This window comes from Pseudomonas sihuiensis, assembly GCF_900106015.1.
Taxonomy (GTDB): Bacteria; Pseudomonadota; Gammaproteobacteria; order Pseudomonadales; family Pseudomonadaceae; genus Aquipseudomonas; species Aquipseudomonas sihuiensis.
Genome location: NZ_LT629797.1, coordinates 730,534 through 787,516, shown reverse-complemented (window position 1 = coordinate 787,516; position 56,983 = coordinate 730,534). Strand labels below are relative to the sequence as shown.

General features: G+C 62.4%; 54 protein-coding genes (2 of these 54 running past the window's edge). 24 read left to right on the top strand and 30 right to left on the bottom strand.

The features are described 5' to 3' along the window. On the bottom strand, positions 1-1,461 hold the 5' portion of the coding sequence (locus tag BLT86_RS03820; RefSeq protein ID WP_197676093.1) for an MBL fold metallo-hydrolase RNA specificity domain-containing protein. The gene continues 33 nt to the left of window position 1, outside the view; the window shows 1,461 of its 1,494 coding nt (coding positions 1-1,461); the start codon lies at positions 1,459-1,461; its stop codon lies beyond the left edge, outside the window. Positions 1,462-1,690: 229 nt separating this feature from the next. Beyond that, positions 1,691-1,975, bottom strand: a complete 285-nt coding sequence (gene ihfB, locus BLT86_RS03815) for an integration host factor subunit beta (protein ID WP_003243558.1) — start codon at positions 1,973-1,975, stop codon at positions 1,691-1,693. Between the two features lie 319 nt (positions 1,976-2,294). On the opposite strand from ihfB, the gene BLT86_RS03810 reads away from it, so the two are divergent. Then, positions 2,295-2,738 (top strand): REP-associated tyrosine transposase, encoded by a 444-nt coding sequence (locus BLT86_RS03810; RefSeq protein ID WP_092374752.1) that lies wholly within the window; start codon positions 2,295-2,297, stop codon positions 2,736-2,738. Positions 2,739-3,124: 386 nt separating this feature from the next. Here BLT86_RS03810 and rpsA read toward each other — a convergent pair whose 3' ends face one another. The 9 genes from rpsA to mtnA form a co-directional block, all read right to left on the bottom strand. Beyond that, a complete protein-coding gene (rpsA, locus tag BLT86_RS03805; protein ID WP_074674983.1) occupies positions 3,125-4,807 on the bottom strand; it encodes a 30S ribosomal protein S1 in 1,683 nt (560 codons plus the stop codon). 149 nt (positions 4,808-4,956) lie between these two features. Then, positions 4,957-5,622, bottom strand: a complete 666-nt coding sequence (cmk, locus tag BLT86_RS03800) for a (d)CMP kinase (RefSeq protein WP_059391703.1) — start codon at positions 5,620-5,622, stop codon at positions 4,957-4,959. After that, entirely contained in the window at positions 5,619-7,859 is a 2,241-nt protein-coding gene (locus BLT86_RS03795; RefSeq protein ID WP_092374749.1) for a bifunctional prephenate dehydrogenase/3-phosphoshikimate 1-carboxyvinyltransferase, read from the bottom strand. The genes cmk and BLT86_RS03795 overlap by 4 nt, the downstream gene beginning before the upstream one ends. Continuing rightward, the gene (gene hisC, locus BLT86_RS03790; RefSeq protein ID WP_092374745.1) at positions 7,856-8,965 is read right to left on the bottom strand and encodes a histidinol-phosphate transaminase; all 1,110 of its coding nucleotides are present in this window, start codon (positions 8,963-8,965) and stop codon (positions 7,856-7,858) included. The genes BLT86_RS03795 and hisC overlap by 4 nt, the downstream gene beginning before the upstream one ends. Positions 8,966-9,225: 260 nt before the next feature. Next, the gene (locus BLT86_RS03785; protein WP_075746986.1) at positions 9,226-9,597 is read right to left on the bottom strand and encodes an endonuclease domain-containing protein; all 372 of its coding nucleotides are present in this window, start codon (positions 9,595-9,597) and stop codon (positions 9,226-9,228) included. Positions 9,598-9,908: 311 nt separating this feature from the next. Then, positions 9,909-11,015, bottom strand: a complete 1,107-nt coding sequence (gene pheA / locus BLT86_RS03780; RefSeq protein ID WP_197676092.1) for a prephenate dehydratase — start codon at positions 11,013-11,015, stop codon at positions 9,909-9,911. Further along, positions 11,015-12,100: a 3-phosphoserine/phosphohydroxythreonine transaminase gene (gene serC / locus BLT86_RS03775; protein ID WP_092374742.1), complete on the bottom strand. Its 1,086-nt coding sequence runs from the start codon at positions 12,098-12,100 to the stop codon at positions 11,015-11,017. The genes pheA and serC overlap by 1 nt, the downstream gene beginning before the upstream one ends. 108 nt (positions 12,101-12,208) lie before the next feature. After that, complete coding sequence (gene gyrA, locus BLT86_RS03770) at positions 12,209-14,977, bottom strand: DNA gyrase subunit A (protein WP_092374739.1); 2,769 nt, start codon at positions 14,975-14,977, stop codon at positions 12,209-12,211. A 224-nt stretch (positions 14,978-15,201) separates the two neighbouring features. Further along, a complete protein-coding gene (gene mtnA / locus BLT86_RS03765; RefSeq protein ID WP_092374736.1) occupies positions 15,202-16,278 on the bottom strand; it encodes an S-methyl-5-thioribose-1-phosphate isomerase in 1,077 nt (358 codons plus the stop codon). A 160-nt stretch (positions 16,279-16,438) separates the two neighbouring features. Here mtnA and BLT86_RS03760 point away from each other — a divergent pair, with 160 nt between their 5' ends. From BLT86_RS03760 to BLT86_RS03740, 5 genes are all read left to right on the top strand, one after another. After that, positions 16,439-17,758: a TRZ/ATZ family hydrolase gene (locus tag BLT86_RS03760; RefSeq protein WP_092374733.1), complete on the top strand. Its 1,320-nt coding sequence runs from the start codon at positions 16,439-16,441 to the stop codon at positions 17,756-17,758. Positions 17,759-18,048: 290 nt separating this feature from the next. Continuing rightward, complete coding sequence (gene ubiG, locus BLT86_RS03755; protein ID WP_092374730.1) at positions 18,049-18,747, top strand: bifunctional 2-polyprenyl-6-hydroxyphenol methylase/3-demethylubiquinol 3-O-methyltransferase UbiG; 699 nt, start codon at positions 18,049-18,051, stop codon at positions 18,745-18,747. Further along, positions 18,747-19,418, top strand: a complete 672-nt coding sequence (gene mupP, locus BLT86_RS03750) for an N-acetylmuramic acid 6-phosphate phosphatase MupP (RefSeq protein WP_021489978.1) — start codon at positions 18,747-18,749, stop codon at positions 19,416-19,418. Before ubiG ends, mupP begins: the two co-directional genes overlap by 1 nt. Positions 19,419-19,493: 75 nt before the next feature. Next, a complete protein-coding gene (locus tag BLT86_RS03745; protein ID WP_017677370.1) occupies positions 19,494-20,234 on the top strand; it encodes a YciK family oxidoreductase in 741 nt (246 codons plus the stop codon). A gap of 242 nt (positions 20,235-20,476) precedes the next feature. Then, positions 20,477-21,403 (top strand): GGDEF domain-containing protein, encoded by a 927-nt coding sequence (locus BLT86_RS03740; protein WP_092374727.1) that lies wholly within the window; start codon positions 20,477-20,479, stop codon positions 21,401-21,403. A gap of 104 nt (positions 21,404-21,507) precedes the next feature. Here BLT86_RS03740 and rluB read toward each other — a convergent pair whose 3' ends face one another. The 7 genes from rluB to BLT86_RS03705 form a co-directional block, all read right to left on the bottom strand. Next, complete coding sequence (rluB, locus tag BLT86_RS03735) at positions 21,508-22,665, bottom strand: 23S rRNA pseudouridine(2605) synthase RluB (protein WP_092374724.1); 1,158 nt, start codon at positions 22,663-22,665, stop codon at positions 21,508-21,510. 224 nt (positions 22,666-22,889) lie between these two features. Next, the gene (locus BLT86_RS03730) at positions 22,890-23,072 is read right to left on the bottom strand and encodes a DUF1289 domain-containing protein (RefSeq protein ID WP_017677373.1); all 183 of its coding nucleotides are present in this window, start codon (positions 23,070-23,072) and stop codon (positions 22,890-22,892) included. A gap of 97 nt (positions 23,073-23,169) precedes the next feature. Beyond that, positions 23,170-23,967, bottom strand: a complete 798-nt coding sequence (gene scpB, locus BLT86_RS03725; protein WP_055987129.1) for an SMC-Scp complex subunit ScpB — start codon at positions 23,965-23,967, stop codon at positions 23,170-23,172. Further along, positions 23,964-24,662, bottom strand: coding sequence for a segregation and condensation protein A (locus BLT86_RS03720; RefSeq protein ID WP_162237625.1), 699 nt, complete (start codon positions 24,660-24,662; stop codon positions 23,964-23,966). The genes scpB and BLT86_RS03720 overlap by 4 nt, the downstream gene beginning before the upstream one ends. A 140-nt stretch (positions 24,663-24,802) precedes the next feature. Next, complete coding sequence (locus tag BLT86_RS03715; protein WP_092374721.1) at positions 24,803-26,017, bottom strand: tryptophan--tRNA ligase; 1,215 nt, start codon at positions 26,015-26,017, stop codon at positions 24,803-24,805. 71 nt (positions 26,018-26,088) lie between these two features. Next, on the bottom strand, positions 26,089-26,715 hold the full coding sequence (locus BLT86_RS03710) for an L-threonylcarbamoyladenylate synthase (RefSeq protein WP_064494583.1): 627 nt from the start codon (positions 26,713-26,715) through the stop codon (positions 26,089-26,091). A 13-nt stretch (positions 26,716-26,728) separates the two neighbouring features. Beyond that, a complete protein-coding gene (locus tag BLT86_RS03705; RefSeq protein WP_092374719.1) occupies positions 26,729-27,595 on the bottom strand; it encodes a PHP domain-containing protein in 867 nt (288 codons plus the stop codon). A gap of 117 nt (positions 27,596-27,712) precedes the next feature. On the opposite strand from BLT86_RS03705, the gene BLT86_RS03700 reads away from it, so the two are divergent. The 5 genes from BLT86_RS03700 (at position 27,713) to BLT86_RS03680 (ending at position 31,196) form a co-directional block, all read left to right on the top strand. Continuing rightward, the gene (locus BLT86_RS03700) at positions 27,713-28,012 is read left to right on the top strand and encodes a YciI family protein (RefSeq protein WP_003460961.1); all 300 of its coding nucleotides are present in this window, start codon (positions 27,713-27,715) and stop codon (positions 28,010-28,012) included. Positions 28,013-28,053: 41 nt separating this feature from the next. Further along, on the top strand, positions 28,054-28,428 hold the full coding sequence (locus BLT86_RS03695; RefSeq protein WP_075746960.1) for a translation initiation factor 2 (IF-2, GTPase): 375 nt from the start codon (positions 28,054-28,056) through the stop codon (positions 28,426-28,428). Between the two features lie 3 nt (positions 28,429-28,431). After that, on the top strand, positions 28,432-29,109 hold the full coding sequence (locus BLT86_RS03690; RefSeq protein WP_090336721.1) for a response regulator transcription factor: 678 nt from the start codon (positions 28,432-28,434) through the stop codon (positions 29,107-29,109). Positions 29,110-29,389: 280 nt separating this feature from the next. Further along, on the top strand, positions 29,390-29,803 hold the full coding sequence (locus tag BLT86_RS03685) for a Spy/CpxP family protein refolding chaperone (protein WP_017677381.1): 414 nt from the start codon (positions 29,390-29,392) through the stop codon (positions 29,801-29,803). Between the two features lie 64 nt (positions 29,804-29,867). Continuing rightward, a complete protein-coding gene (locus tag BLT86_RS03680; protein WP_092374716.1) occupies positions 29,868-31,196 on the top strand; it encodes a sensor histidine kinase in 1,329 nt (442 codons plus the stop codon). A 12-nt stretch (positions 31,197-31,208) separates the two neighbouring features. Here the strand turns inward: BLT86_RS03680 and BLT86_RS03675 are convergent, their stop codons facing one another. Then, positions 31,209-31,769 carry a nitroreductase family protein gene (locus BLT86_RS03675; RefSeq protein ID WP_092374713.1) on the bottom strand — a complete coding sequence of 187 codons (561 nt, stop codon included), beginning with the start codon at positions 31,767-31,769 and terminating at the stop codon, positions 31,209-31,211. A gap of 444 nt (positions 31,770-32,213) precedes the next feature. After that, positions 32,214-32,585: a YkgJ family cysteine cluster protein gene (locus BLT86_RS03670; RefSeq protein WP_037002400.1), complete on the bottom strand. Its 372-nt coding sequence runs from the start codon at positions 32,583-32,585 to the stop codon at positions 32,214-32,216. A 148-nt stretch (positions 32,586-32,733) separates the two neighbouring features. On the opposite strand from BLT86_RS03670, the gene BLT86_RS03665 reads away from it, so the two are divergent. Next, positions 32,734-34,188 carry a TrkH family potassium uptake protein gene (locus tag BLT86_RS03665; RefSeq protein ID WP_092374710.1) on the top strand — a complete coding sequence of 485 codons (1,455 nt, stop codon included), beginning with the start codon at positions 32,734-32,736 and terminating at the stop codon, positions 34,186-34,188. 3 nt (positions 34,189-34,191) lie between these two features. Beyond that, positions 34,192-35,646: a TrkH family potassium uptake protein gene (locus tag BLT86_RS03660; RefSeq protein WP_092374706.1), complete on the top strand. Its 1,455-nt coding sequence runs from the start codon at positions 34,192-34,194 to the stop codon at positions 35,644-35,646. A gap of 9 nt (positions 35,647-35,655) precedes the next feature. On the opposite strand, the gene BLT86_RS03655 is transcribed toward BLT86_RS03660, so the two are convergent. Continuing rightward, on the bottom strand, positions 35,656-36,666 hold the full coding sequence (locus BLT86_RS03655) for an AraC family transcriptional regulator (RefSeq protein WP_026088606.1): 1,011 nt from the start codon (positions 36,664-36,666) through the stop codon (positions 35,656-35,658). Between the two features lie 130 nt (positions 36,667-36,796). Between BLT86_RS03655 and BLT86_RS03650 the strand changes: the two genes are divergently transcribed. The 3 genes from BLT86_RS03650 to BLT86_RS03640 all read left to right on the top strand — a co-directional run bounded on the left by BLT86_RS03650 (position 36,797) and on the right by BLT86_RS03640 (position 39,557). Further along, complete coding sequence (locus BLT86_RS03650) at positions 36,797-37,114, top strand: Mpo1-like protein (RefSeq protein WP_017677387.1); 318 nt, start codon at positions 36,797-36,799, stop codon at positions 37,112-37,114. A gap of 308 nt (positions 37,115-37,422) precedes the next feature. Then, on the top strand, positions 37,423-38,010 hold the full coding sequence (locus BLT86_RS03645) for an HD domain-containing protein (protein ID WP_017677388.1): 588 nt from the start codon (positions 37,423-37,425) through the stop codon (positions 38,008-38,010). Positions 38,011-38,168: 158 nt separating this feature from the next. Then, positions 38,169-39,557: an adenylate/guanylate cyclase domain-containing protein gene (locus tag BLT86_RS03640; protein ID WP_017677389.1), complete on the top strand. Its 1,389-nt coding sequence runs from the start codon at positions 38,169-38,171 to the stop codon at positions 39,555-39,557. 350 nt (positions 39,558-39,907) lie between these two features. Here BLT86_RS03640 and BLT86_RS26345 read toward each other — a convergent pair whose 3' ends face one another. The 3 genes from BLT86_RS26345 to BLT86_RS03630 are packed head-to-tail and all read right to left on the bottom strand — an operon-like array spanning position 39,908 to position 41,677. Next, positions 39,908-40,399, bottom strand: a complete 492-nt coding sequence (locus tag BLT86_RS26345) for a glycosyltransferase (RefSeq protein ID WP_408003029.1) — start codon at positions 40,397-40,399, stop codon at positions 39,908-39,910. Continuing rightward, entirely contained in the window at positions 40,326-40,868 is a 543-nt protein-coding gene (locus BLT86_RS26340; protein WP_408003015.1) for a glycosyltransferase, read from the bottom strand. The genes BLT86_RS26345 and BLT86_RS26340 overlap by 74 nt, the downstream gene beginning before the upstream one ends. After that, positions 40,865-41,677, bottom strand: coding sequence for a UDP-2,3-diacylglucosamine diphosphatase (locus BLT86_RS03630; protein WP_064494578.1), 813 nt, complete (start codon positions 41,675-41,677; stop codon positions 40,865-40,867). The genes BLT86_RS26340 and BLT86_RS03630 overlap by 4 nt, the downstream gene beginning before the upstream one ends. A 135-nt stretch (positions 41,678-41,812) precedes the next feature. On the opposite strand from BLT86_RS03630, the gene BLT86_RS03625 reads away from it, so the two are divergent. From BLT86_RS03625 to BLT86_RS03615, 3 genes are all read left to right on the top strand, one after another. Beyond that, complete coding sequence (locus BLT86_RS03625; RefSeq protein ID WP_017677392.1) at positions 41,813-42,559, top strand: helix-turn-helix transcriptional regulator; 747 nt, start codon at positions 41,813-41,815, stop codon at positions 42,557-42,559. 175 nt (positions 42,560-42,734) lie between these two features. Next, positions 42,735-43,070: a tRNA-binding protein gene (locus BLT86_RS03620; protein WP_092374703.1), complete on the top strand. Its 336-nt coding sequence runs from the start codon at positions 42,735-42,737 to the stop codon at positions 43,068-43,070. Further along, the gene (locus BLT86_RS03615; protein ID WP_092374700.1) at positions 43,067-43,918 is read left to right on the top strand and encodes a DMT family transporter; all 852 of its coding nucleotides are present in this window, start codon (positions 43,067-43,069) and stop codon (positions 43,916-43,918) included. The genes BLT86_RS03620 and BLT86_RS03615 overlap by 4 nt, the downstream gene beginning before the upstream one ends. 117 nt (positions 43,919-44,035) lie before the next feature. Here the strand turns inward: BLT86_RS03615 and BLT86_RS03610 are convergent, their stop codons facing one another. Both BLT86_RS03610 and BLT86_RS03605 read right to left on the bottom strand, forming a co-directional pair. Beyond that, positions 44,036-44,530, bottom strand: a complete 495-nt coding sequence (locus BLT86_RS03610; RefSeq protein WP_092374697.1) for a hypothetical protein — start codon at positions 44,528-44,530, stop codon at positions 44,036-44,038. Between the two features lie 114 nt (positions 44,531-44,644). Further along, the gene (locus BLT86_RS03605) at positions 44,645-44,929 is read right to left on the bottom strand and encodes a SelT/SelW/SelH family protein (protein ID WP_017677396.1); all 285 of its coding nucleotides are present in this window, start codon (positions 44,927-44,929) and stop codon (positions 44,645-44,647) included. Positions 44,930-45,000: 71 nt separating this feature from the next. On the opposite strand from BLT86_RS03605, the gene BLT86_RS03600 reads away from it, so the two are divergent. Continuing rightward, positions 45,001-47,187 carry a patatin-like phospholipase family protein gene (locus tag BLT86_RS03600; RefSeq protein WP_092374694.1) on the top strand — a complete coding sequence of 729 codons (2,187 nt, stop codon included), beginning with the start codon at positions 45,001-45,003 and terminating at the stop codon, positions 47,185-47,187. A gap of 51 nt (positions 47,188-47,238) precedes the next feature. On the opposite strand, the gene BLT86_RS03595 is transcribed toward BLT86_RS03600, so the two are convergent. The 4 genes from BLT86_RS03595 to recQ form a co-directional block, all read right to left on the bottom strand. Then, entirely contained in the window at positions 47,239-49,245 is a 2,007-nt protein-coding gene (locus tag BLT86_RS03595; RefSeq protein ID WP_456239048.1) for a FimV/HubP family polar landmark protein, read from the bottom strand. A 355-nt stretch (positions 49,246-49,600) separates the two neighbouring features. Beyond that, entirely contained in the window at positions 49,601-50,032 is a 432-nt protein-coding gene (locus BLT86_RS03590) for a MarR family transcriptional regulator (RefSeq protein WP_017677399.1), read from the bottom strand. Between the two features lie 132 nt (positions 50,033-50,164). Next, positions 50,165-51,325 carry a GGDEF domain-containing protein gene (locus tag BLT86_RS03585; protein ID WP_055987154.1) on the bottom strand — a complete coding sequence of 387 codons (1,161 nt, stop codon included), beginning with the start codon at positions 51,323-51,325 and terminating at the stop codon, positions 50,165-50,167. A gap of 250 nt (positions 51,326-51,575) precedes the next feature. Next, complete coding sequence (gene recQ / locus BLT86_RS03580) at positions 51,576-53,708, bottom strand: DNA helicase RecQ (protein ID WP_092374689.1); 2,133 nt, start codon at positions 53,706-53,708, stop codon at positions 51,576-51,578. Positions 53,709-53,879: 171 nt separating this feature from the next. On the opposite strand from recQ, the gene BLT86_RS03575 reads away from it, so the two are divergent. The 4 genes from BLT86_RS03575 to lapD form a co-directional block, all read left to right on the top strand. Then, complete coding sequence (locus tag BLT86_RS03575; RefSeq protein WP_072424677.1) at positions 53,880-54,464, top strand: UPF0149 family protein; 585 nt, start codon at positions 53,880-53,882, stop codon at positions 54,462-54,464. A gap of 44 nt (positions 54,465-54,508) precedes the next feature. After that, positions 54,509-54,907 carry a YbaN family protein gene (locus BLT86_RS03570; RefSeq protein ID WP_021490005.1) on the top strand — a complete coding sequence of 133 codons (399 nt, stop codon included), beginning with the start codon at positions 54,509-54,511 and terminating at the stop codon, positions 54,905-54,907. Between the two features lie 186 nt (positions 54,908-55,093). Then, positions 55,094-55,774 carry a cysteine protease LapG gene (lapG, locus tag BLT86_RS03565; RefSeq protein ID WP_021490006.1) on the top strand — a complete coding sequence of 227 codons (681 nt, stop codon included), beginning with the start codon at positions 55,094-55,096 and terminating at the stop codon, positions 55,772-55,774. Between the two features lie 12 nt (positions 55,775-55,786). After that, a protein-coding gene (gene lapD, locus BLT86_RS03560) for a cyclic di-GMP receptor LapD (protein WP_092374686.1) crosses the window boundary here: on the top strand, positions 55,787-56,983 show its 5' portion. The gene runs 750 nt beyond the window's last position; the window shows 1,197 of its 1,947 coding nt (coding positions 1-1,197); it begins with the start codon at positions 55,787-55,789; the stop codon falls past the right edge of the window.

Sequence of the window (56,983 nt, the reverse complement as noted above, 5' to 3'; positions counted from 1 at the left end):
CAACAGGATGTTCACATCACTGCTCTGGTCAACATAGCGTTCTCGCAATGCATCAGCCAAAGCACGTCTAGCTGGCTTGTCGCCATGCACCAGACGAATTTCATTTGGCCACGCGCTCATGCGGGTGACAAACCTTACCAGCCCTAACTGATCGGCATGAGCTGAATAACCGCCTATGGTATGCACCTGAGCCCGAATGTCATAGCGCTGCCCGTCAAATTCCACATAGCCACTACGCGGGCCAAAGCGCTGGATCTGTCTCCCGGGCGTACCTTCAGCCTGGTAGCCGACAAAGAGCACATCATGCCGCTCATCGCCCAGCATGGCCTTGAGGTAGTTGACGATGCGCCCACTGGAGCACATGCCGTTGCCAGCAATAACGATAGCCGGCTGAGCGGTTTGAACCAGGCGATTGACCATGGCCAGATGGGCCTGGTGGCTATCGACCGTTAGCAGGTTACGGAAAGCCAGTGGGTTACGGCCCTTGGCCAAACGCGCCCTCGCCTCTGCATCCCAAAACTGGTCAAGCTCGCGATAAACCGAAGTGAAGCGGCTGGCCAACGGAGAGTCGAGGATGATCGGCAAACTTGCCCAGTCGAGGGCTGGCGCTTTATCGGTGTTCGGCCCGGAAGCACTCGACTGAGCCTTCGCTAACTCTTTCAGCGCTCTGCGATGAATGATGTCTTCCAGCTCGTAGAGCAGCTCCTGAGTGCGACCAATGCTGAAGGCCGGAATCAGAACCGTGCCTTGATTGCTCAACGCATGCTCGAGCACCTTCTCAAGACGCGCACGACGACTGCGACGATCCTCGTGGAGGCGATCACCATAGGTGCTTTCGATGACCAGAACATCGGCTTTATATGGGGCTTTAGGCGCCGGGAGGATTGGCGCATGGGGCGCCCCCAGGTCGCCGGAGAACACTATGCGCTTCTTCTCACCCGTCTCGGGGTAGTGTAGATCCACTTCAACATAGGCCGAGCCGAGGATGTGGCCAGCGCGCTGTAGACGAATGCGAGCGTTGAGCTGCTTCGTGTCGATCAGGGTGAACCACTGCTTGTAGGGCAAAACGACGATGCGCTGCTCGATTAGCTTGAGGTAACGCTCGACTTGTTTCTGATCGCGACTAAAACCAAGCTTGAAGGCATCTTCGAGAACGATAGGTAGCAGCTTTGCTGATGGCTCACTGCAGAGAATCGGGCCTTTGAAGCCGGCTGCAAGGAGGTAGGGTATGCGGCCCACGTGGTCGATATGGACATGAGTCGCAACCAGAGCCTTGATGCCGTCCAGAGAGAAGTCGATTGCGAGCTTGTCTGCGCCTGCACGGCCTTCAGGGGAAGTTTCAGCGCCTTGAAAGAGGCCGCAGTCGATCAGCAGCGCGTGCTCATCATCCATCTGTAGCTGATGGCATGAGCCAGTCACACCTGTTACGGCGCCGTGATGAACAATGGAGGGGTACCGCACGAGTCAATCCCTTAACGCTGGCAAAATTTAAAGGGACTCAGCCCAGTAGTGCGGATGACAGTTCAGAGAATGGTAATTAACTGAACTAGCTGGAAATCTGGCAAGGGCGCGCCTTGTGAAAGCCCGCACATTTTGCCGGTTTTCCATGATTTCGCAAGCATGACAAAAGTGTGACGCCAGACGACCGCCTAATCAGGAGACTTGCTCCAGCAAGAAGGACAAAGCGCAGTCACTCGTCCTCGTTGACCCGGTCGCGCAACTCCTTGCCTGGCTTGAAATGCGGCACGAACTTGCCGTCCAGACGTACCGACTGACCGGTTTTCGGGTTACGTCCCACACGCGGTGCGCGGTAGTGCAGCGAGAAGCTGCCAAAGCCGCGAATTTCGATGCGATCCCCCGTGGCCAATGCCTGGGACATTTGCTCCAGCATGGTCTTGATGGCCAACTCAACATCCTTGGAGGACAGCTGACCCTGATGAGTGACAATTCTTTCGATCAACTCCGACTTGGTCATGGTTTTCCCTTCTTTTTCAAGCGGCTAGAAGACTCGACGGTTCGGTTGTAGCACGCGGGTCAGCTTTTGAACAGCCCAAAAAAACAAGGTGTTAGCGAGTTTTGCGGTTAGTTGTGATAACAGGGGCTTTGTATAGGAGATCTAGCTTGAGGCGAAGCTGGCCCGTATTGCGGGATGATTGCCATTCGCCGCGGGGCGCGGCTCCTACAGGGGGGTGTTGTTTTGCGGTTTGGTGTGGGAGCCCCCGCCTCGGGGTGAAGCTTTCTTTGACTCTGGCTCGGCTAAGCTGAACTGGAGAACGCTAACGGAAGGGAATCCGATGACTGAGAAACGCTACGCCGCGCATAAGCTTCGGGATGGACGCTGGTCCAGTAGCGGGCAAATCTATCTTGTCACTACCGTAACCAACGGCCGCACCCCTGTCTTTGCTGATTTCTCAGCGGCGCGCACGCTCATACAAGTCATTCGCCAAGATGAACTGCGGGGATCGCACCAAACGCTCTGCTTTGTCGTGATGCCTGATCATCTGCACTGGCTTTTGCAACTACAGAATGAGGACCTGACCCGCTTGGTGGGCAGGGTCAAATCCATTTCCGCCAAGCGCCTGGGTAGGCCGATATGGCAAAAGGGATTCCATGATCATGCGTTGCGCCGGGAGGAGGATGTTCGGAGTGTGGCGAGATATGTGGTGGCAAATCCTTTAAGAGCCGGACTTGTGGAGCGGGTCGGTGACTATCCGCATTGGGATGCAGTGTGGATATGAGGGCGGCCGGGCGAAGCTTTTAGGTATTGGTTCGGTATTGCTGGATGGCTGCCATTCGCTGCGGGGCGCAGCTCCTACAGAGAGAGTGTCGACTGGCGCATTCGCGTAGGAGCCCCGCCTCGGGGCGAAGCTTTTGGGTATGAGCTCAGTATTGCTGGATGGCCGCTATTCGCTGCGGGGCGCAGCTCCTACAGAGGGAGCGTCGACTGGCGTATTCGCGTAGGAGCCCCGCCTCGGGGCGAAGCTTTTGGGTATGGGGTCGGTATTGCTGGATGGCCGCCATTCGCCGCGGGACGCAGCTCCTACAGGGCAGCGTCGTTTTTGGGATGCATGAACGAAAAAGGGCGGCCCGAGGGCCGCCCTTTTCCTGGATGGATTAACCGAACTTAGTTCTGTTTTTCCATTTGAGCACGGAGCAGATCACCAATGGTGGTCGGGCCGGTGTTCTCAACGTCTTGCTTGCTACGCAGTTCCTTCATCGCGTCTTTCTCGTCTTCAACGTCTTTCGACTTGACGGACAGGCTGATGACACGGGACTTGCGGTCGACGCTGATGATCTTGGCTTCTACTTCGTCGCCTTCCTTCAGGACGTTGCGCGCGTCTTCAACGCGGTCACGGCTGATTTCGGAGGCTTTCAGGGTAGCTTCGATCTCGTTGCCCAGGTCGATGATGGCGCCCTTGGCGTCTACTTCTTTCACAACGCCACGGACGATGGTGCCCTTGTCGTTGATGGAGACGTAGTTGCTGAACGGATCGTCTTCCAGTTGCTTGATGCCCAGGGAGATGCGCTCGCGCTCCGGGTCAACCGACAGGATGACGGTCTCCAGCTCGTCGCCCTTCTTGAAGCGACGCACGGCTTCTTCGCCGGCTTCGTTCCAGGAGATGTCGGACAGGTGAACCAGGCCGTCGATGCCACCGTCCAGACCAATGAAGATACCGAAATCGGTGATCGACTTGATGGTGCCGGAGATCTTGTCACCCTTGTTGAACTGACCGGAGAAGTCTTCCCACGGGTTGGTCTTGCACTGCTTGATACCCAGGGAGATACGACGACGCTCTTCGTCGATGTCCAGAACCATGACTTCGACTTCGTCGCCGACGTTAACGACTTTCGACGGGTGGATGTTCTTGTTGGTCCAGTCCATTTCGGAAACGTGCACCAGGCCTTCCACGCCCTCTTCCAGCTCGGCGAAGCAGCCGTAGTCGGTGAGGTTGGTGACACGAGCAACAACGCGGGTGTTTTCCGGGTAACGAGCCTTGATGGCAACCCATGGGTCTTCGCCCAGTTGCTTCAGGCCCAGGGATACGCGGTTACGCTCGCGATCGTACTTCAGAACCTTGACGTCGATCTCGTCGCCAACGTTGACGATCTCGGACGGGTGCTTGATGCGTTTCCAAGCCATGTCGGTGATGTGCAGCAGGCCATCTACGCCGCCCAGGTCAACGAACGCACCGTAGTCGGTGAGGTTCTTGACGATACCTTTGACTTGCTGGCCTTCCTGCAGGGATTCCAGCAGAGCTTCGCGCTCGGCGCTGTTCTCGGCTTCCAGGACGCTGCGACGGGAAACGACAACGTTGTTGCGCTTCTGGTCCAGTTTGATGACCTTGAATTCCAGCTCTTTGCCTTCCAGGTGAGTGGTATCACGCACCGGACGGACGTCAACCAGGGAACCCGGCAGGAACGCGCGGATGCCGTTGACGTCAACGGTGAAGCCGCCTTTGACCTTACCGTTGATAACGCCCTTGACCACTTCTTCAGCGTTGAACGCAGCTTCCAGAACCAGCCAGGATTCAGCGCGCTTGGCTTTCTCGCGGGACAGCTTGGTTTCACCGAAGCCATCTTCAACCGCGTCCAGCGCGACGTGGACTTCGTCACCGACCTTGATGGTCAGCTCGCCTTGTTCGTTGAAGAACTGGTCGAGCGGGATGACGCCCTCGGACTTCAGACCTGCGTGAACGGTAACCCAGTCACCGTCGATGTCGACCACGATACCGGTGATGATGGCGCCCGGCTGCATGTCGAGGGATTTCAGGCTTTCTTCAAATAGTTCTGCAAAGCTTTCGCTCATGTTGATTCCTGTTGATCAAGGGCGGGGATTCGCCCAAACCACACTCCAGACAATGTGGGTTCGTTCATGTGAAAAGAGGCCTACGGGACTAGGACTGGTCTCCCGCATGCCTCCTGGCGGATTCAGCGATTTAAGGCAATCGAGAACCCTTAACCGGCCAGATCGCGATCAGCGACCTCGCTCAGAATTCGTTCAAGCACCTGCTCGATGGATAGTTCGGTTGAATCCAGCACGATTGCGTCGGCTGCCGGCTTCAGCGGAGCCACCGCGCGCTGGGTATCGCGCTCGTCGCGCGCCCGTATCTCGTCGAGAAGACTCGCAAGATTAACATCATCACCCTTGGCCTTCAACTGCAAGTAGCGGCGACGCGCACGTTCCTCGGCGCTGGCCGTCAGGAAAATCTTCAGCGGCGCGTCGGCGAATACCACGGTGCCCATGTCGCGACCATCTGCCACCAGGCCTGGCATCTCCTGAAACGCGCGCTGACGCTGCAGCAGCGCTTCGCGTACGGCAGGCAGCGAGGCGACCATGGAAGCGCCCGCCCCTATCTGCTCGTTACGGATGGCGTCGGTCACCTCCTCGCCTTCAAGGATGATGCGCTTGTCGATGAACTGCACATCCAGATGTGCGGCCAGCTGCTTGAGCGACTCTTCGTTGGTCAGATCGATACCGTGGTTGCCGGCAGCGAAGGCCAGCAGGCGATAGAGCGCACCGGAGTCAAGCAGATTCCAGCCCAGCTGCTTGGCCAGCAAGGCGCACAGCGTGCCCTTGCCCGAGCCGCTCGGCCCGTCGACGGTGATTACCGGGGCATTCATGCCTTGCCCTCTACAGCCACGTTGATGCCGACTTCAGCCGACAAGGCCAGGAAGTTGGGGAAGGACGTGGCGACGTTGGCACAGTCATGAATGCGGATCGGCGCAGTGGCGCGCAGCGAGGCGACGCTGAAGGACATGGCAATGCGGTGGTCACCATGCGCCCAGACTTCGCCACCGCCGATGCTACCGCCTTCGATGATGATGCCATCCGGGGTCGGCTCGGCCTTCACACCCAGGGCGATCAGGCCGTCAGCCATGACCTGGATACGATCGGACTCTTTTACCCGCAGCTCTTCGGCACCGCGCAGCACGGTACGGCCTTCGGCACAGGCGGCGGCAACGAACAGCACCGGGAATTCATCAATGGCCAGCGGCACCAAGTCTTCCGGAATATCGATGCCTTTGAGCTTGGCCGCACGCACACGAATGTCCGCCACTGGCTCGCCGCCGACTTCACGCTGGTTTTCCAGGGTGATGTCGCCGCCCATCAGTTTGAGAATGTCGATCACGCCAGTGCGGGTCGGGTTGATGCCGACGTGTTCCAGCACCAGTTCGGAGCCTTCGGCGATGCTGGCAGCGACCAGGAAGAACGCCGCCGAGGAAATATCCGCCGGTACTTCGATGCGCGTGGCGGTCAGCTTGTGGCCGGACTCGACGCTGGCAGTGCTGCCCTCGACGCTGACCGGGTAGCCGAAGCCGCGCAGCATGCGCTCGGTGTGATCACGGGTCGGCGCCGGCTCGGTAACCGAGGTGTTGCCAGCGGCGTACAAGCCGGCCAGCAGCAGGCAGGACTTGACCTGGGCGCTGGCCATGGGCATATCGTAGGCCATGCCGGTCAGGCGCTGACCGCCCTTGATGGTCAGTGGCGGACGGCCTTCCGGGCCGGTCTCGATCACCGCCCCCATTTCACGCAGCGGCTTAGCCACGCGATTCATCGGGCGCTTGGACAGCGAAGCATCACCGGTCAGCGTGGTGTCGAACGGCTGCGCGGCCAGCAAGCCGGAGAGCAGGCGCATGGAGGTACCGGAGTTACCCATGTACAGCGGGCCGGCCGGTGCTTTCAGGCCATGCAGACCAACGCCATGGATGGTCACGCGGCCGTGGTGCGGGCCTTCGATGACCACGCCCATGTCGCGGAATGCCTGCAGCGTGGCCAGGGCGTCTTCACCCTCGAGGAAGCCTTCGACCTCGGTGGTGCCTTCGGCCAGCGAACCCAGCATGATCGAACGGTGCGAGATGGATTTGTCACCGGGTACGCGGATACGTCCAGCCAGCGAGCTACCAGGTTTTGCCAGGAAAATCAGATCGGTCGAGTGCATAGCGTCCACATAGGCCCTGCGGGCCAGAATTTTGCTGAAATGTTCGCGGGCCACGCGGGCGCGGGTGAACACGCCCAGCAGTTGATGCCCATCCCCGGCGTCGACCGCATCGCGCAAGGCGTCGAGGTCGTCGCGAAACGTATCCAGTGTGCGCAGCACGGCCTCGCGATTGGCGAGGAAGATATCGTGCCACATCACCGGATCACTGCCGGCGATCCGCGTGAAGTCGCGGAAACCGCCAGCGGCGTAGCGGAAAATTTCCAGGTTCTCGCTGCGCTTGGCCAGCGAGTCGACCAGGGTAAAGGCCAGCAGGTGCGGCAGATGACTGGTGGCGGCAAGCACCTGGTCGTGATGTTCGACCTCCATCGCCTCGACATCCGCCCCCAGCTCGCGCCACAGCCCTTCGACAAGTGCCAGAGCGGCCTCATCGCTGTGCTCGCAGGGCGTCAGGATGACCTTGTGGCGCCGGAACAGCTCGGCGTTGGCCGCCTCCACCCCGCTCTGCTCGGACCCTGCAATGGGATGGCCGGGCACCAGACGCACAGCCTTGCCGGAAAATGCCAGACGTGCCGCACGCACGACATTCCCCTTGGCGCTACCGACGTCGGTCAGCACGGCATTGCCGAGATCCAGCGCGGCCAGCTGAGCAAGCACCTTCTCCATGGCCAGGATAGGCACTGCCAGCTGGATGACATCGGCCCCCTGACAGGCGGCAGCAAGGTCGCTCTCGCAACGATCGACAACGCCCAGCTGTACCGCCAGACGACGCGATTCGGCATCCAGATCGACCCCCACCACCTCCCGGCACAGACCACGCTCACGCAGGCCCTTGGCGAAGGAGCCACCGATCAGACCGAGGCCGACCACCACCAGGCGGCCGATCTTAGGGGCATTGGATTGCACTGCAGTGACAGTCACGCCGACAGCACCTTGGCCAGCGCCTCGAGGAAGCGTGCGTTCTCTCTCGGCAAACCGATGGAGACGCGCAGGAAATTCGGCATGCGGTAACCGGCCATCGGCCGCACGATCACCCCTTCACGCAGCAGCGCCTGGTTGATCGCGGCGGTGTCGCGGCCAAAATCGACGGCGATGAAGTTGGCCCTGGAGGCAATCCAGCTCAGACCCAGGGCACGCAAGCCCTCTTCCAGCTGCTGCATCCCGGCATCGTTCAAGCGACGGCTCTCGGACAGGTAATCGGCATCGGCCAGCGCGGCGCAGGCGGCGGCCAGCGCGAGGCTGTTGACGTTGAACGGCTGACGCACGCGGTTGAGCACATCGGCGATGGCCGGCGAGCTGATGGCGTAGCCGACACGCAACGAAGCCAGGCCGTAGGCCTTGGAGAAGGTACGCGAGACCAGCAGGTTCGGATAGCGCGCCAGATAATCCAGACCGTCTGGCAGCTCGTCGCCTTCGGCGTACTCGATATAGGCTTCGTCCAACACCACCAGCACCGATTCCGGCACCTGGGCCAGGAAGGCTTCCAGCGCATCCGGGCCGAACCAGGTACCGGTCGGGTTGTTGGGGTTGGCAATGAAGACGACGCGGGTGTTGTCATCGATGGCGGCAAGCATCGCCTGCAGGTCGTGAGCGTAATCCTTGGCCGGCACGATCTTGCCCTGCGCGCCGACTGCCTGGGTGGCGATGGGGTAAACCGCGAAGGCGTAGTCGCTGAACACGGCATTGAGGCCGGGCGCCAGGTAGGCACGGGCAACCAGTTCGAGGATGTCGTTGGAGCCATTGCCCAACGTCACCTGCGCGGCGTCGACGCCGTAACGGGCAGCCAGAGCGGTCTTGAGGGTGAAGCCATTGCCATCCGGGTAGCGGGTCAGTTCGTCCAGTTCAGCACGAATCGCTGCCAGCACCTTGTCACTGGGGCCAAGCGGATTCTCGTTGCTGGCCAGCTTGACGATACCGGCCGGATCGAGCCCCAGCTCACGAGCCAACTCGTCGACTGGCTTGCCTGGTACGTAGGGGGACAGTTTTTGCACGCCTGGCTGGGCCAGGGCTAGGAAATCACAGCTCATTTGCAAACCTCTTCAATCCAATTGCTCGCGACACGCACAGCCCTCACCCCTAGCCCCTCTCCCAAGGGGAGAGGGGAACCGTTCGGCGGCAGCCATCACATCCAAGCTCTATCCGCTAGCCTTATGCCCACCCCAATATCCGCCCCTAAAGCCCGCCCAACGGCAGGAGAACGGATTTTACCAGCATGCAACCAAGCCCGAGGCGTGTGCACTTCTGCTCCCCTCGCCCTCCGGGAGAGGGGCTGGGGGTGAGGGGGCTTTCAGCGATCAGAAGCAATTCGCTCGCTAGCCACCCGATAAATTTCCTGCAACACAGCCTCGGTTTCCTTCAAGGCCTGATCATTCCAAAAGCGCAGCACCATGATGCCTTCATGCTCTAAATCCAACGTTCTTGCAGCGTCGTCTTCACCACCGTGCTGCGAACCGTCCAACTCCACCGCCAATTTCGCCGCCTCACAGTAGAAGTCGAGGATATAAGGCGGCAACGGATGCTGCCGACGAAACTTCAAACCGCCCAGCCGCCCCGAGCGCAGGCAATACCACAGACGAACCTCGGCATCGGTTGCCGTAGTGCGCAATTCCCGCGCACGCTGCTTATGCCATGCAGGAAGCGGTCTGTGCTTAGGCGGCATCCTTGCCCTCTCTTTAAATTGTGATAACCCCTACCCTCACCCCCAGCCCCTCTCCCGGAGGGAGAGGGGAGACAAGCAAGGCCGCGCTAGGCCGCAATCTCTTCGCCACGAAGATCATGAAGTTGTACACACTTGATCAAACCCCACCGTACACCTCCGCTCTCGCTTGGGAGAAGGAGGACAAGCAAAACAGCGCAGGGTTGAAATCTATCTCCAGGCTAACGATCTCACTGACTGCACATGATTGATCAAACCCCACCGTACATCCCCCCTCTCCCTCGGGAGAGGGGCCGGGGGTGAGGGGCTTTACCTCAGAGCACCGCCTTCGGATAAGAGCCCAATACCTTCAGCGCTACAGCTTCCTGAGCGAGCTTCTCCAACACATCCTTGATCAGCGGATCACGGTGGTGGCCGACGAAGTCGATGAAGAACACGTAGGTCCACTTGCCACTGCGCGAAGGACGAGTCTCGATGCGAGTCAGGTCGATGCCGTTATTGTGGAACGGCACCAGCAACTCATGCAGCGCGCCCGGCTTGTTGCGCATGGAGACGATGATCGAGGTCTTGTCGTCGCCGGTCGGCGGCACTTCCTGGCTGCCGATGATGAGAAAACGCGTGGAGTTGTCCGGGCGATCCTCGATCTTTTCCGCCAGCTTGGTCAGGCCATACAGGTTGGCCGCCATGTCGCCGGCGATGGCCGCGCTGTTCCACTCGCTCTTGACCCGTTTGGCCGCATCGGCGTTGCTGGAAACCGCCACGCGCTCGACGTTCGGGTAGTGCGCATCGAGCCACTTGCGGCACTGTGCCAGCGACTGGGCATGGGAGTAGATGCGGGTGATCTTGTCGGTCTTGGTGGTCTCGCCGACCAGCAGGTGATGGTGAATGCGCAGCTCGACTTCGCCACAGATGACCATGTCGTGCTCGAGGAAGCTGTCGAGGGTGTGGTTGATCGCGCCTTCGGTGGAATTCTCCACCGGCACCACGCCGAAGTTGACAGCGCCAGCGGCCACTTCGCGGAACACTTCATCGATGGCAGCCATGGGCACGCTGATCACCGCATGACCGAAGTGCTTCATCGCTGCGGCCTGACTGAAGGTACCTTCAGGGCCGAGGTAGGCGACTTTCAGCGGATTTTCCAACGCCAGGCAGGAGGACATGATCTCGCGGAACAGCCGCGCCATTTCCTCGTTACCGAGCGGGCCCTGGTTGCGCGCCATCACGCGCTTGAGCACCTGAGCCTCGCGCTCAGGACGATAGAAGACCGGCGATTCGCCTTCCTTCAGCTCCTTCATCTTAACGCGGGCGACTTCTTCAGCGCAGCGCGCGCGATCGCTGATCAGCTCGAGAATGCGCTCGTCGAGGTTATCGATGCGCACGCGCAGCGCTTGCAGTTCCTGCTCGGAGATTACATCCGTCATTAGGCATGCTCCTTCTCGAACTCGGCCATGTAGGCCACCAACGCCTCGACCGCATCCATACCCACGGCGTTGTAGATGGAGGCGCGCATGCCGCCTACCGAACGATGCCCCTTGAGGTTGAGCAGGCCGCGCTCATCGGCGCCGGCCAGGAAGGCCTTGTCCAGTTTCTCGTCGGCCAGGCGGAACGGCACGTTCATCCAGGAACGCGCGTTGTGGGCGATGGGGTTGCTATAGAAGTCGCTGTCATCGATGGCCTTGTACAGCAGGTCCTTCTTGGCGCGATTGATACGCTCCATCGCCTCGACACCGCCCTGCTCCTTAAGCCACTGGAAGACCAGGCCGGAGAGGTACCAGGAATAGGTCGCTGGGGTGTTGTACATCGAACCGTTATCGGCAGAAATCTTGTAGTCGAGCATGGTCGGGCAGCTGGAACGGGCGCGACCGAGCAAGTCTTCACGGACGATCACCACCACCAGACCGCTCGGGCCGATGTTCTTCTGCGCACCGGCGTAGATCAGGCCGAACTGAGAAACATCCAGCGAACGCGAGAGGATGTCCGAGGACATGTCGGCGACCAACGGGGTATCGCCGGTCTGCGGCACCCAGTCGAACTGCAGACCACCGATGGTCTCGTTACTGCAGTAATGCACGTAGGCAGCGTCTTTCGACAACTGCCAGTCGTTCTGACCGGGAATGGCGAAATAGTCGTGCGCCTTGGCACTGGCGGCGACGTTGATGGCACCGTAACGACGCGCCTCTTCGATGGCTTTCTTCGACCAGATGCCGGTTTCGACGTAATCGGCCACGCCGCCTTCCGGCAGCAGGTTCAGCGGAATCTCGGCGAACTGCTGGCTGGCACCGCCCTGCAGGAACAACACCTTGTAGTCACTGGGTACAGCGAGCAGATCACGCAGGTCCTGCTCGGCCTGGCTGGCGATGGCCACGTACTCGTCGCTGCGATGGCTCATCTCCATCACCGAGAGGCCCTTGCCTTGCCAGTCGAGCATCTCGGCCTGGGCGCGTTGCAGTACAGCGGTCGGCAGCGCGGCCGGGCCGGCGCAGAAGTTAAAAGCTCGCTTGCTCACGTCTGTCTCTCTCAGATTCACAGAACGCCACCACCAGGCGATGGCATGTCCACACTGTCACCGTGTCTGTGGGAGGAGTTTTTAAAGCCCCTCCCACAGAGCCCGACTTCACTCTTCGCTGCCTTCCTCGGCGTCGGCGACTGGTGCTTCGGCGCTTTCGGCGGCTTCAGTGCCCTCTTCGCCTTCGACCAGTTCATCCTCGTCCACCGCAGTCGGCTCCTGCACACGCTCCAGGCCGACCAGGGTCTCGTCCTTGGCCAGCTTGATCAGGGTCACGCCCTGAGTGTTACGGCCCGAGCTGGAGACTTCGTCGACACGGGTCCGCACCAGAGTGCCCTGGTCGGAAATCAGCATGATTTCCTCGCCGTCCTGCACCTGGATGGCGCCCACCAGCTTGCCGTTACGCTCGCTGGTGACCATGGCGATAACGCCCTGGCCGCCACGACCGCGACGCGGGAACTTGCCCAGGCCGGTACGTTTGCCGAAGCCACGCTCGGAGGCGGTGAGGATCTGCGCACCAGACTCCGGAATCAGCATGGAAATCAGTTGCTGATCCTTGGCCAGGCGCATGCCACGCACGCCACGAGCAGTACGACCCATGGTACGCACCTTGCTCTCGGCGAAGCGCAGCACCTTGCCAGCGTCGGAGAACAGCATGACTTCCTTGGCGCCGTCGGTGATGGCGGCAGCAATAAGGGTATCGCCCTCTTCCAGCTTCAGGGCAATCAGACCGGCGCTACGCGGACGGCTGAACTGCACCAGCGGGGTCTTCTTCACGGTACCGAAGGCGGTGGCCATGAAGATGAAGGCGCCGGTCGGTTCGGCAACCAGTTCAGGGGTTTCACCCTCGACTTCTTCGACTTCCTCGGCCTCGACCACCTCGGTGGCTTCGCCTTCGATCACCACGCCTTCATCATCAAGATCTTCGTCTGCGCCGGCGCTCTGCTGCAGCGCCTCAAGGTCGATCTGCAGCATCGCGGTGATGCGCTCGCCCTCGTCCAGCGGCAGCAGGTTGACCAGCGGACGACCGCGCGCAGCACGCGAAGCCTCAGGGATTTCGAAGGTACGCAGCCAGTACACCTTGCCCTTGCTGGAGAACAGCAGCAGGGTCGCGTGGCTGTTGGCAACCAGCAGGTGCTCGACGTAGTCCTCGTCCTTGACCCCAGTGGCCGATTTGCCCTTGCCACCGCGACGCTGCGCCTCGTAGGCCGCCAGCGGCTGGCTCTTGGCGTAGCCGCCGTGGGAAATGGTGACGACACGCTCTTCTTCGGTGATCAGATCGGCAATGGTCAGGTCCAGACGCGAGGCGACGATCTCGGTACGACGGGCATCACCGAACTCGGCCTTGACCTTCTCCAGCTCCTCGCGGATGACTTCCATCAAGCGCTCGGGGTTGGTCAGGATGCGGATCAGCTCGCCGATCAGGTTGAGAATTTCCTGGTACTCGGCCAGCAGCTTCTCGTGCTCCAGGCCGGTCAGGCGGTGCAGGCGCAATTCGAGGATGGCCTGAGCCTGCTCCGGCGACAGGTAGTACTTGCCGTCACGTAGACCGTATTGCGCATCCAACCCTTCCGGGCGGCAGGAGTCGGCGCCCGCGCGCTCGACCATAGCTTCCACCGCACTGGATTCCCAGGCAGTGGCGATCAGGCGCTCCTTGGCTTCGGCCGGCGTCGGCGAGGCCTTGATCAGCTCGATCACCGGATCGATGTTCGACAGCGCTACCGCCTGGCCTTCGAGGATGTGGCCGCGCTCACGCGCCTTGCGCAGCTCGTAAACGGTACGGCGGGTCACCACTTCACGGCGGTGACGGATGAACACCTCAAGCATGTCCTTGAGGTTCATGATCTTCGGCTGACCGTCGACCAGCGCCACGACGTTGATGCCGAACACGCTCTGCATCTGGGTCTGGGCGTACAGGTTGTTCAGCACCACGTCCGGCACTTCACCACGACGCAGTTCGATCACCACGCGCATACCGTCCTTGTCGGACTCGTCACGCAGCTCGGTGATGCCTTCGATCTTCTTCTCTTTGACCAGCTCGGCGATCTTCTCGATCAGACGCGCCTTGTTCAGCTGGTACGGCAGCTCGGTGACCACCAGCTGCTGGCGACCGCCGACCTTGTCGATATCCTCGACCTCGACGCGAGCGCGGATGTAGATGCGCCCACGGCCGGTACGATAGGCCTCGATGATGCCGGCACGGCCGTTGATGATGCCCGCTGTGGGGAAATCAGGGCCGGGGATGTACTGCATCAGGTCATCGACGGTCAGCTCGGCGTTGTCCATCAGCGCCAGGCAGCCGTCGATGACCTCGGTGAGGTTGTGCGGCGGGATGTTGGTGGCCATGCCCACGGCGATACCGGACGAGCCATTGACCAGCAGGTTCGGCACCTTGGTCGGCATGACAGCAGGGATCTGCTCGGTGCCGTCGTAGTTGGGCACCCAGTCGACAGTTTCTTTTTCCAGGTCGGCCAGCAGCTCGTGGGCCAGCTTGGTCATGCGCACTTCGGTGTATCGCATGGCCGCGGCGTTGTCGCCGTCCACCGAACCGAAGTTGCCCTGACCGTCGACCAGCAGGTAGCGCAGGGAGAAGTCCTGCGCCATACGCACGATGGTGTCGTACACCGCGGTGTCGCCGTGCGGGTGGTATTTACCGATCACGTCACCGACCACACGGGCGGATTTCTTGTAGGGCTTGTTCCAGTCGTTGCCCAGTTCGCTCATGGCGTAGAGCACACGACGGTGTACCGGCTTCAAGCCATCGCGCGCATCCGGCAGCGCACGCCCGACGATCACGCTCATCGCGTAGTCGAGGTAGGACTGTTTCAGCTCGTCTTCGATATTGACCGGGAGGATTTCTTTGGCCAGTTCGCCCATGAGAAGCCTGGTTCCTTTTTCTGGTGAAACTCCGCGTCATTCTTCCTGAACGCCATGGAGCTCGTCGCGATAGCCTCAGGCCATCAGCGACTCACGACAAATCAACGAGTTATGTCACGATTCGATGCAGTGAAGGAGGCTGCAGTCAGCCCCCTTGAAAACTGCCGGAGATTACCACAAAGCGTGCTACACACCTACCCCGCGACGGCGCGCGCATGGCAGGTTCAATGCAGGCGCTTGCGGCACATCAACTGCGCCAGCTTGGCGCTATCTGGACGTTCGACCACGCCTTTCTCGGTCACGATGTAGTCAACCAGATCAGCCGGCGTCACATCGAACACCGGATTGACGGCATGTACATCGGCCGCGACCCGATGCCCCGCCACTTCCAGCAACTCAAGGCCATCGCGCTCTTCGAGCAGGATGTCCTCGCCACTTTCCAGATTCATGTCGATGGTCGAACTTGGCGCCACCACCATCAGCCGCACGCCGTGGTGCATGGCGTTGACCGCCAACTGATAAGTGCCGATCTTGTTGGCCACATCACCGTTAGCGGTGATGCGATCAGCGCCGACGATGACCCAGGTGATGCCCTTGGTCTTCATCAGGTGAGCCGCCGCTGCATCGGCATTGAGCGTGACCGGCACGCCGTCACCCGCCAATTCCCAGGCCGTCAGTCGCGCGCCCTGAAGCCAGGGGCGGGTTTCATCGACATAGACCTGCTCGACCAAACCTTCCAGATACGCCGCACGGATCACCCCGAGCGCGGTGCCAAAGCCGCCGGTCGCCAGGGCACCGGCATTGCAGTGCGTCAGCAGCACCTGCGGATTGCCCTGATGCTTGCGAATCAGCTCCATGCCCAACTGCGCCATGGTCAGGTTGGCCTCACGGTCGCTGAGGTGAATCCCCACCGCCTCAGCCTCCAGTAGCGCCAGGATGTCGTCGCCATCCTTGAGTCTTGCCAGGCGCTCACGCATGCGCTGCAGAGCCCAGAACAGGTTTACCGCAGTCGGGCGCGAGCGCTCGAGATAGGCAAAATCGGCCTCCAGCGCCTCACGCCAGTCACCACCGTCTTTTAGACGAGCACGGACACCCAGCACCAGCCCATAGGCAGCAGCAATGCCAATAACCGGCGCACCACGCACCACCATGTCACGAATCGCATCAGCCACCTCGGCGGCAGAGTCGAAACGCAGCCAGGTCTGCTGATGCGGCAGCAGGCGCTGATCGAGCAGGTGCAACGCACCATCGCGCCACTCGATTGCCTGAACCTTCTCCACCGCCAGCAATTGCTCGCGCATCGCGCACTCCATCTGTCACCGCCAAAAAATCGCGGATTATACGCAGACCGACCAAGACCAGCCGAACAATCCTGCTCGCCCTCACGACTTCAAGCCGGGTGCGTTCATCTATACACTGGCGACCTTCCTTGCATCGATCAAGCCAGACGGACAACCCCCCATGCCCGAAGCCCCTCTCGACCTGCTGCTCCTGCCCACCTGGCTGGTGCCCGTTGAGCCGGCCGGCGTGGTGCTACGCGACCATGGCCTGGGCATTCGCGACGGGCAGATCGCACTGATCGCGCCACGTGCCGAGGCGCTGCGCCACCCGGCAACGGAAGTGCGAGAGCTGCCGCAATGCCTGCTCGCCCCAGGCCTGATCAACGCCCACGGCCACGCCGCGATGACGCTTTTGCGCGGCATTGCCGATGACCTGCCGCTGATGACCTGGCTGCACGAGCATATCTGGCCTGCCGAAGGAAAGTGGGTCGACGAGGATTTCGTCCGCGACGGCACCGATCTGGCTATCGCAGAACAGATCAAGGGCGGCATCAGTTGCTTCTCCGACATGTACTTCTACCCGCAGACCGCCGCCGAACGCGTGCACAACGCCGGCATGCGCGCGCAGATCACCGTTCCCGTGCTGGACTTCCCGGTACCCGGCGCACTCAATGCCGCCGAAGCCCTACGCACGGGCCTGCAACTGTTCGATGACCTCAAGCAGCACCCACGCATCCGCATCGCTTTCGGCCCCCACGCGCCCTACACGGTCAGCGACGACAAGCTGGAACAGATTCGCGTACTGGCTGACGAGCTGGATGCCGGCATTCATATGCACGTGCACGAAACCGCCCTGGAAGTGGCCGAAGCCGTCGCCAAGCACGGCGAACGCCCACTGGCCCGCCTGGCCCGCCTCGGCCTGCTCGGCCCGCGTTTCCAGGCGGTGCACATGACGCAGATCGATGACGAGGATCTAGCACTGCTGGTGGAGCACAATTGCAGCATCGTGCACTGCCCTGAATCCAACCTCAAACTGGCCAGCGGCTTCTGCCCGGTCGAGCGCCTATGGCAGGCTGGCGTCAATGTCGCCATCGGTACCGATGGCGCCGCCAGCAACAACGACCTCGACCTGCTCGGCGAAACCCGTACCGCCGCCCTGCTGGCCAAGGCCGTCGCCGGCTCCGCTACCGCCCTGAACGCTCACAGCGCCTTGCGCATGGCTACCTTGAATGGCGCTCGCGCACTGGGACTGGAAACACAGACCGGTTCACTGGAACTGGGCAAGCTGGCCGACGTGGTCGCCTTCGACCTTTCCGGCCTGGCCCAGCAACCGATCTACGACCCGGTATCGCAGCTCATCTACGCCAGCGGCCGCGACTGCGTGAAGCATTTGTGGGTTGGTGGCAAGCCGTTGCTGGAAGACGGCCGCCTGACGCGCATGGACGAAAGCGAGCTGATCGCCAAGGCCAGGGAATGGGGAACCAGGATTGCCAGCAAGTAACACTGCTTATCCCCCCCTCTCCCGCTTGCGGGAGAGGGGCCGGGGGAGAGGGCCAGGAAACACCGAGCTATTCGCCTGGCCCTCTCCCCAACCCTCTCCCATAAATGGGAGAGGGGGCAGACCGAGTATCAACAAAATAAATGAGCAGCGGATAAACCTTGGGCGCGACAACATTCCCAAACCACTGCGACAAACTGACATACATTGAACGAATCCGCGCCGCTCCACGCCCGTTCTTAAACTGGCAACATAGCGGCGGTACGCTTTCCATGCTTTGAATAGAGATGCTTATGAGCAACGTCGACCGCGCCGAAATCGCCAAATTCGAGGCCCTGGCACACCGCTGGTGGGACCGCGAGAGCGAGTTCAAACCCCTGCACGACATCAACCCACTGCGGGTCAACTGGATCGACGAGCGCGTCGGTCTGGTCGGCAAACGCGTTCTCGACGTCGGCTGCGGCGGCGGCATTCTCAGTGAGGCCATGGCCCAGCGCGGCGCAACGGTGACGGGCATCGACATGGGCGAAGCGCCTCTGTCGGTCGCCAGGTTGCACCAACTGGAATCCGGCGTGGAAGTCGACTACCGGCAGATCACCGCGGAAGCCCTGGCCGAGGAAATGCCAGGCCAGTTCGACGTCGTCACCTGTCTGGAGATGCTCGAACACGTACCCGATCCGTCCTCAGTCATCCGCGCCTGCTACACGCTGGTCAAACCGGGCGGCCAGGTGTTCTTCTCCACCATCAACCGCAACCCCAAGGCGTACCTGTTCGCGGTGATCGGCGCCGAATACATCCTGCGTTTGCTGCCACGCGGCACCCACGACTTCAAGAAATTCATCCGCCCCTCCGAGCTCGGCGCCTGGAGCCGCGCAGCCGGGCTGGAGGTCAAGGACATCATCGGCCTGACCTACAACCCACTGACCAAGCACTACAAGCTGGAGGCGGACGTTGACGTCAACTACATGATCCAGACGCTGAGGAAAGACTGATGCGTTTGCGCGCTGTACTGTTCGACATGGACGGCACCCTGCTCGACTCGGCGCCGGACTTCATCGCCATCACCCAGGCCATGCGCGCCACTCGCGGCCTGCCGCCACTGGCAGACAAGGCCATACGTGACCAGGTATCCGGCGGCGCTCGCGCCATGGTCGCCTGCGCTTTCGATGAAGACCCGGACTCCGCCGCGTTCGAAGCCCTGCGCCAGGAGTTCCTGGAGCGCTACCAGGAACACTGCGCAGTCCTCACCCGCCCGTTCGACGGCATCGAAGCCCTGCTCGACGACATCGAACAGGCGCGCCTGTTGTGGGGCGTCGCCACCAACAAACCGGTGCGTTACGCCGAGCCGATCATGCAGGGCCTGAATCTGGCCGAGCGCTCGGCAGTGCTGGTCTGCCCGGACCATGTCGAGCAAAGCAAACCCGCGCCGGACATGCTGCTGCTCGCCTGCCAGCAAATGGGCGTCAAGCCCGAGGAAGTGCTGTTCATCGGCGACGACGCGCGCGATATCGAATCCGGCCGCGCCGCAGGCTGCCGCACGGCAGCGGTGACCTATGGCTATATCCACCCCGAGGACAACCCACGCAACTGGGGCGCCGATGTGGTCGTGGACCACCCCCAGGAACTGCGTGCGGTGCTCGATCGCGCCCTGTGCAGTTGCTGATCGCACAGGCCGCCATTCTCCAATTTGGCGGGTTTCACCCGCCCTACCCTCAAGAGTTCTCCGAAGGATCCTCACATGTTCGACTACACCGCCCGCGCAGACCTACTCAAGGATCGCGTCATCCTGATCACCGGTGCCGGCCGCGGTATTGGCGCCGCCGCCGCCAAGAGCTTCGCCGCCCATGGCGCGACGGTGCTGCTGCTGGGCAAGACCGAGGCCAACCTGAGCCAGGTTTATGACGAGATCGAGGCGGCCGGCCACCCGCAACCGGTGGTGATCCCCTTCAATCTGGAAACCGCCCTGCCGCACCAGTACGACGAACTGGCGGTGATGATCGAGAACGAGTTCGGCCGCCTCGATGGTCTGCTGCACAACGCCTCGATCCTCGGCCCGCGCACGCCGCTGGAGCAGCTCTCCGGCGACAACTTCATGCGTGTCATGCACGTCAACGTCAACGCCATGTTCATGCTCAGCAGCACCCTGCTGCCGCTGCTCAAACTGTCGGAGGACGCCTCCGTCGCCTTCACCTCCAGCAGCGTCGGTCGCAAGGGCCGCGCCTACTGGGGCGCCTACGCGGTCTCGAAATTCGCCACCGAGGGCCTGATGCAGGTCATGGCTGACGAGCTGGACGGCATCGCCAACGTGCGTGCCAACAGCATCAACCCGGGCGCTACCCGCACGGCCATGCGCGCCCAAGCCTATCCAGGGGAAAATCCGGCGACCCGCCCACTGCCGGAAGAGATCATGCCGCTCTACCTCTACCTGATGGGCCCGGACAGCAAGGGCATCAACGGCCAGGCGTTCGACGCCCAGTAACTACCGACCATGGCCCGCTGCCAGTCAGCGAGCCATGGCACGACAAAAATCCGCCGCCGTCCTTGCCAAGCGGCAGCACATTGCCAGCATCGCCGTCAGGCAACCGGCAACCCCTTGCCGATCAGCGCTTTAAAAAATACCTAAGTGACTGACTTCACAAGACTTTAAGCTCACTTGAACCACCTGGCACGAAATTCGCTCCAACCCTCTCGTCGCACCATCAGCGCCAGAGGTTCAGCTCCATGGTTCCCCCCAGCCAATCCAACACCATCGATTTCGATGCCGCCAAGCTGCAGCGTCTCGGCTTTACCGGCAGTCGCAACCTGCCGCTCAAGCCCGCCAGCCTGGTAGAGCTGCGCCACCAATTGAGCCTGCAACTGCAGACCAGCCTGGACGCGGAGCGAATCCTCAATCTGTTCTTCCGCGAAGTGCAGCGCCTGGTGCCGCTCGATGCATTGGCTTTCCAGCATCCGTCGCACGACCTGCGCCTCGAGCTGGGCGAGCGCGCGCCTCACTCGGCAGGCTATCGCCTGAGTCATGAAGGGGAATATCTGGGCGAGCTGATTTTCCGCCGCAAGCAGCGTTTCTCCGAAGAGGAGCTGATTCAGCTGGAGTCGTTGCTGGCCAGCCTATTGTTCCCACTGCGCAATGCCCTGCTCTACCGCACGGCTCTGCAAAGTGCGCTGCGCGACCCACTGACCGACACTGGCAACCGCATCGCCATGGACCAGGTGCTGCAGCGCGAGGTGGATCTGGCCCGCCGCAACCTGCAACCGTTGTCATTGCTGATGCTCGATATCGACCACTTCAAGAGCATCAATGACAACCACGGCCATGCGCTTGGCGATGAAGTGCTGAAAGCAGTCGCCCAGACCCTGAAGAACCAGCTGCGCAACATCGACATGGTGTTTCGCTACGGCGGCGAGGAATTTCTGGTGATTCTCTCCGGCACCAACCGCGAAGGCGCTGCGCTGGTGGGCGAGCGCCTGCGCTTTGCGGTGATGGAGCTACAATGCCTGGATGCTGGCCGCCACATCGACGTATCCATCAGCCTGGGCTGTTCCAGCCTGCTGCCGGGCGAGTCAGGCGAAAGCCTGCTGCGCCGTGCTGACAACGCGTTGTTCGTGGCTAAGCGCGAAGGCCGCAACCGCCTGTCCATGGCCGGTTGAGATATTGCCCGCCTAATTCGGGAATGCTCTGAATACAATGGTTCACGCTGCCTTCCAGACAGCAGAATGAAAAAAGGGACTCCGCAGAGTCCCTTTCTCGTTTATCAGCGCTTGCGGCCGAAGCCTGGACGCTGACCATCGCCGGCAGGCGGACGCTTGCCGGGTGTTGCCGGACGCGGCTTGCGCGCCGGACGCTCGGACAACTCGACGGCCGGGCGCGGCTGACGCTTCTTCACATCGCTCGGACGCTCCGCCACCGGTGTGCCACGGCCATTCTCGCGGCGCTCACCACCCTCTTTACGCGGGCCACGCGGTGTACGCTGCTCAGCCTCGTCACGGCGCGGTGCGCGGCTCGGGCGAGCGTTGTCAGCACCGGCCTCGTCCTTCGCCGGACGCAACACGCGCTTGCCACGCACCTCGACCGGTTTAGCCGATTTGCGCTGCAGGCGGTCGAGCTTCTCGCGCGTCTTTTCCTTCATCGCCGGCAGTGCCTGCGGGGTCAGGCCAACTTCAGCGCTGAGAATGTCCACTTCACGCTGCTCCATTTCGCGCCAGCGGCCCATGGTCAGCTCGGAGGTCAGGAACACCGGGCCGAAACGCACGCGCTTCAAGCGGCTCACCACCAGACCCTGGGACTCCCACAAGCGGCGCACCTCACGGTTGCGACCTTCCATCACCACGCAGTGGTACCAGTGGTTGAAGCCTTCGCCGCCGGGCGCTTCCTTGATGTCGGTGAACTTGGCCGGACCGTCCTCGAGCATCACGCCGTTCTTGAGGTTCTCCAGCATTTCCTCGGTGACTTCACCACGCACGCGCACCGCATATTCGCGGTCCATCTGATAGGAGGGGTGCATCAGGCGGTTGGCCAGCTCACCATCGGTGGTGAACAGCAACAGACCGGTGGTATTGATGTCGAGGCGACCGATGTTGATCCAGCGGCCCTCCTTGGGACGCGGCAGGCGGTCGAAGACGGTTGGGCGACCTTCCGGGTCGTCACGGGTGCAGATCTCGCCGTCCGGCTTGTTGTAGATCAGCACGCGGCGTACCGAGCCGGTGATTTCTTCGCGCTTGAGCAAGCGGCCATCGAGGGCGATGGCGTCGTTGGCATCGACGCGCTGGCCCAGGGTCGCAGCAGCGCCATTGACCTTGACCCGACCTTCGGCGATCCAGGTCTCGATTTCGCGACGCGAAGCCAGTCCGAGGCGGGCCAGGACTTTCTGCAGTTTCTCGCCTGCAGGACGCGGTTGTTCGTGCTCAGTCATCGTGGGCACCTCCCGGTGTAGTAGTTGATGATCGAAGGGCGCGCATCATACGCGCTGTAGAGCCCATAGGGTAGACGATGCTGCGGCGGTCGCCTGGTAGAAGCAGGAACACAGCACCGGATCGTAGGAGCCCCGCCCCGGGGCGAAGCTTTTGCGCACAAGCCTTGTACTATCGACGCCCCCACCATTCGCCGCGAGGCGCGGCTCCTACACCGGATATGCGGTCAATACTTGCGCCTTCCGGTGGCCTCCAGCGCCAGCAAGCGCATATCGGCCTCGGCCAGCAGCGCCAGGCGCTCACCCTTGTCCAGGCGTTTCCAGCCTTTGATTTCCTCACGGCTGCGGCCGCAGCCCAGGCAGATGTCCTTTTCGAACTCACAGACCTTGATGCACGGACTCTTGCTCATTGGATCGCCTAAACCAAAAAGGATCGGATGGGCGCAAGAATAAAGGCCGAGGGACAAACAGCGAGATTGAAGTATTCGATAAAGGGCTTAAGCGATATCAATGCAACGGCTGATCGCCGTCCAGGTCGGCCAGATCGTCTTCGACCGCTTCATCCTCTTCGTCTTCTACCAGACGCAGGTCATCGAAATCAGTCTTGAGCCCCTGTTCCATGTCGTCCAGCTCGGCCAGCAGGCTACGGAAGCTGGTTTCCTCGCGAGGCTCGGCGGCTTCGCCGTCTTCCTGCAAGGCCAGATCGGCACGCGCCTGCAGCCCTGCCGGCACCTCGGCATCGTCGTCCAGCGCCAGCTCGGGCTCCGGTTCCAACTCGCGCAAAGCAGCGAGCGGCGGCAGTTCGTCGAGGCTTTTCAGGTTGAAGTGATCGAGAAAGCCCTTGGTGGTGGCGAACATCGCCGGGCGCCCCGGCACGTCGCGATAGCCCACCACGCGAATCCACTCACGCTCAAGCAGGGTCTTGGTGATGTTGCTGTTGACCGCCACACCGCGCACGTCCTCGATCTCGCCACGGGTGATGGGCTGGCGATAGGCGATCAGCGCCAAGGTTTCCAGCAGCGCACGGGAGTAGCGCTGCGGGCGCTCTTCCCAGAGCCGGCCAACCCATGGCGCGAAACGCTCGCGCACCTGCAGACGATAACCCGAAGCCACTTCTTTCAACTCGAACGCTCGTCCTTCGCAGGACTGCCGGAGGATCTCCAGCGCCGCCTTGAACTGCTCGGGCTCGGGCCGCTCGCCCTCTTCGAAGAGTTCGAAGAGGCGATCGAGCGACTGCGCCTTGCCGGAAGCCAGCAGAAAGGCTTCGAGCAATTGCGCCAGGTCTTTGGGGTCGTTCAGGTTCATTCGGCACGGGCTCGGACGTGGATGACGGCGAAGGGCTCATTCTGCACCAGCTCGACCAGGGATTCCTTGATCAATTCGAGCACCGCCATGAAGGTTACCACCACGCCGAGACGCCCCTCCTCGGCGGTGAACAGCTCGACGAAAGGTACGAAGGCTCCGCCCTTGAGGCGCTCCAGCACTTCACTCATGCGCTCGCGGGTGGACAGCGCCTCGCGGGTAACCTGGTGGCTTTCGAACATGTCGGCGCGGCGCAGCACCTCAGCCATCGACAGTAACACCTCCTCCAGGCTGACGTCCGGCAGCAGCTTGCGCGCTCGGGCTTCGGGTGCATCCAGCCTGGGCACGGTCACGTCGCGGCCAACGCGCGGCAGTTCGTCGATCCCCTCGGCAGCGGCCTTGAAGCGCTCGTATTCCTGCAGGCGACGAATCAGCTCGGCGCGCGGGTCGTCCTCTTCTTCCTCGGCCTCGGTGGAGCGCGGCAGCAGCATGCGCGACTTGATCTCGGCCAGCATGGCGGCCATCACCAGGTATTCGGCAGCCAGCTCCAGACGTACCGAATGCATGAGTTCAACGTAGCCCATGTACTGCTTGGTGATCTCGGCCACCGGGATATCGAGGATGTCGATGTTCTGCTTGCGGATCAGATACAGCAGCAGGTCCAGCGGCCCCTCGAAGGCTTCGAGGAAAACTTCCAGGGCATCCGGGGGAATGTACAGGTCCAGCGGCAATTCGGTGACCGCCTCACCATAAACCAGGGCGAACGGCAGCTCCTGCTGGGCGCCGGCCTGGCTGTCCGGGGTTGGCGTGGCGGGCTCACTCATCGACTGGCGCTCCTTCAGCGGTAATTCAGGCCCATGGCCATGCGTACTTCGGCCAGGGTTTCGCGCGCTTCGTCACGCGCGCGCTCGGCGCCTTCGGCGAGGATGCTGCGCACCAGATCCGGACTTTCCTCGTAGTCGATGGCGCGCTGCTGCAGCGGCGCAAGCTCGGCCTGCAAAGAGGAGCACAGCGCGCTCTTGCAGTCGAGGCAACCAATCGAGGCGCTACGACAGCCCTCGATCACCCAGTGCAATTGCTCGTCACCGGAGTACAGCTGATGCAGCGACCAGACCGGGCAACGCTGCGGCTCACCCGGATCGTCACGGTGCACACGTGCCGGATCGGTGGGCATGCGCCGCAGTTTTTCCTCGAGCTCGGCATCGCTATCGCGCAGGAATATCGCGTTACCGCTGGACTTGGCCATCTTCTGTCCATCCAGGCCAGGCACCCGCGAAAACTCGGCAAGAATCGGCTGCGGCTCGCTCAGAATCACCTTGCCGCCACCTTCCAGATAGCCGTACAGGCGCTCCTGGTCGCCGAGGGTGATGCTGGTCTGTTCCTTGAGCAGCGCCCGCGCCGTCTCCAGCGCCTGTACGTCACCCTGTTCCTGATAGGCTTTGCGCAGGTTGCTGTAGAGCTTGCCGAGCTTCTTGCCCAGCTTGCCGATGGCCGCTTCGGCCTTCAGCTCGAAATCCGGCTCGCTGCCGTACAGGTGGTTGAAGCGGCGCGCCACTTCACGGGCAAATTCGATATGAGGTAGCTGATCGGCCCCCACCGGCACCTGTCCGGCGCGGTACAGCAGGATATCCGCAGCCTGCAGCAGCGGGTAACCGAGAAACCCGTAGGTGGAGAGATCCTTGCTGCCCTGGTGCTCCTGCTGCTCCTTGTAGGAGGGCACGCGCTCGAGCCAGCTTAGTGGGCAGATCATCGACAGCAACACGTGCAGCTCGGCGTGTTCCGGCACCTGCGACTGCACGAACAGCGTCGCGGAGCTGGGGCTGACGCCTGCAGCCAGCCAATCTACCGCCATATACATGACGTGCAGGGAAAGCTGGCCGGCATCGGCGTATTCGGTGGTCAGGGCGTGCCAGTCGACGATACAGAAGAAGCAGTCGTACTCGTGCTGCAACTTGACCCAGTTCTTCAGCACGCCGTGGTAATGCCCGAGGTGAAGACGACCGCTCGGACGCATCCCTGACAGCACCCGACGCTCGGAGTCGTTAAGGCTCAAACCGTTCTATCCAAAATCCAGACAAGGCCAGGGAGTATAGGGCAGCTGCATCCACAACGGAAAAGGCGGTGTCAGAGATCGCTGAACGGCGTCGGATCACCGCAGCCGACACGCAGGACTTCCGGGCTGTCGTCAGCAAGATTGACCACGGTGGACGCTTCCAGCCCGCCAAAACCTCCGTCGATGATCAGGTCGACATGGTGCTCGAGAATCTGGCGCATTTCGTAGGGGTCGGACATGGGCAAGTCATCGCCCGGCATGATCAGGCTGACGCTCATGAGCGGCTCGGCCAATTGCTCCAGCAACGCCAGGGCGATCGGGTGGCTGGGTACGCGGATGCCGATGGTACGGCGCTTGGGGTGCAGCAACATGCGCGGCACCTCGCGGGTGGCGTTGAGGATGAAGGTGTAAGGACCCGGGGTGTGATTCTTCAGCAAGCGGAAGGCTGCAGTGTCGACCTTGGCGAACAGGCCGATCTGCGAAAGGTCCCGGCAGACCAGGGTGAAATTGTGCTTGTCGTCGAGCTGACGCAGGCGACGAATGCGCTCTACCGCATTCTTGTCACCGATCATGCAGCCCAGCGCATAGGAGGAGTCGGTCGGATAGACCACCACGCCGCCGCCACGAATGATTTCCACGGCCTGTTTTATCAGGCGTGCCTGCGGGTTTTCCGGGTGAACCTGGAAAAATTGACTCACACTTGCTCCCAGCTCATGAAGTGACAGCGGATGGCTGTGCATGTTCGAAGCGCTCCCAGAGCGCAGTCAGGTCATCAGGCAACGGGCGATACATGCCCAACTCGGACCAGTCGCCAGGCGCGTGGAAATCACTGCCGACACTGGCCATCAAGCCGAACTCGCGCGCCAGAATCGCCAGGCAACCGACTTGTTCGGCCGGCTGCATGCCATTGACCACTTCCAGGGCATGACCGCCAGCCGCCGCGAAATCGGCCACCAGGCGTCGACGCTTACTGCGAGTAAAGTCGTACTGCCACGGATGCGCCAGGCTGATCCAGGCTCTGGCCGAACGCAGGGTGGCGATGGTTTCTTCCAGCATAGGCCAGTGCTGCTTGACGTCACCCAACTTTCCCGAGCCCAGCCACTTGCGAAACGCCTCGGCGCGATCGCGCACATGGCCGGCGCGCACGAGAAATTCGGCGAAATGTGGTCGGGCCGGCGCATTGCCGCTATCGCCCAGTTCCTGCTGAACGGCCCGCGCGCCTTCCAGAGCGCCTGGCATACCTTTGGCCGCGAGGCGTCGGTCGATCTCTTGCGCACGCTGCCAGCGCCCATGGTGCAAGGCATCGATGGCAGCACACAGCGCCGGCGCCTCGCGCTCGAAGGCATAGCCCAACACGTGGATGGTCGCTCCACCCCAGGTGCACGACAGCTCGATGCCATTGATCAGCTGCATATCCAGAGCCATCGCTGTGCGGCGTGCTTCATCCAGCCCTTCCAGCGTGTCGTGATCGGTCAGTGCCAGCAGCCTAACGCCACGCTCATGCGCCCGGGCCACCAGTACGGCGGGGGCCAGGGCGCCATCGGAGGCGGTGCTGTGGCAGTGCAGATCGACAATCATGGCGGCGCTTTCGTTGAGATTGATGTTTGTTATTATGCCCCACATCCGCGCCAAGGCTGTTGCCATGTGGCGAAAATGCTTCATCCCTCCCCGCTTCGACCCTAAATAAGGATTGAGATGCTCTACGCCATCATCGCCACCGACGTCGAAAACTCCCTGGAAAATCGTCTGGCCACCCGCCCAGCTCACCTCGCTCGTCTGGAGCAGTTGAAGCAGGAAGGTCGCCTGCTGCTGGCCGGCCCGCACCCGGCCATCGACAGCAATGATCCAGGCCCGGCTGGCTTCAGCGGCAGCCTGGTGGTTGCCGAGTTCGACTCCCTTGAAGCTGCCCAACAATGGGCCGATGCCGACCCGTACCGCACAGCCGGCGTGTATGCCAACGTTTTGGTCAAACCCTTCAAGAAAGTGCTGCCCTGACGAAGTGCCACCCACGCTGCTTTCGCACACAAGGAATCGCGATGCGCTCGATCCCGCTGTCCCTGCTGGTCACCGTGATGCTGACCTGTGCTTCGGTACAGGCAGAAGAACAACCCGCTCAGCCGTCCGTCCCTGCAGCTGCGGTCGACAGCCAGGTGTTGGAACAGCGCCTGGCGCAGAGTGAGCAACTGCGCAATGAGCAGGAAGCGAGCAGCGCCGTGCAACTGCAGCGCCTGCGCCAGGAAAATCAGCGCCTGCGCCTGCAGCTCAAGGAAAGCCAGGCGCAGGCTCAACCCCGGCTGCTCAGCGAGGAACAGACCTGGTTCGCCCTGGGCGCCGCCCTGAGCCTGATCTCGCTGCTATTCGGCGTCCTGTTACGTGGCTCTCGCAAGACCCGTCGCGAGTGGATCAACTGAGCCATGAATCGACTGCTGCTGATCGATGATGATCAGGAACTCTGCGAGCTGCTTAGCCGTTGGCTGACCCAGGAAGGCTTTCAGGTCACGGCCTGCCACGAAGCCGCTGGCGCCCGTCAGGCACTTGCCGCACAAGCCCCCGAGGCTGTGGTGCTGGACGTGATGCTGCCGGACGGCAGCGGCCTGGAGTTGCTCAAGCAGCTACGGGGCGAGCATCCGGACCTGCCAGTGCTGATGCTCTCCGCCCGGGGTGAGCCACTGGACCGCATCCTCGGCCTTGAGTTGGGCGCCGATGACTACCTGGCCAAGCCCTGTGACCCTCGCGAGCTGACCGCGCGCCTGCGCGCCGTGCTGCGCCGCACCGTGCCCGCGCCGGCCAGCAGCCAGCTGGAGCTGGGCGACCTCAGCTTCAGCCCCAATCGCGGGGTGGTCAGCATTGGCGAGCATGACGTTCCCCTGACACTTTCCGAAAGCCGCCTGCTGGAAGCCCTGCTGCGCCAACCAGGTGAGCCGGTGGACAAACAGGCATTGGCGCAACTGGCCCTGGGCCGCAAATTGACCCTGTATGACCGCAGCCTGGACATGCACGTCAGCAACCTGCGCAAGAAGCTCGGCCCGCACCCGGACGGCCGCCCACGCATTCTCGCCCTGCGCAGCCGCGGCTATTACTACGCACAGTGAGTGCTCCCTGGCGCAGCGTAAATAACCCGCAACATCGCCTTTACCCAAGCTTTACCCACAGCTGACTGCCCTTGACCTTGACCGCCGCATAATGAGCCCATCCGGTACTTACCGGCCTCGGAACCTGTTTACGACCTGCTGCGCGTCGGCCCTGCTGCGTTGAAAACAGACTCGGAATGCTCATGTACAACAGTACACTCCGCTTCCTCGTCTGTTTTCGCCTTGCATGACTCTAGCTCGCTAGATCGTAAAACAGGTTCTCAAGACAAGGAGAATCACCATGCGTAAGACCCTCACCGCCCTGCTGCTCGCTGCCACCCTGCCGACCCTGGCCTTCGCCATGCCCATGCAAGACGGCGGCCCTCGCCACCATGATCGCGGCCACGGCATGTTCAAGGAGCTGAACCTGAGCAAGGAACAGCGCCAGGAGTTTCGCAAACTGATGGGCGAGCAGATGAAGACCCATCGCGACATCACCAAGCGCTACCTGGACAAACTGCCGGAAGCCGAAAAGCAGGCCATGAAGAAGGAACTGGACAAGGCTCGCGCCGACCAGCACAAGGCCCTGCGTGACCTGCTCAACCCCGAGCAGCAGAAAGCCTTCGACGAGCACCAGAAGAAAATGGAAGCTCGCCGCGCAGAAATGGCCGAATTCAAGGCCTGGAAGGCCGAGAAGGACAGCAAGACCAACTGATCGACGCCCCCTAGACACGCCGCCGCGCTCCCTGAGCCCGGCGGCTTTTGCATGAGGAATCACCGTGCGTTCACTGTTCTGGCGCATTCTGGCGACCTTCTGGCTGGGCATCGCCCTGGTGGCCGGTCTGTCGCTGCTGCTGGGCCGCGCCCTGAATCAGGACGCCTGGATTCTGAGCCTGCACCCAGGCCTTGACGATCTCGATAGCAAGTGGGTCAAGCGCTATGAACAGCAAGGGCCAGCCGCCGCCCAGGATTTTCTCGAACAGCGCAAGCGCAAGTACCGTATCGACACCCAGGTGCTTGGCGAGAGCGGCCAGCAACTGGTCAAAGGCACCTTTCCGTCCCGTGCTGCCGCCTTCGAGGCGCGTCACGGCGACGACCGTCGCTTGCCATGGCGGCGTCTGACCGCCGAATACACCAGCCCGGAAAGCGGCGAAAGCTACCTGTTCATCTACCGTATTCCACACCCGGAATTGGCAGCCTGGCACCGCGGCAGCCTGCTCTGGCCACTCAGCGCCATCGCCATTGCCCTGGTGGTGCTGACGCTGTTCAGCCTGATGCTGACGCTGTCGATCACCCGCCCGCTGGATCGCCTGCGCGGCGCCGTGCATGACCTCGGCCAGACCGCCTACCAACAAAACAGCCTGGCTCGTCTGGCCACGCGCCGCGACGAGCTGGGTCTACTGGCCAAGGACTTCAACCGCATGGGCGAGCGCCTGCAAGGCTTGATCGGCAGCCAGCGCCAGTTGCTGCGCGATGTTTCCCACGAACTGCGCTCGCCCCTGGCGCGCCTGCGTATTGCACTGGCACTGGCAGAGCGCGCCGATGCCGCGGAGCGAGAAAGGCTCTGGCCCCGCCTGAGTCAGGAGTGTGATCGACTGGAAGCGCTGATCAGCGAAATTCTTGCCCTGGCCCGCCTGGACGCGGATCCGGGCGCCGCACAGCCCGTAGATCTGGCCGCCCTGCTCGGCAACCTGCAGGAAGACGCTCGCCTGACCGCCCCGCAACAACAGCTGCAGATCGATCTCGACCCGCGCGCACGCCTGGAAGGCTGGCCAGACATGCTGGAGCGCGCGCTGGACAATCTGCTACGCAATGCCTTGCGCTTCAGCCCTGCGGATCAACCTGTCCTCATCAGCGTGCAATGCCAGGGGCAAAACGTAACGCTGAGCGTGCGCGACCATGGCCCAGGGGTCGCCAGCGAACACCTGGAGCAATTGGGTAAACCATTCTTCCGCGCACCAGGCCAGAGCGGCTCCGGCCACGGCCTCGGCTTGGCTATCGCGCGGCGGGCAGCGCAACGTCATGGCGGTGAACTGCTGTTGAGCAACCATCCGCAAGGCGGCTTCATCGCCACGCTCAGCCTGCCGGCCAGGCAGCAGGCAGGCTGAAGCGCGTTTCGCTCAGCCCTCCCAGGCGCGGACAAAATCCTCGACGCGGATCTCCGGGGCGCGGCGCAGCTCACGCTCCGGTGTACCAAGGTAGAGGTAGGCGATGATCTGCTCGTCCGCCGCCAGCCCCAGCCCCTTGGCCACATGGGCGTTATAGGCCATGTCGCCGGTACGCCAGACCGCACCGACACCCTGAGCATGGGCGGCCAGCAGCATGCCATGCGCGGCACAGCCGGCTGCTATCACCTGCTCGGAAGCGGGTACCTTGGGGTGAGCCTGAACCCGGGCGATCACCACCACCAGCAATGGCGCGCGCAGCGGCATGCCACGCGCCTTGTTCAGCGCCTCCGGCGCAGCATGCGCATCGGCGACCTGCAGGGCTTCGGCGAACAGCTCACCCATACGCTCACGCGCTTGCCCTTCGACCGTCAGAAAACGCCACGGACGTAGCTGGCCATGATCCGGTGCGCGCAGGGCTGCGCGAAACAGCAGGTCACGCTGCGCGGCATCCGGGGCTGGTTCGACCAGGCGAGGAACGGAAACACGGTTGAGCAGAGCGTCGAGAGCCTCCATCGGCCACCTCCAAAAACAAAGATGGCGCATTCTCAATGCTGCAAGCTGCAAGCTGCAAGCTCAGCGGTATGCGGGGGACGGCGCATCAGCCTGTAGGCGCTGCGCCTCGCGGTGAATCGCAAGAACATCGCAAAGCAAGAATCTTCGCCCCGGGGCGGGGCTCCTACACAAACCCCGCAGGCGCCGCCCTACCCTGTAGGAGCCGCGCCTCGCGGCGAATCGTAAGAACACCGCAAAGCCAAAAGCTTCGCCCCGGGGCGGGGCTCCTACACAAACTCCGCAAGCGCCGGCCTACCCTGTAGGAGCCGCGCCTCGCGGCGAATCGTAAGAACACCGCAAAGCCAAAAGCTTCGCCCCGGGGCGGGGCTCCCACAAAGGCGCTTCGGGTATCCTGCCAGATGAGCATCAGGCGATGCCCTGCTTCACCTGCGGCTTGAGATACCGTCAGGCTACCCGGTCGGGCGATATCACCGGTTGCACCGGCGGAGTGAGCGGTGGCAGACCGTAAGCCTTGCGCGCGTCGTCGCAACGCGGGTTGTGCTCACCGTTCGCCCATGACGCTTCGAACTCGCGGCAGCTACTCGAGCGCTGTTCGTACATGGTGCAACGCACACCACAACCGACGTCGCCCAACAGCTGGGTGCAACGTGCCGGTTTGCTCTCCGTGCCACGCATGGCGACGTAATGGGGGCTGATCTGGATGACCTGCTCGTCCGGAACGCTACCGCCCGCGGATTGGCACTCGCCCCAGAAGAAGGACACACGAAAAAACGCGCAGCAGGCGCCGCACGTGAGGCAGGGATTAGCTTCGGACATTTGAGGAGAACTCGGAAACCGACGGACGTCGGCAACTGGCGGCTATTCTATGCTCGGCGATGCGCTTGTAAAGCCCCCACCGTTGCGGTTTACAGCCGCCCGTCCGCAGGTAGAATGGCGCATTTTCCAACCCGCCAGAGCCCTCTACATGGCCTTGCCGACGCTGCGCATCATCGGTTTCATCATCGGCATATTCCTGATTACCCTGGCGATCAGCATGGCCATCCCGATGCTGACCCTGCTGATCTTCGAGCAGCCTGAAGATCTCAATGCCTTTCTCTGGTCCAGCCTGATCACTCTGATCGCCGGGCTCGCCCTGGTTATTCCCGGTCGGCCGCAGAACGCTCAGTTACGCCCGCGTGACATGTACCTGCTGACGACCGGGAGCTGGACCTTGGTTTGCAGCTTTGCCGCGCTGCCCATGATGCTGATCGCCCATATCAGCTACACCGACGCCATCTTCGAAACCATGTCCGGCATTACCACTACGGGCTCCACCGTACTGACCGGGCTGGATGACATGTCGCCCGGTATTCTGATCTGGCGCTCGATGCTGCATTGGCTCGGCGGTATCGGCTTCATCGGCATGGCCGTCGCCATTTTGCCGCTGCTGCGCGTGGGTGGCATGCGCCTGTTCCAGACCGAATCCTCGGACTGGGGCGAAAAGGTCATGCCACGCTCGCACATGGCCGCCAAGTATTTGTTGCTGATTTATCTGGCCCTGACCCTGCTCGGGTTTCTGGCCTTCTGGGCTGCGGGCATGAGCCCTTTCGACGCCATCAACCACTCCATGGCATCGATTTCCACAGGCGGTTTCTCCACCTCCGATGCGTCCCTGGCGCACTGGCCAGAACCGGCAGTGCATTGGACGGCAGTCGTGCTGATGCTGCTCGGTGGCATGCCATTCATGCTCTATGTCGCCTTTGTCCGCGGCAATCGCCAGGCGCTGTTCAAGGACCATCAGGTTCGCGGCTTCATCGGCTTTCTGCTGCTGACCTGGCTGGTATTCGGCACCTGGTTGTGGATCAACTCGGACTACGCCTGGCTCGACGCCTTTCGCATTGTCGCGGTGAACGTCACTTCGGTGGTCACCACTACCGGCTTCGCCCTCGGCGACTACACCACCTGGGGCAGTTTCGCCGTGCTGCTGTTCTTCTACCTGACCTTCGTCGGCGGCTGTTCCGGCTCGACATCGGGCGGCCTGAAGATCTTCCGTTTCCAGGTCGCCTACGTGCTGCTCAAGGCCAACCTGATGCAACTGGTGCACCCGCGCGCGGTGATCAAACAGCAGTACAACAATCACAACCTGGATGAAGAGATCGTCCGCTCGCTGATCACCTTCTCCTTCTTCTTCACCATCACCATCGGTGTGCTGGCCCTGGCCCTGACCCTGGTCGGCCTGGACTGGGTCACCGCGCTGACCGGCGCCGCCACCGCGGTGTGCAACGTCGGCCCAGGGCTTGGCCCGATCATCGGCCCGGCCGGCAACTTCGCCAGCCTGCCGGATTCAGCCAAGTGGCTACTCAGTGCTGGCATGCTGCTCGGCCGCCTGGAAATTCTGACCGTACTGGTGCTGGTCACCCGTAGTTTCTGGAAACACTGACCGATGCCCCTAGCCAGCCTGCGCATCCTCGCCTTCATCAACGGCATCTTCCTCGTCACCCTGGCGCTGAGCATGCTGGTGCCGGTGATCACCCTGTTGATCTTCGAGCAGACGCAGGGCATCAATGCCTTTCTCTGGTCGAGCCTGATCACCGCACTCACCGGTATCGCCATGATCGCTCAGGGCAGGCCCCAACAAACGCAACTGCGCCCCCGCGACATGTACATGCTGACGGTGTCGAGCTGGGTGATGGTGTCGATCTTCGCCGCCTTGCCATTCATCTTCGCCGAACGGGCGAGCATCACCGACGCGTACTTCGAGAGCATGTCCGGCATCACCGCTACCGGCGCTACCGTATTCAGCGGCCTCGACGACATGTCGCCGGGTACGCTGATCTGGCGTTCACTGCTGCACTGGCTGGGCGGCATCGGCTTCATCGGCATGGCCGTGGCGATCTTGCCGATCCTGCGCATCGGGGGCATGCGCCTGTTCCAGACCGAGTCGTCGGACCGCTCGGAAAAGGTCATGCCGCGCTCGCACATGGTCGCCAAGTACATGGTGCTGGCCTATGTCGGCCTGAGCACACTCGCGGTGCTGGCGTTCTGGTGGGCGGGTATGGGCCTGTTCGATGCGATCAACCACGCCATGTCGGCGATCGCCACCGGCGGTTTCTCCACGTCCGACTCTTCACTGGGCAAATGGCAGGAACCGGCGATTCACTGGGTCGCCATCGTGGTGATGGTGCTCGGCAGCCTACCGTTCGTGCTCTATGTCAGCACCCTGCGCGGCAACTACCGCGCACTGTTTCGCGACGCGCAGGTGCGTGGATTCCTGCTGTTGCTGGTGGGCAGCTGGTTCGTGCTGGCTGGCTGGAAATGGCTCACCACCGACCTGTACTGGCTCGATGCGCTGCGCCTGGTGGCGGTGAACATCACCTCGATCATGACTACCACCGGCTTTGCCGTGGGCGATTACCACCTGTGGGGCCCGTTCGCCAGCATGATGTTCTTCTACCTGGGTTTCGTCGGCGGCTGCTCCGGCTCCACCGCCGGAGGTCTGAAGATCTTCCGCTTTCAGGTCGCTTACATCCTGCTCAAGGCCAACCTCAGGCAGCTCATTCACCCCCGTGCGGTGATCAAGCAGCAGTACAACCGCCACCGCCTGGATGAAGACATTGTTCGTTCGATCCTCGCTTTCGCCTTCTTCTACACCATCACCATCGCCACCCTGGCACTGGCGGTGGCGATGTGCGGGGTGGACTGGATCACTGCCCTGACCGGCGCTGCGGCGATGGTCTCAGGCGTTGGCCCAGGCATGGGCGAGATGGTCGGTCCGGCCGGCAACTACGCCACCATCCCCGATCTGGCCAAGTGGCTGCTGAGCTTCGGCATGTTGCTCGGGCGCCTGGAAATCCTGACCGTGCTGGTGCTGCTGTTCCCGGCCTTCTGGCGCCACTGAGCAGGCGCGCTACGCAAGCCCGCGACGACTGCGATACTCACCAGGCGTTTCACCGAACCAGCGGCGAAACGCCCTGAAGAAGTTGCTCGGATCGGCAAAGCCCAGCAGATAGGCGACCTCCAGCAGGGTCAGGTCAACCTGCCCAAGGTACTGCTCGGCCAGCTCACGACGGGTGTCATCGAGCAGTTGCTGGTAGCTGGTGCCCTCCTCCTGCAGACGCCGCTGCAGAGTACGCTGCGACAGGTGCAGCGTTTGCGCCACCACTTCACGCCGCGGCTCGCCCTGAGGCAAAAGGCGACACAGCACCTGACGTGCCTGATGGGTGACGCGACTGCTGCAGAAACGCGCGAGGTATTCGCCAGCAAAACGGTCATGCAGTTGCGCCAGCGCCTCATTGGCACTGGGCAATGGTGTCTCCAGGTCGGCACGCTCGAAGATCAACCCGTAATGCTCGGCATTGAACTTCAGCGGAGCCTGGAACACCTGCTGATAAGGCGCCAGGTCGGCAGGTGGCGGACCTTGCAGGCGAATCTCGCGCGGACGAATGGGCTTGCCGGTCATCCAGCGGCAAAAGGCCAGGCAGTATGCCAGGGACGCCTCGGCGCTCTGCCGGGCCGGCGGCAGGCGGTCGCCATGAATGGCCAGAGTCAGCGCATAGCCGTCGGGTTGCGGCAAGAAATTCAGGTCCGCGCCTTCACCAATGATGCGCTGGTAGCGCACCAGACGGGTGAAGCCATCACGCAGGTTGCGACTGGACATCAGTGCATAACCCACCACATGGAAGGACGCCGGGCGCACCACCTGCGCCATGTTCAGGCCGATCGCCGGGTTGCCCGACAGCGCCACGGCGCGCTGCCACAGACGGGTCATGCCGTCCTGCGGGAAACGCGCATCGGGGTCGTTCAGCGCGGCGTAATCCATGCCCAGTTCGGTGAACAGGCTGGTGCAGTCTACGCCGCCCAGCTCCAGCGCCTGTACGATGGCCAAGGCCCAGTTGGAGGATGTGGTTCTTTCGCTCATCGTCTTGTTCTTGTGATCAATCAGCAAGGCCATGGTTGGCGGCGCAAGGATACTAGACTGGCACCTTAAGTCAGTGGCCCACGGAGACAGCAGGTCTAGACTCGTAGGTGACAATAACAGGAGGTGCGCCATGACCGCCCAGACCACCGAACGCTACCAGAGCTTCGCCGAGTTCTACCCCTATTACCTGCAGGAACACAGCAACCCCGTGTGCCGCCGACTGCACTATGCCGGCAGTCTGCTGGTGCTGGCGATCCTCGCCTACGCCCTGCTCAGCCAACAATGGCTGTGGCTGCTGGCCATGCCGCTGGCCGGTTATGGCTTCGCCTGGGTCGGCCACTTCGTCTTCGAAAAGAACCGACCAGCCACCTTCGACTATCCGCTGTACAGCCTGATGGGCGATTGGGTGATGCTCAAGGATGCCTTTACCGGCCGCATCCGTTTCTAAGAACCTGGCTGTCCACACTAGGGTCTGTTGCCGTTTCGACGCGAGCCGCGTTGCTGCGCCAAATTGCGCCACGCGAGGCGCGGGATGCAGGTAATGGTCGTTCCCTTGCCAAATCCCGCAACGACGCATGGCGCAATTTGCCGCGCAACCCGAAGGGACGGGCCAGTTTTTGCGTGGTACGTCGTTACTCGACGGCTCATTTGGGCGACCAAACTTCGCGTCTCGCGCCTAGCCCCACGCAAAAACTGGCTCCGTCGCGGCCGTGCGCGAAACGGCAACAGACCCTAACAACAAGAACGAGAGAAACCATGAATAGCCGCGCCCGCTTCACCCATATGCAAGACGGCCAGGCCGAGGACTGGGCCATCATCGCCCAGGACTTCGCCGCCTATGCCGCTCAGTTGCCAGCCCGCATCCTCGACCACCTGCGTCTGCTCGACGGCGATTTCGGTGGCTTTCCGGTGGACCGCCTGACCCACTCGCTGCAAACCGCCACCCGCGCCTATCACGACGGCCGCGACGAGGAGTACGTGATCTGCGCGCTGCTGCATGACATCGGCGATACCCTTGGCAGCTACAACCACCCGGACATTGCCGCAGCCATCCTCAAGCCCTTCGTCAGTGCCGAGAATCACTGGATGGTGGAGAAGCACGGCATTTTCCAGGGCTATTACTTCTTCCATCACCTGGGCATGGATCGCCACCTGCGTGAGCAGTTCAAGGATCACCCGCAATACCAGGCGACCATCGAGTTCTGCGCCAAGTACGATGCGGCCGCCTTCGACCCCGACTATGAAAGCCTGCCATTGAGCTTCTTCGAGCCCATGCTGCAGCGCGTGTTCGCCCGGCCGAAGAACTCCATCTATCTGGCTGCAATGGACAATACCAGCGCCTGACCGCTGGCCACTGTTGCGCCACCGTTCGGCGGCCATGCTTGGCTGGCCGCCACCCCCTTGGTTATGATCCCCGCCCAGCGAGCCTCTGGCTCAGGTCTTGCAGACCAGCCAGGCGTCCAGCAGAGACGCCAGAAATCCAGCAGGGACAGTTCCAGCAGATGAAGCCAGCAACCATCAGCCGTGCCAACGGGCTACCGACGCCGCCGTTGCGCGAATACTATTCGCGCGTACTGGCCTATATCGCCACGGCCGCCAGCATCGCCGCCGGCACCTATGTCGGGCACTTCGCCTACGACATTCTGTGGATGGTGCCCTACGCCCTGCTCTACCCTCATCTGGCGCACAATCTCAGCCGCCGCTTCAAGCGCGACTACCCGCAGCAGACCGACCTCGCCCTGCTGTTCTTCGATGCCCTGCACGCCGGCGCGGCCTGCGTGCTGCTCGGCTTCTCTGCCGTGCCCAGCCTGATGTTCCTGCTGATTCTCTGTTTCAGTGCCCTGGTGGTCGGTGGCATGCGCTATCTCGGCCTGGGCCTGCTGGTGGCCGCCAGCGGCATGGCGCTGTGCGCCGCGCTGGTTGGGGTTCATCCCAATACCGACACGCCGACGCTGGTGGCGCTGGTCAGCATCCTCTTCGCTACTCTGTACATCTGCATCACCGCCTACTTCGTCAACCAGCAGGGCCTGCGCCTGGCTCAGGTACGCAGCGAGATCAAGCGTGAGCAGGAAAAGGCCGCACGCCTGGCGCGCAACCTGGCCAAGTACCTGTCACCACAGGTCTGGGAATCGATCTTCACCGGCAAGAAGAGCGTGCGCCTGGAGACTCAGCGCAAGAAGCTCACGGTGTTCTTCTCCGATATCAAGGGTTTCACCGAGCTGTCGGAAGAGCTGGAAGCCGAAGCGCTGACCGACCTGCTCAACACCTACCTCAATGAAATGTCGAAGATCACCCTGAAATACGGCGGCACCATCGACAAGTTCATTGGTGACTGCGTCATGGTGTTCTTCGGCGACCCGAGCAGCAACGGCGCCAAGAAGGATGCGGTCGCGGCGGTTTCCATGGCCATCGCCATGCGCAAACACATGAAGGTGCTACGCCAGCAGTGGCGCGCCCAGGGCATCACCAAGCCACTGGAAATTCGCATGGGCCTCAATACCGGCTACTGCACGGTGGGCAACTTCGGCGCCGACACGCGCATGGACTACACCATCATCGGCCGCGACGTGAACCTTGCCAGCCGCCTGGAAAGCGCCGCCGAATCCGGCGAAATCCTGATCTCCCACGAGACTTATTCGCTGGTCAAGGACGTGATCATGTGCCGCGACAAGGGCCAGATCGCCGTCAAGGGCTTCACCCGCCCGGTGCAGATCTACCAGGTGGTGGACTTCCGCCGCGACCTGGGCGCCACCTCCAGCTACGTCGAGCACGAACTGCCGGGCTTCTCCATGTACCTGGACACCAATGGCATTCAGAACTTCGACAAGGAACGGGTGATCCAGGCGCTCAACCAAGCCGCCGAAAAGCTGCGCGACAAGGTCATTCTGTAAGATCGGAACGCCGGCCGCTCGTAGCGCAGCGAACAGTCCGCCGTTTACGTATCTCACACAGCCGACGGCGTACTGCTTCGCGAGTACGCCCTACACGCTGAGCTCGATTCGCGGCTGAAGCCGCTCCTACGGTGAAGCAGGCGCCGAACCTGCCTTTGTGGGAGCGGCTTCAGCCGCGAAAAAACGACCTACAACGCAGTATCCGGCAACGCCTCATCCAGCAACGCCGACTCGCCGTCGATCAGCTCGTAGGGCGGACTCAGGAGCGCCAGCGAACAGTCCGCCGTTCTTTGGCGCGGGACAAATCCGACGGCGTACTGCTTCGCGAGTACGCCCTACTGCAATACACCCTATGCCTCCAGTGCCTCAGCCAGCGCCGGCTCGCCATCGATCAGCGGCTGCAATGCCAGAAACTCCAGCGCCGACGCGCGCCAGGACTGCGCCGCAGCCAGCTCTGCGCAACGCTTACGATCCAGCTCCAGCGCGTCCATGCAGGCAGCGTGTAAATCCTCGGCCATCACCCCACTGAGCCCCTGCTGCAGCACATCCAGTGGCCCGGCAACGGGAAACGCAGCCACCGGCGTACCGCAAGCCAACGCTTCCAGCATCACCAGCCCATAGGTATCGGTACGCGAGGGGAAGACCAGCACCGAGGCATCCTGGTAGGCCTCGGCCAACGCCTGGCCATGGCGGTAGCCGAGAAAGCGCACCAGCGGATACCGCTGTTGCAACGCCTCACGCTGCGGGCCGTCGCCGACCACGCGCTTCTCACCTGGTAACTCCAGATCGAGAAAAGCCTGCAGGTTCTTTTCCGGAGCGATGCGTCCGACGTAGAGAAACACCGGTCGCACAGGTCGGGGGCGCGTCTCGTCCGGCCGAAACAGCCGGGTGTCCACGCCTTTGCGCCACAGTTGCAGCCGTTGCAGATCCCAGCCGGCGAACTCCTCGCGCAACCGCTCGGTAGTCACCAGCACGGCTTGGCTGGGGCGATGGAAAGCGCGTATGGATAGCCGTGGAAAACGCCAGCCCACGCTTGACCAGCCAACGCCGCGCTGCCCAACCCAGCGGCCCCTCGGTAGCGAGGTGCACGCAGTCAGGACGAAAGTCGCGAATCGCCGTACCGACGCGCCACAGATCCCACACCAGCGGAATCTCCGGATAAGTGGGGCACGGCACGGCGCGAAAATCGGCGGGCGACAGCAGCTTGACCTGATGACCCAGCCCGCGCAGCTCGCCGACCAGCGCGGCCAGACTGGTGACCACGCCATTGACCTGAGGCGTCCAGGCGTCGGTGACGATCAGTATCCTCATGCGCCGGTCTCGAGGGCGACAGCCTGCTCCTCGCTGGCCAGTTGCGCCTCGGCCAGACGATAGAGCTCGATCTGCCCATCCCAGTGCTCGATCAGCGCCGTGCAGGATTCCACCCAGTCGCCGCAGTTCATGTATTCCACACCACTCACCTGGCGAATCTCGGCATGGTGAATATGGCCGCAGACCACGCCCTGCAGGCCGCGCTTGACACACTCGTGAGCGATGGCCTCCTCGAAGTCGCTGATGAAGTTCACCGCGGTCTTGACCTTGTGCTTGAGGTAGGCCGACAGCGACCAGTAACCGTAGCCCCAGCGGCTGCGCCAGTGATTGAGCCAGCGGTTGAGGGTCAGGGTGAATTCGTAAGCCGAATCACCGAGGAAGGCCAGCCAGCGGTGATAACGGGTAATCACGTCGAACTGGTCGCCGTGGATCACCAACAACTGGCGACCATCGACCGTGACGTGCACAGCCTCGTCGACCAACTGGATGTTGCCTAGCAGCAGGCTCGAGTAACGACGGAGGAACTCGTCATGGTTGCCGGTGACGTAGATCACTTCGGTGCCGCGCTTGCTCATGGTCAGCAGGCGGCGGATGACGTTGGTGTGCGCCTGCGGCCAGTAGATGCCACCGCGCAGTTTCCAGCCGTCGATGATGTCGCCCACCAGATAGATGCGATCAGCGTGATAGCGCTTGAGAAAGGCCGCCAGGTGTTCGGCCTGGCAGTCGCGCGTGCCGAGGTGTACGTCGGAAATCCACAGGGTGCGGACTCGTTGCTTGCGGCTGGGCTTGGCGAGCTGGGCGCTGGTCATGGGCGACCTCCGGCTGGGTTTAGACGAGCTTGAGGGGTCGCGGTGAAAGGCTTGTGACAGGAAAAAGACCGTTCGATGACGCAGCAGCGCCCCCGCCCGAGGCGTTACACTCCGGCGGTTGCCGAGGAAAATGCCATGCTCCCGATCCTGTCCCTGCGTCATTACAGCCACGAAGTGCTCAGCCATAGCCACGACCACGCGCAACTGGTGTTCGGCCTGGCGGGTGAACTGCAGTTCGAAGTGGATGGCCAGGGCAGCCAGGTGCTGCGCCATCACCTGGCCGTAGTGCCGGCCGAAGCGCGCCATACCTGCGGCAGCCCACGCGGCAGCCAGTGCCTGGTGCTGGACCTGCCGGCCAACGACTGGCTGGAACGCCAGCTCGGCCACCATGCGGGCGATATCCAGCGTCTGCTGGACAAGCCCAACGCCCTGCAACTCGATCCCTCGCAGGGCCAGCTCCTCAACTGGCTGGCCAGCAGCCCCATCAATGACCCGATCATCGCCGGCCAGGGTGCAGCTCTGCTGCTCGGCAGCCTGGCCTGCAGCCGCCAGCATGCCGAGACACCCGGCTTGCCGATGGCGGCCCTGGATCGCTATATCGAGCAGCACGCGGCGCATCCGCTGCAGGTGGCAGACCTGGCGCGCCTGGCCGGTCTGTCGGTGGCGCGCTTCCATGCCCGCTTCCTCGCCGAGACCGGCAGCACGCCCATGGAGCATATCCGCCAACGGCGCCTGCGCCTGGCCGAGCAACTGCTGCGTGGCAGCGACCTGGCCGTTGGCGAAATCGCCGCACGGGTCGGCTACAACTCGCAAAGCGCCTTCACCGCTGCCCTTTCCCGCCACCTAGGCATGACCCCAAGGCAATTGCGCCGCACGCGCTAGCAACCTTATTCGCGCCCCGCCCGTGAAATCGCCCCGGATTTCATCCGGGCTACAGCGGGTTCGCCGCACGCACCCGAGATGCTAACGAGAGCCTGGCGACAAAACTCATCACTCCCGCGACAGACAGCTATCGCCTGCGCCGCCTAGACTGCGCCGCATCATCGAGGAGTACCCCATGCAAACCATCGAATGGCAGGATTTCGAGAAAGTGGAGCTGCGCGTCGGCACCATTCGCAGCGCTCGTCCCAATGAAAAGGCAGTGAAGCCGGCCTATGTGCTGGACGTGGATCTCGGCGAACTGGGCGTCAAGACCTCCAGCGCGCAGATCACCGCGCACTACGATTGTGGCGAGCTGATTGGTCGCCAAGTCCTGTGCGTGTGCAATTTCGCCCCCAAACGCATCGCCGGGGTGCGCTCGGAAGTGCTGGTCACCGGTGTCTATGACAGCGACAACCGTGTCGTCCTCGCCGGGTTCGACCAGCAACTACCCAACGGTGCGCGCCTGGCATGACGGAACGTAACGCCCTGCTGGCGATTCACCTGGGTGCCCTGCTGTTCGGCCTGTCGGGCATTTTCGGCAAACTGGCGGCGACCACGCCGAACATGATTGCAGGCGGCCGCGCGTTCTTCGCCGTGCTCGCCCTGGGCCTGGCTGCGGTGCTCTGGCGCAGCCGCAACGCGGTTCGCCCGAGCCTGCGGCAGATGGCTCTGCTGGCACTCGGCGGCCTGCTGCTGGGCACGCACTGGGTCACCTTCTTCGAGGCGGTGAAGGTCTCCGGCGTGGCCATCGCCACCCTCGGCTTCGCCAGCTTCCCGGCCTTCACCGTACTGCTGGAGGGCCTGCTGTTTCGCGAGCGCACCCGCCCCAGCGAGTTCGCCATGGTCGGCGTGGTATGCGTGGGGCTGATCCTGGTCACGCCCGAGTTCAGCCTGAACAGTGACGCCACAGTCGGATTGCTGTGGGCAGTGTTGTCGGGCTTTCTGTTCGCCCTGCTGTCGCTGCTCAATCGCGCCAGCACCCGTGGCCTCGACCCGGTAAAGGCCGCGCTGTACCAGAACGTCACGGTACTGATCTGCTTCCTGCCGCTGGCCTGGCCGCTGCTGCCCAGCGTGCGCCCGGTGGACTGGCTGTGGCTGGCCATGCTCGGCATCTTCTGCACAGGCCTGGCACACAGCCTGTTCGTCGCCAGCCTGCGCGTGCTCAAGGCGCGCACTACGGCAGTGATCTTCGCCCTGGAACCGGTCTACGGGATTCTGTTCGCCTGGTGGCTGTTCAGCGAGCAGCCGACACTGCGCATGCTGGCCGGTGGCGTGCTGATCGTCAGCGCCATCTTCGTTTCAGCGCGAATGGCGCGCTGACGCCAGGAATGCCTTTGCAGAGCAAGCAAAGGTAGGAGTCGGCTTACCGACGATGCGGTGATCATCGCCAGCAAGCCGGCTCCTACATACCCAACCGATCAACAGGCGCCCTGCTGATCAGTTGACGCTGTAATCACGCCCCGTCAGACAGGCGCCCAACGCCCGGCGATAACGCTCGGTGGAATCGGCACCTACTGGACGCGTTGCGGTAGCAGGGTCAAAACCGCTCTGTCCCACGGCCCAGCTGTGGCACTCATAACGATCACGCCCCTGTTGCTCGACACTCTGTCCGCTGGCTGGATAGGCGATCACTTCATAGCTGGCGACGCTATTGCCCTGTATGACTGGCGGCGGAGTGACGACCTCATAACGCTGGGCGTTGGCGTTCCACAGGTAGTAGGTGCCTGCTGCGACGAAGTACAGCGCACTGCCGATCCATAGCTCACGAGCGCCATCCGGCAAACCATGGCGATGACCGCCGGGGCCGGGGCTCCACTTACCCCAACCAGGGCCACCTGGAGCAGGCCCGCCAGGACCGGGCGGGCCTGCCAGCGCCTGGGCAGAAAGCGCCAGACTCATCAATGCCAGGATCACGGAGCGTTGCAGCGACATATTTCACCTCTCACAGAATGGCCCTATCGGCTCGAGGCAAATTATTCGCGCGCACTCGCAGGCGCGAGGTAAGCCCTGTGTAAAGAGGGGGTAAAGCTTCTGATACGTACCCGATCAAGCGCGGTCGTTGTGACCCAGATCGCGGGTCGGATCGATCAGATCGCGCACCCGCTGCTTGAGTACCTTGGCCTCGGGGAAACCACCATCGGCCTTGCGTTCCCAGATCTGCTGGCCATCGCAGAGGATGCGGAACACGCCGCCGGTGCCCGGCTCCAGGCTGACCCGGCCGAGCTCGTCGGCAAAGGTGCTCAGCAGTTCCTGAGCCAGCCACGCGGCGCGCAGCAGCCACTGACACTGGGTGCAATAGGTGATGACGATTTCGGGCTTCTGATCGGGCATGGCAGCGGCTCTACTGTGGGGCTTGATGCCTATAATAACGGCCTTTGTCTCTGCTCCTGCCGGAATCCATCATGCGCCGCCTGCTCCTTTCGCTGCTTTGCCTGTTCGCCCTGTCCAGCCTGCCCGTCGTCGCCGCCGAACGTGTCGGCCTGGTGCTGTCGGGCGGCGCCGCTCGCGGCCTGGCACACATTGGTGTGCTCAAGGCGCTGGAAGAACAAGGCATTCGCATCGACGCCATCGCCGGTACCAGCATGGGCGCCATCGTCGGCGGGCTCTATGCCGCCGGCTATTCGGTGGCTGAGCTTGAGCGCCTGGCGCTGGAACTGGACTGGCAACAGGCGCTGTCCGACTCACCGCCACGCGAGGACATCCCCTTTCGCCGCAAGCAGGACGACCGCGATTTTCTGATCAAGCAGAAACTCAGTTTCCGTGACGATGGCAGCCTTGGCCTGCCGCTGGGCGTGATTCAGGGCCAGAACCTGGCGCTGCTGCTGGAAAGCCTGCTGGTGCATCGCAGCGCCACACGCGATTTCGATCATCTGCCGATCCCCTATCGCGCCGTGGCCACCGACGTGGTCACGGGTGAACAGGTGATCATGAGCAGCGGCCACCTGCCGCAGGTGATGCGCGCCAGCATGTCGATCCCGGCGGTGTTCGCCCCGGTGGAAGTGGACGGCCGCCTGCTGGTCGACGGCGGCATGGTCAACAATGTGCCAATCGACGTCGCGCGGCAGATGGGCGTCGATCACGTCATCGTCGTCGACCTGGGTATGCCACTTAAACCGGCCAAGGACCTGCTCACCGTGGTCGACGTGATGAACCAGTCGATCAACCTGATGATGCGCAAGAACTCCGAGGCCCAACTCGAAACCCTGGAGGCGGACGACGTATTGATCCTGCCCCCGCTGGCCGGCTTCGGCGTCGCCGACTTCAATCGTGGCGAACAGATGATGGACGCCGGTTATCGCGCCACGCAGATTCAGGCAGAGCGTTTGGCTCGCTTGCGCACCAGCAGTGCCGGCAACCCGGCGCTGGCCATGGCGCGCTCGCGCGAACAGCGCACACCGGTGATTCGCGAGATCCAGGTGGAAAACGACTCCAAGGTCGGCGATGCGGTGATTCGCCGGCATATTCGCCAACCGCTTGGCGAGCCACTGGACATGGATCGCCTGCAGAAGGACATGGGCACGCTGTACGGCCTGGACTACTTCGAGCGCGTGCAATACCGGGTAGAGCCGCTGGACGAGCGCGGTAGTGCCCTGGTGATCGATGCCCGCGGCAAACGTACCGGCACCGATTATCTGCGCCTGGGGTTGAACCTGTCCGATGACATGCGTGGCGACAGCGCTTTCAACATCGGCGCCAGCTACCGCGTCAACGGCATCAACGAGCTCGGCGCCGAATGGCTGACACGCCTGCAGTTGGGTGACCGCCAGGAGCTCTACAGCGAGTTCTATCAGCCGCTGGACGCCGGTTCGCGCTACTTCGTCGCGCCCTACCTGTTCGGTGAGGCGCAGAACGTCGAAGCGATCCTGGACAACGACCCCATCGCCGAATACCGCCTGGAGCGTTACGGCTATGGCCTCAACCTCGGCCGGCAGATTGCCAACAACGGCGAGATTCGTTTCGGCATTGCTCAGGCCTGGGGCGAAGCGGATGTCCGCGTCGGCGAGCGCGACCTGCCCAGCTTCAGTTTCAGCGAGGGTTACTACGAACTGCTGTACTCCTTCGACACCCTGGACAACCTCGACTTCCCGCGCACCGGCGAGGACATCGGCCTGATGCTGCGCAAGTACGACCGTGGGCTGGGTTCGGACGAGGAATATCGACAATGGCAGCTGAAGCTGGACAAGGCCTACAGCCATGGCCCCAACACCTGGCTGTTCGGTGGTCGCTACGGACGCACGCTGGATGAGGCGGAAGTGGTCACCTCGGGCTTCATTCTCGGTGGCGCCCAGGAACTATCGGGCTTTCGTCAGGACTCGCTGAGCGGCCAGAACATGGCGCTGGCGCGGATGATCTACTACCGACGCATGACACCAACCTCGATGTTGCCGCTGAACTTCCCGCTGTACCTGGGCATGTCGCTGGAGCGCGGCCGCGCCTGGAACAACGACAACGCTTTCGACAGCGGCTACATCAACGCCGCCAGCATCTTCCTCGGTCTGGATACGCCGCTGGGGCCGCTGAACTTCAGTTACGGCTTCAACGACGAGCGGGAAAAAGCGCTGTACCTGAACCTGGGCAAGAGCTTCTGAAACGAAGAGGCCGCGCATGTGCGCGGCCTCGTTACATGACAGCGGGGTTGATCAGGCGATTTCTGCCAGCAACTGGCGAGCGGCCTTTTTCTGCTCGTCGTCACCGTGATCGATCACCTCGTTGAGGATGTCGCAGGCGGTGGCGATATCGCCCTGTTTGATGTAAGCCAGCGCCTGGTTAAGCTGGGCCATGTGCTCCGGATTGCCCGCCAGGTGGTCGATGTCGCCCTGCAGCGCAGCGGTGGCATCGGCATCACCGGCGAAAGCGTCGATGAAGTTGTCATCCAGCGCCGGCACCTCATCACTGAGCACCATTTCCATCTCACTGAAGGCGCTCAACTGCTCGTCTTCATGATGCAGTTCGAACACCTCCGGGAGCTCCTGCAGATTGCTGGCGAACGACGGATCGAACTCCGGTTCTGCAGCAGCCTTGGGTTTGGCCTTGGCGGTAGCAGGGAAAGGGCTGACCAGATCCCAATCGGCATCCAGCGACAGGTCGTCGAGGTTGAGCTGAAAATCAGGTTCGGCCGCAGGCTGCTGCTCAGCGATAACCTCGGTCGGTACCTGCTGAGTCACCCGCAGATCAGGATGCCGCGCCTTCAAGGCATCGATGCGTGCGGCGTCGAACGCTTCGGCGCGCAGCACGGCCTCCTCACGCGCGAAGCCCGCCCCGTCGCCCAGCAGCGCCAGAACTTCCAATAGACGGAAGCGCAGATCGCTGCGCTGCGGCTCCTGAGCCAGCGCCTTGCTCAGCTCACCACGGGCCTCGCTGAAGCGACCGTAGGCGATGTAGACATTGGCAGCCTCGAGTGGGTCGACCGGCCCTTGAGCACGCACCGGAGCCGGCGCCGGTACTGCCTTGACCACCGGAGCTGCGGCAACCGGAGCGGCAACCGCCGCGAGTTGGGGACGAGGCGGTTGCTGCGGTGGCTGCGCCTTTGGTTGTACCTGCACCACCGGCCTAGTTTTCTCTCCACGCCGCCGCACGGCCCAGAAAAGCGCACCGAGCAACAGCAGAAGCCCAAGACCACCGGCCAACAGTGTCGACCACCAGCCACGTTCTGCTGCCACGGGCTCCTCGACACTGACCGGCGCGGCGGTAATGGGCTTGGCAACCGGCTCGGCCGGGGTGCGCGCAGCTAGCTCAGCCAACTGAGCATCCTTCTGCGCCAATTGCTCCTGCAACTGCTGCAGTTGCAATTGCAGTTGCGCCAAGCCTTGTTGCAGCTGCAGATTTTCCGCAGCCTGGTTGGCCAGCTCCAGATCGACCTGGCGCTGCCTCTCTGCCAGCAGCTCCAGGCTTTCGCTTTGCTGCGGTGCTGGCTCCAAGGCAGCCATAGGCGCGCTCACGGGCCCTTCGGCAGTGTTTTCAGCGAGCGCAGGTGCGGCCTCGGCAGCGACCGGAGCAGCAGTCGGCTGGGCAGCCTCCGCACGGGCGGCATCCGGCAGCAGCAGGTCGGCGCCAGCCTGTAGACGACTTGGATCGCCGCCAGCAAAGGCATTCGGGTTAAGGGCAAGAATGCCCTCCATCAGCGCCTGCTGAGACAGCTTACTGCCCTGCTCACGCAGACGCGCGGCGATGGACCAGAGACTGTCGCCACGGCTGACCTGATGACGGTGCCCAGCAGATGCACTCGGCGGCGTGACCGTGCTGACCGGCGAGAGCGGTGCTGCGGCGCGAGTAGAGGGTTGCGAAAGCGCCGTAGCGCTTGGCGCAGCCACGGCGGAGTAAGCCGAAGAGCCGGGAGGATCCAGCAGCACGGTGTACTCACGCAGCAATTGGCCGTTGGGACGCGCCACTTCGACGATGAAGTTCAGGTATGGCTCACGCACCGGACGGTTCGACACCACGCGGATCACGCTACGTGAACCCTGCAGAAGCGGCGTGAAACGCAGATCGTTGAGAAAGTAGAAGCGCTCGACGCCCGAACGACTGAACACCTCGGCTGGCGCCAGACCAACACGCAGATCCTGCGCGCTCAGGTCCCCCACTTCCAGCAGCTCGATCTCGGCCTCGAAAGGCTGATTCAGCGCAGAATGGAGCGTGATTTCACCCAAACCAAGCGCCGGTGCCATTCCCGAATAGAGGGCGGACCCCGACGCCAGACCCAACATTAATTGACGCACCCGAGCCATGTGACCTCCAGGGTTATCCGGCTCGAACGCCACCTCCTCGACTTCCTGTCTGAGCATCCCTTGGCCGGGAGGCTGGCGCCCTTGATAGTTCGAGAACGGGCGACAAGGTCCTTGTCGAGGCCGTCTCGAATTGCATTATGGCTACTAATTCACAAAGTAGCGGCTTGGGGGCCAGTTTGCCGACGAAAGCACGGTGCCATCAAGTTGAATCAGTCAAAAATTAGGCACAGAAAAAAACCGATCAAAAAATGATCGGATTTTTGACAGTACAGGCGGTTCACTTCATCAGGTTGCCGAGCACTCGAGCGTGCACCTGCTGACAGCGACGCAGATCCTCCTCGTCGATACCGGCGAAGACTTCATGGCGCAGTTGGGTGGAAATCGCTTCGATCTTCTCGATCAAAGGCTGCGCGTCCGGCTGCAGCGCAATCTTCTTGGCACGGCGGTCTTCGGGTACCGCCACGCGAGTAACCAGCCCCTGGCTTTCGAGACTGTCGAGTAGACGCGCCAGCGTCGGCCCTTCTACGCCGATGCTTTGCGCCAATTCACGCTGGGTCGGCATTTCACTGAAGCGCGCCAGGTGCAGCAGCACCAGCCAGCGAGCCTGGGACAGGCCCAGCCCTACCAGGCGTCTATCGAGTTCGGAACGCCAGGCACGGGATAGCTGGGCAACCTGCATGGCAAAGCGATGTTGATCGGGGTAAGACATGGGCAAGCGGACTCATACAAAGGTCAAAAACTAATTATTAGCCAGCTAGCCATAACCCGATGCGCAGGGCAAGCGCAGATTGCGCCATGAGCGTTGCAGAATGCGACCGGCTCGTTGCGCCCCGACTGCAAGTCAGGCCGCCACCCTGTTACGCCCGAAAGCCTTGGCCTCGTATAGCGCTCGGTCAGCCTGTTCGTAGAGCAGGCTCAATTCAGGCTGACTATCCGGGCTCAGGCAGGCGACGCCGATGGACATGGTCAGTACATCGGCGCTATCGGAGCCGCGGTGGGCGATGCCCGCCTCCTCTAGCGAATGGCGCAGGGCCTCGGCGCGTTGCCTGGCTTCATCGGCACTGATGTCGAACAACAGCAGCGCGAACTCCTCACCGCCAAGCCGTACGCCCATATCCAGTGGTCGCCGCGCCGCCTGCTTGATCAGTGAGCCGACACGCTGCAAAGCCGCGTCGCCAGCCTGGTGACCGTAGCAGTCGTTGTAGGCCTTGAAATGGTCGATGTCGCAGAGCAGCAACGCAATCGATATGCCGTCACGCTGCGCCTGGCGCCACAGGCGCTCGAACTGTCGATTGAAGCTACGACGGTTGTGCAGCCCGGTCAGGCTGTCGTGGTAGGCAAGGAGCTGCATCAGGTGGCTGATCAGAAAATGCTCGCGTGATTTGTATTCCAGGAGGTAGCAACCGACAGCGCCGATAAGATTGCCGAAGACCAGAAACAACAGGTTGTTGATCAGCCTCGGAGCAGGCAGCCCCGCGGCCAATTCCGCTATCACATAGGCAAGCAAAATCACCAGGGAACAGGCAAGGGCCTCGTTCAAGCGCAGGCCGACCAGGAAGTACGCCGCCATGCTCACCAGCAACAGACCTTCGTAGGGGTAGCCGGGGTCGGCGCGATGGGCGATACCGACAATCATCGCTGCCCCCACGCCGAGCACGAGGATGCAGGTCATGCTCAGCGGTAACAGAAGATGGCTGTGGCGACGCCGCAGGATCAGGGTCGCGCAAACCAGCAGGATGACCAGCACCACCAGGCGCACGGCGATCACCCAGCCCAGGTGTGACGCAGGCACCACCAACATGTCGAGCGCAGTCAGGGCCAGCCAGATGACCGTGGCCACGCAGAGCGCGATACGTTTGAGCTCGAAGCCGTCCTCGAGCATGTGCGCACGATATTCACGCTCGAGAGCGCGGGAAAAACGCAATCGACGAAAGCCCAGGCTCAACTGGTCGGCATAGGGGCTCGAACGAACTTCGTCGGGCCAGGCGTGATAGTTAGGCACCCTCACCTCGTTATCTGGCGGCCTGCCCACACCTTAGCAGACCGGTGAAAAACTACCTGCGTTGCCATTGCTGCGTTAAAAACAGGCTGGAACGCCAGCCCGGTCAAATGCTCATTTACAACTCATAAACTCCGCTTTTTCGCCTGCTTTTTGCCTTGCAATGGCTACCTCGCCTACGTTTCTCAACGGCCTGTTAGCCCTGTGAGCGAAATGCCGCCAGAATCAGGCGAGCGAGTTCCACCGAGGGCGCTTAGATCTCGAACTCGGCCTGCAGCGCCGCACGCACGCAGTAGAGCACGCTCTCGTCGACGCGACCGGCGAACAGCGGCGCGACCTCACTCACGGCCGGCAGCTCGCCCTCGCCGTCGAGGAAGGTTTCCTGAATCTCGCCCAGCAGTTCCTCAGGAAGATCCAGCGCCTGTTCCAGGGTCAGTTGTTGCTGGGCGATGGCCTCGGCCAGCAGGCTGTAAACATTCTTCTCACTGCAGTTAAGCTGGCCGGCAATCTGCGCGGGCGTCATGCCGGCGCGGGCCAGGCTGACCAGTTCGTGACGTAGGTCGGCCACCGGAGCCGGCGTGTCATCCGCGCCGCTGCCATTGAGCACTTCCAGGAAGGCCTGGCCATAGCGCTCCAGCTTGCGCGCGCCGACACCACTAACCTCAGCCATTTCGCTCAACGAGCTGGGCTGACTGCGCAACATTTCCAGCAGCGTGGCATCGGGGAAGATCACGTACGGCGGTACGCTGTGTTCCTCGGCCAACTTGCGGCGCAGGCTGCGCAGCGCCTCCCACATTTCCCGCTCATGACCACGCACCAGTTGACTGGCGGCGCTGCTGGAGGCCTTGGCCGCCTGCGCCGGCTTGGGCTCACGGCGCAGTTGCAGGCTGACCTCACCGCGCAGCAGCGGCCTGCAGGTCTCGCTCAGACGCAGACCGCCGAAGCCATCCAGATCGACATCGGCCAGACCGCGGGCGACCAACTGGCGGAACAGGGTTCGCCACTCGACCTCGGAAAAGCCCTTGCCTACACCGAACACTGCCAGGTGCTGATGACCGGCGGCACGAATCTTCTCGTTGTCTCGGCCGAGCAGAATGTCCACCAGATGGCCGACGCCATAACGCTGGCCGCTGCGATAGACAGCCGACAACGCCTGGCGCGCCGGCTCGGTGGCATCCCAGGTCTCGACGCCATCAATGCAGTTGTCGCAGTGCCCGCAAGGGTTGGGCAATTCTTCATCGAAGTAGGCCAGCAGCGCCTGACGGCGGCAGCGTGTCTCCTCGCACAGGGCGAGCATGGCGTCGAGCTTGTGCTGCTCGATGCGCTTGTGGCGGTCGTCACCGTCGGAATTGTTGAGCATCTGCTTGAGGAAGATCACGTCCTGCAGGCCGTAAGCCATCCAGGCATCGGCCGGCAGACCGTCGCGGCCGGCGCGACCGGTTTCCTGGTAGTAGGCCTCCAGCGACTTGGGCAGATCCAGGTGACATACGAAACGCACGTTGGGCTTGTCGATGCCCATGCCGAAGGCGATGGTCGCCACCATGATCAGGCCTTCCTCATTGAGAAAGCGCTTCTGATTGAAGGCACGCAACTCGTTGGGCAAGCCGGCGTGATAAGGCAGGGCCGGGAAGCCCTGGCTGCTGAGAAACTCGGCGACCTCCTCGACCTTCTTGCGCGACAGGCAGTAGACGATACCGGCATCGCCCTTGCGCGCGGCGAGAAAACCCAGCAGTTGCTTGCGCGGCTGATCCTTGGGCTGGATGCGATAGAAGATGTTCGGCCGGTCAAAGCTCGACAGAAAGCGCTCGGCGTTGTCCAGGTGCAGACGCTGGACGATTTCCTCACGGGTACGTTTATCCGCGGTGGCGGTCAGGGCGATGCGCGGCACATGTGGAAAGAGCTCAGCCAGCTGACCGAGCTGCAGGTACTCAGGTCGGAAATCATGGCCCCACTGCGACACGCAATGCGCTTCGTCGATGGCGAACAGGGCGATATCCAGGCCCTGCAGGAAACTCAGCATGCGCGGCTGCACCAGACGCTCGGGCGCCAGGTAGAGCATCTTGATCTGCCCGCGACGGATACGGTCGGCAATCTCGCGCTGCTCGTCAGGGCTCAAGGTGGAGTTCAGCGCCACGGCTGCCACACCCAATTCGTCAAGGGTGGCCACCTGATCGTCCATCAGGGCGATCAACGGAGAAACCACCACTGCCAGGCCCTCGCGCATCAGCGCCGGCACCTGGAAGCACAGTGACTTGCCGCCGCCGGTAGGCATCAACACCAGGGCATCGCCGCCGCCGGCCACGCGCTCGATGATCGCGGCCTGGTTGCCGCGAAAGGCGTCGTAGCCGAAAACGTCTTTGAGAATGCGCATGGCGTGGTCGAGCATGAAGGCCTCCAAATCTAGCCGCGCATTATGCCGCAGGATCGCAGGCAACAGGGCGCCTACCCGTCCGAAGCCGCTCAATCGCCGTTAGTAGAGCGCCCGTGCTGGTCGCAGAGGCAGCGGTGAACTAGAATCCATCCTCGTTTATCCCCTAAGCCTCAAGGTAACCCCACGATGTCCTTCGCTGAGCAACTGTCCCGCCTGCAAGCCTTTCTCGATGCCGATGAGTTGCACGAAGAGGCGTTGGACTACGTGGCCGCGCATGGCTACCTGACCGCCCTGGCGATCTGCCCGGATCAGGTACCGGAGCGTGAGTGGATCGATGCGCTGTTCGCCGAGCCACCGCACTACCGCAGCGACGCCGAACGCGAAGAGATCGAAAGCACGCTGATCCATCTCAAGGCGCATATCGCGCGTCAGCTGGCCGGCGAGGAAGAGCCCGAGTTGCCGTGCGATCTGGATCTCGGTGACGAACCGGATGACTCCGACCTGCGCGGCTGGTGCATCGGCTTCATGGAAGGCGTGTTCCTGCGTGAAGCGGTGTGGTTCGAAGATGCCGAAGACGAAGTCAGCGAGTTGCTGCTGCCGATCATGGTCGGCTCGGGTCTGTTCGACGAACAGGCCGAATTTGCCGAGATCGCCCGCGACCGCGACCTGGTGGACAGCATGATCGACCAGATTCCCGAGCTGCTGACCGCCCTCTTCCTGCTGTGCCAGGCTCCGGAAGAAAAACCCGCACTGCTCAAGCCTCGCCACTGACCCCATGAGCCGGGGCACGCCCCGGCTGCCGCCAAGACCCGCCCATGCCGCGTGACATCCAGCCAAGCCGCCATCGCAGTGTCCGTTACCTGCTGCTGACCATCGGCTGGTTGAGCGTGGCACTCGGGGTCATCGGCATCTTCCTGCCCGTACTGCCGACCACGCCATTCCTGCTCCTGGCGGCGGCCTGCTTCGTGCGCAGCTCACGGCGTTTCTACCTCTGGCTGGTCACCCACCCGCGCCTGGGGCCGTGGATTCGCGACTACCTCGAAGGCCAGGGCATCCCACTCAAGGGCAAGGTCTACGCCCTGGTGCTGATGTGGGCCAGCATCAGCTTCTCCTGCTATCTGGTGCCCATGCCCTGGGCGCGCGTGTTCATGCTCAGCAGTGCGGCGCTGGTCAGCCTGTATATCCTCAAGCAGAAGACCCTGCCCAATCCCTGAGCGCTCTGCGCAGCCCGGATGCTATCCGACAGCTCAGCGGGAGTCCCCCGGATTGCATCCGGGCTACGGGAGCCAGTCACTTTCTCGACAAGCTTTTGACGCTGCTTTCTTACAGTGACGAAGCGGCCGGCAAAAAGCCGACACCTCACCTAGACTCTGCCAATCGAGCCTGGAGACCACGACCCCATGCGACGGCTGCGCGTTCAGGGATGGCGGTGGCGGCTGCTGATCCTGTGGATTGGCGGCGGGCTGCTGGCCGCGCTGGCAGTAGCCGATTGGGACTTCGCCGTGATCGTGAAGAATGCGGAAAACCGCTACGGCAACCTCGGCCCTGCACGCAAACGCATTCTCGACTGGGAAGAGTTGATCAAGAGCAGCACCAGCCTGAACGAGGCGGACAAGCTCAATGAGGTCAATCGCTTCTTCAACCGCACCATCCGCTTCGTCGACGACATTCAGCTCTGGCGCGAGAACGACTACTGGGCCACCCCAGTAGAAATGCTGATCAAGGGCGCCGGCGATTGCGAGGACTACTCCATCGCCAAGTACTTCACCCTGCGCCGCCTCGGCATCCCCAGCGAAAAGCTGCGCATCACCTACGTCAAGGCGCTGAACTACAACCAGGCGCACATGGTGCTGACCTATTACGCCAGCCCTAGCGCCGAGCCACTGGTGCTGGACAACCTGATCAACGACATCCGCCCTGCCTCGCAACGCAAGGACCTGCTGCCGGTGTACGCCTTCAATGCCGAAGGCCTCTACCTCGCAGGCTCCAACACACGCAAGAGCGACACCAAGAAGCTCTCTCGCTGGCAGGACATCCTGAAAAAAATGCGCGCGGAGGGCTTCGCCATTGGCGAAGGCTAGGAGGAAAAAGCCATGTCGTTACTAAAGCAACTGTTTCTCGCCATCTGCCTGTTTCTGGTGGTGGCCTTCACCGGCAGTTTCATCGCCGGGGTGGAGAGCTCGCGTGAACAGTTGATCAGCCAGCTGCGCTCGCACGCCCAGGACGCCGCCACGGCGCTGGGGCTGTCGATGACGCCGCATGTGGACGACCCGGCGATGATCGAGCTGATGGTCAGTTCGATCTTCGACAGTGGCTACTTCGCCAGCATCCGCGTGGTGCGCATCGCCGACGACAGCGTGATCGTCGAACGCGCCACCGAGATCAGGCCCGAGAACGTGCCCGGCTGGTTCGTCGACCTGGTCGATCTGCAGCCCCAGGGTGGCGATGCGCTGATCATGCGCGGCTGGGAGCAGGCCGCAAGGGTCGAGGTGCTCAGCCATCCACAGTTCGCCCTGGCCAAACTGTGGGACAGCGCCCTCGGCAGCCTGTTCTGGCTGCTGCTGTGCGGCCTGGTCAGTGCCGTGCTCGGTGGCTGGCTGCTGCGTACCCAGCTGCGGCCGCTGGACAACATGGTGCAGCAGGCGCAAGCCATCAGCCGCCGCGAATTTCTCACCCTGCCCCGTGTGCCACGCACGCCAGAGCTCAAGCGGGTGGTGCTGGCAATGAACCAGATGGTCGACAAGCTCAAGACCCTGTTCGCCGAAGAGGCCGCGCGCAGCGAGAAACTGCGCGAGGAGGCCTATCAGGACAGCCTCACCGGCCTGGCCAACCGCCGCCAGTTCGACATACGCCTGAGCAACCAGTTGGTGATCAACGAGCAGCATCCTGATGGCTACCTGCTGCTGCTGCGCCTCAACGACCTGGGCGGTCTCAACCAGCGTCTCGGCGGCCAGCGTACCGACGCGCTGATCGCCGCGCTGGGCGATCAACTCAAACAACTGCTGGCGTTACCGGGGCGCAGCCAATGGCTGGCCTCACGCAACCGCGGCGGCGAGTTCACGCTGCTTGCACCCGGCCTCAATGGCGAAGACGCAGAGCGCCTGGCCAGCGAGCTCAGCGAAGCCCTGAACAGCCTGAAGCAGACCGGTGCCAGTGACTGCGATCCCGTTGCACATATCGGTATTGCCGCCTTTCGCCCCGGCGAACAGAGCGCGGCAGTGCTGAGTCGCGCCGATCAGGCACTGGCTCAGGCACAGAGCAACACCGACAGGTGCTGGGAACGCCTCGAC

Coding starts and splice junctions, on each gene's coding strand:
- scpB (WP_055987129.1), bottom strand. CDS start 23,967: ATGAACCTGAACGACCCCAAAGACCTGGCGCAATTGCTCGAAGCCTTT.
- BLT86_RS03745 (WP_017677370.1), top strand. CDS start 19,494: ATGTTCGACTACACCGCCCGCGCAGACCTACTCAAGGATCGCGTCATC.
- BLT86_RS03655 (WP_026088606.1), bottom strand. CDS start 36,666: ATGAGCGAAAGAACCACATCCTCCAACTGGGCCTTGGCCATCGTACAG.
- BLT86_RS03730 (WP_017677373.1), bottom strand. CDS start 23,072: ATGAGCAAGAGTCCGTGCATCAAGGTCTGTGAGTTCGAAAAGGACATC.
- BLT86_RS03670 (WP_037002400.1), bottom strand. CDS start 32,585: ATGTCCGAAGCTAATCCCTGCCTCACGTGCGGCGCCTGCTGCGCGTTT.
- BLT86_RS03610 (WP_092374697.1), bottom strand. CDS start 44,530: ATGTCGCTGCAACGCTCCGTGATCCTGGCATTGATGAGTCTGGCGCTT.
- BLT86_RS03575 (WP_072424677.1), top strand. CDS start 53,880: ATGTCCTTCGCTGAGCAACTGTCCCGCCTGCAAGCCTTTCTCGATGCC.
- BLT86_RS03665 (WP_092374710.1), top strand. CDS start 32,734: ATGGCCTTGCCGACGCTGCGCATCATCGGTTTCATCATCGGCATATTC.
- BLT86_RS03660 (WP_092374706.1), top strand. CDS start 34,192: ATGCCCCTAGCCAGCCTGCGCATCCTCGCCTTCATCAACGGCATCTTC.
- BLT86_RS03615 (WP_092374700.1), top strand. CDS start 43,067: ATGACGGAACGTAACGCCCTGCTGGCGATTCACCTGGGTGCCCTGCTG.
- BLT86_RS03760 (WP_092374733.1), top strand. CDS start 16,439: ATGCCCGAAGCCCCTCTCGACCTGCTGCTCCTGCCCACCTGGCTGGTG.
- BLT86_RS03695 (WP_075746960.1), top strand. CDS start 28,054: ATGCGCTCGATCCCGCTGTCCCTGCTGGTCACCGTGATGCTGACCTGT.
- mupP (WP_021489978.1), top strand. CDS start 18,747: ATGCGTTTGCGCGCTGTACTGTTCGACATGGACGGCACCCTGCTCGAC.
- BLT86_RS03700 (WP_003460961.1), top strand. CDS start 27,713: ATGCTCTACGCCATCATCGCCACCGACGTCGAAAACTCCCTGGAAAAT.
- cmk (WP_059391703.1), bottom strand. CDS start 5,622: ATGAATGCCCCGGTAATCACCGTCGACGGGCCGAGCGGCTCGGGCAAG.
- recQ (WP_092374689.1), bottom strand. CDS start 53,708: ATGCTCGACCACGCCATGCGCATTCTCAAAGACGTTTTCGGCTACGAC.
- BLT86_RS26340 (WP_408003015.1), bottom strand. CDS start 40,868: ATGAGGATACTGATCGTCACCGACGCCTGGACGCCTCAGGTCAATGGC.
- mtnA (WP_092374736.1), bottom strand. CDS start 16,278: ATGCGCGAGCAATTGCTGGCGGTGGAGAAGGTTCAGGCAATCGAGTGG.
- BLT86_RS03785 (WP_075746986.1), bottom strand. CDS start 9,597: ATGCCGCCTAAGCACAGACCGCTTCCTGCATGGCATAAGCAGCGTGCG.
- BLT86_RS03600 (WP_092374694.1), top strand. CDS start 45,001: ATGCGCCGCCTGCTCCTTTCGCTGCTTTGCCTGTTCGCCCTGTCCAGC.
- rpsA (WP_074674983.1), bottom strand. CDS start 4,807: ATGAGCGAAAGCTTTGCAGAACTATTTGAAGAAAGCCTGAAATCCCTC.
- BLT86_RS03630 (WP_064494578.1), bottom strand. CDS start 41,677: ATGACCAGCGCCCAGCTCGCCAAGCCCAGCCGCAAGCAACGAGTCCGC.
- BLT86_RS03650 (WP_017677387.1), top strand. CDS start 36,797: ATGACCGCCCAGACCACCGAACGCTACCAGAGCTTCGCCGAGTTCTAC.
- BLT86_RS03590 (WP_017677399.1), bottom strand. CDS start 50,032: ATGTCTTACCCCGATCAACATCGCTTTGCCATGCAGGTTGCCCAGCTA.
- lapG (WP_021490006.1), top strand. CDS start 55,094: ATGCGACGGCTGCGCGTTCAGGGATGGCGGTGGCGGCTGCTGATCCTG.
- pheA (WP_197676092.1), bottom strand. CDS start 11,015: ATGACGGATGTAATCTCCGAGCAGGAACTGCAAGCGCTGCGCGTGCGC.
- BLT86_RS03685 (WP_017677381.1), top strand. CDS start 29,390: ATGCGTAAGACCCTCACCGCCCTGCTGCTCGCTGCCACCCTGCCGACC.
- BLT86_RS03705 (WP_092374719.1), bottom strand. CDS start 27,595: ATGATTGTCGATCTGCACTGCCACAGCACCGCCTCCGATGGCGCCCTG.
- rluB (WP_092374724.1), bottom strand. CDS start 22,665: ATGACTGAGCACGAACAACCGCGTCCTGCAGGCGAGAAACTGCAGAAA.
- hisC (WP_092374745.1), bottom strand. CDS start 8,965: ATGAGCTGTGATTTCCTAGCCCTGGCCCAGCCAGGCGTGCAAAAACTG.
- BLT86_RS03810 (WP_092374752.1), top strand. CDS start 2,295: ATGACTGAGAAACGCTACGCCGCGCATAAGCTTCGGGATGGACGCTGG.
- BLT86_RS03640 (WP_017677389.1), top strand. CDS start 38,169: ATGAAGCCAGCAACCATCAGCCGTGCCAACGGGCTACCGACGCCGCCG.
- BLT86_RS03605 (WP_017677396.1), bottom strand. CDS start 44,929: ATGCCCGATCAGAAGCCCGAAATCGTCATCACCTATTGCACCCAGTGT.
- BLT86_RS03625 (WP_017677392.1), top strand. CDS start 41,813: ATGCTCCCGATCCTGTCCCTGCGTCATTACAGCCACGAAGTGCTCAGC.
- gyrA (WP_092374739.1), bottom strand. CDS start 14,977: ATGGGCGAACTGGCCAAAGAAATCCTCCCGGTCAATATCGAAGACGAG.
- BLT86_RS03675 (WP_092374713.1), bottom strand. CDS start 31,769: ATGGAGGCTCTCGACGCTCTGCTCAACCGTGTTTCCGTTCCTCGCCTG.
- BLT86_RS03645 (WP_017677388.1), top strand. CDS start 37,423: ATGAATAGCCGCGCCCGCTTCACCCATATGCAAGACGGCCAGGCCGAG.
- BLT86_RS03690 (WP_090336721.1), top strand. CDS start 28,432: ATGAATCGACTGCTGCTGATCGATGATGATCAGGAACTCTGCGAGCTG.
- BLT86_RS03620 (WP_092374703.1), top strand. CDS start 42,735: ATGCAAACCATCGAATGGCAGGATTTCGAGAAAGTGGAGCTGCGCGTC.
- BLT86_RS03740 (WP_092374727.1), top strand. CDS start 20,477: ATGGTTCCCCCCAGCCAATCCAACACCATCGATTTCGATGCCGCCAAG.
- BLT86_RS03570 (WP_021490005.1), top strand. CDS start 54,509: ATGCCGCGTGACATCCAGCCAAGCCGCCATCGCAGTGTCCGTTACCTG.
- ubiG (WP_092374730.1), top strand. CDS start 18,049: ATGAGCAACGTCGACCGCGCCGAAATCGCCAAATTCGAGGCCCTGGCA.
- ihfB (WP_003243558.1), bottom strand. CDS start 1,975: ATGACCAAGTCGGAGTTGATCGAAAGAATTGTCACTCATCAGGGTCAG.